The organism is Kastovskya adunca (assembly GCF_059505785.1).
Genome location: NZ_JCACLG010000052.1, coordinates 57,672 through 115,342, shown reverse-complemented (window position 1 = coordinate 115,342; position 57,671 = coordinate 57,672). Strand labels below are relative to the sequence as shown.

Genomic DNA, 57,671 nt, shown 5'->3' with positions numbered 1-57,671 from the left:
CTTAAGAGAGCCGAACAACAAAGACAAAACTTACTAGACGAATTTCTGATCGATATCTGGGATGAGACACCAGCTCCACTGCCAGGAATCGAGCCTTTACTGGCATCTCCAGAAGGACAAGAAGCTAGAAAGGTGTTACGAGGTGAATTACCCAGGCTTGCCTTACCTCCTGCTCTCATTCCTTTAGATCTGACAGAAACAGAGCATAGGGAGCTAGAAAAGCGAATTGCCGACAATGTTTACAAACTTGCTTTACAACAATCTCAATCGGAAGAAAGGGCTTACGCTCGGCTAGCAGAAGGACGCATCCGCCAGCGAATTGCTGAAATTAATCAGCAGGCTCTTCCGCCTCAACCCAAGCTGCAAGCGCTTCGCAAAGCAGTCTATGAAGAGATTCAGCCTATTGCCAACGCCTCTAAGAACATCAAGCCCCCTGGTGCCTCTGATGAAGAGGAAATGCATTCATTCCGCTTTGCTGGCGTCAACTGGCACGGCAGCGGTGATTTAAAAGAATCATCACGGGATTTGGATCTGCTGCGGCAGTTTGCCGGATTGGATCTACCTCCAGAGCTGACTAGGAATCTCAAAAATATTTATCTAACGCGGCAGCAGAATGCTTACGAACGCTTTTGGCGCAAAAAGCTCAAGCTGCCTACCGCAAAGGTTCCCGCAACAGTCAATTTAGAGGATGGCTCTGTCAGTTTCTACTCAGGGCAAGCCAAAAAAGATGAACTACTCCGACAGATGGCTTACCTCAAGGCTTATCAAGAGTGGGGAAGTCTGGCACCGCCAAAAAACTCCGAGTACTGGCAAGCCATGCAGAAGGAGCGTGCCACGACTGGCTATGGACTAACAGGGGCAGCACAGGACTTTGCCGATTCAGTCAAAGAATTTTTTGTTTCTCCAGACCACCTCAAACGCTTTTCTCCTGCACGGTATGAAGCGATCGCTCGGATGCTCAAGTATCGGCATCCAGAAAAGCCCAAGCCAGTAGCCCCACCACCGGAAAGTAGACCAGATACTCGCAGCCCTCAGATTGTTAGCGATGTGCGGATTCAGACGGAACAAGTCAGCAAATCTATCCAAAAAGCCAGCCAACAGGCGGAAGTCTTGGCTGCTAAACAGCGCACAACAGCTAAGGCGAGAAAGGCTATTGCAGATGGACAGCAAGCCATTGCCAAGTTTCAGGGTAAGCAAGAATCTGCCCTCGAACAAGCCCGAATTCAATCGCAGCGCATTGAGGAAGCTAATCGAGAGGTAGAGGCTCTAGAGACCAACTACCGCCGTATCGCCGACCCATTAGGCGTTCCTTACTTTGACAATGCTCCCCAGCAAATCAAAGCGCTGCAAAAGCAGGCAAAATCTATTGACCGGGAAATCCGAGCCTTAGAGAAATCAGGAGCTGATGCAGCGGCTGTCCGCAGTAAGGCTCAAAAGTTACAAGCGCTATTAAGTGATCTCACTACTCGCCGAGATACTCTCAAATCTGACGGAAAGAGCAAGCAAGTTCAGCAAGAAATTGACGGATTAACGCGATCATTCGACGAGGCTCAACAGTCACTCATTGAGGCAGACCGTTCCCCAGAGCGCTCTCAGGCTTTGAGAGGATTGCAGCGAATCCGAGAACAGATCGGCGATTTATCAGTGGTATCTCCCCAGGAACTCCACCGGAGGGATTTAGCACCCCGTATTCAGGAGCTGGAGCAACTGGCAAGCAGTTTGGAAGAGGTACAGCGCCGCGCCAGCAACTCTCGCAGTCAGCTTGCTGATTTGCAGCGCCGTGTTCAAAAGCTGCCCACAAGGGTAGACCAACTCGACTCCAGCAAACGCCAGCAGTATGAGCAATCCCTGGCGCTGAGACAAACGCAAGGCAAACTACCTAAGAAAGTTAACAACTATCGACTTCTGAGGCAAAACTATAGCGATCGCCTCAACACCAAGCGCCAGGAGCAGCAAAAGTTAGCAGACGACTATGTGCTGCAACGGCAATCAGCATCGAACAACATGGCTAGCAAGGTAGAGCGAAATTTACAAATTATCGAGAGAAATTTGATTGCCCTGCGTACCTATCCGCCGCGAGTAGTGGCACTGCTGATTGATTCCAAGCAATGGGAAGCAGGGGAGATTCCCTCCGATTTGGCGATCGTGTATGAGGGTCAATCCGATTCTCCTAAAAACCGCCTGCGTAAAGAAGCCGAAAGGGTCAGCAAACTTATCGGTCAGATCAACGGCACAATCACCGCTCTAGAAAAGGATTTGGATTATCCAAACGAAGTCTCGCGCCAAACACTGCAAAGAGCAGAGCAATTTGCTACTGAGTGGCAGCAGATTCGCGATGCAGCAGCGACTGAAGGCAGCACATCAGATGCTCGACTTAAACGACTTCTGGAGAAGCCAGAAACCACCTCTGTAGCCGATCTGCTGCAATACAGCCAGAAGATACTCAACGATTTGGAGACCTGGAATCAGGAGTACGTGAGGATCTTACTGGATGACGAAGAAGCTGACCCCGCCACCATAATTAGCCAATCTGAAACCTACAGCCGCGCTCGCAATGCCTTCCAGGAAGAATTGACCGCCGCAAGGGCAGAAATTGCCCAGTGGATTGAAGAGGGCTTGGCAGATAGTGCCGCCATCAAGCAGCGAGCAGAAAGCGATTTGTCACAACCGTTAATTTATGAAATTGATGGCAAAGCTCGAACGGCAGAAGAACTGCAAGCCCAACTTACTGAACTGAGAGCGAGAGTCAAGCAAGACTTCCTTACTTTCGCTCAACCCTCGCAAGAGCCAGAGTTTGCCCTCACAGAAGAAGGACAAGCAGAAGCAGCAGAGAGACAGACAGTTTCGGAGCGTGAACAACGCCGTCGTCAGCAAATTGAAAGCGATTCTCGCTTGCAAACTCTCCGCCGAGAGCTTGCAGAAAATACGCGGGAACTGCAACGCCGACGCGAGGCAGCAGAGCGGGGAGCCACCGCTAAAGAGCGGCGATTTGGGCAAAGAACTGCCAGGCTTGAAGCGAAGCGTCGGCAGTTACAGTCTGATATCCAAATTCGCCTAGAGGAGTTATCTGATGAAAATTGAACGAGTAGAAGGGTCAACGCCTAACAATGGGGCTTATGCGCTGGTGTACTACCAAGCTGCTGATGGGAGTCCGGTAGAGAAGAAGCAAGCCGTCAGAGGGGAGATAGTCGAGTTCTCAGCTAAAGATAAGCCAATCGCCGTATCCTTCATAGTTCTATCCCCTGAAAAATCTGAGACTGAATCTTAAAAAGTTAGCGCCCCACAATGAGCCTAGAACTATAACCATCAGGCTTTTGTGGACTACAAAGACGCGATCGCTGCATTAGCAGACTTCGACGATGCCGACGACATTATCAAAGCTATACAGGGCAAAGTTTCTGGGTTGCTTGCTGACCAACGCAAGCTAGAGCAACAAAACCAGAAACTTGAAACACTCACTTCTCACATCCTAGAAGCTTCTGGCGCTGAAGGGGAAGATTTTGAGGCAAAGCTGCAATCCTCTGCCAATAAAGTGAAAGTTCTGGCAGACGATTTGAAGCAAGTCAGAACTCAGGTAGAGCAAGCAGAAGCCGCCAAGAAAGAAGCAGAAACAAAATTAACTCAAGCAGAAAAACGTTCTCTCATTCAGAGCGCGGCCAGTAAGTCTGGAGCTGTTGCAGAAGTTCTCGAACAACTCCTGACGGGCTGCTCTGATGAACTGGCGATCGCCGATAACAACAGCGTCACTGTTGGTGGCAAAGCACTGCGCGAGTATGCCGAAGCTTCCGCAACCTGGAAGCCTTTTCTTCCCGCACTTTTTCATACCACCAAAACGCAGCTACCCAGCGGAAGTGCTAGCGGCAAGGCTTCTACCGATCCAATTGGTGATTACCTGACTAATAACTACACAGTTCCTGACTATTTGAAGGCTTAAACATGGCAAGAGTTAATTTTTCCTCCCCTCAACTTACTCCGCCAGCTTGGGCAGGGGACTTTCTAGATCGTCACTCCCTAATTCCAGGCGGGGCACGCATCAATCCGGCTGATTTTGCTGCTGATGTAGAAGGGCGCAAGCCTATTAAATCCGGCACATTACTAGGTCGGACTTTCGCAGAACGCACAGCGGGAACTGGCTTCGGAGTAGCCGCTGCCACCGATGAGGAAATCTATTTATTGGCGTTCGACGTAACGGATGCCGTTTTCTGTGCAGATTGCGAGCTTTACCGCCACAACAGCTTAGTCAAAGAAAATTTCTTGCCTGACTGGGCAACGATGGCTACTGCCCTCAAAGACAAAATTCGCGCTTTATACCAAACCACCACTGGAGTTGTCTAATTAGATGGATTTATTAACTCTCGTTAGTCAGATGCAAGAGGAGGGTAAATTTGCTCAAATTGCCCGAAATCCTCTTGCTCAATTTCAAGCTCCTCGCCGTCGTTATATCGGTGCCGAGATTTTGCCTGAGCGTCCAGTTGAAGAGAATATGTTTCGCGAGGATGAGGTGAAATTCCGTACCGTTGTAGCGAATGACGGCACCCGCTACAGCCCGACCCAGAAAAAAGACGGAGACTTAATTGGATTCGTTGATGTTGACTTGGGCAACTCCGACATCGCCCGTGACCTGAATGGGCGACAATACGATGCTCTCATCAAGCTTCTAGGGCGCGGCAGCTCAATGGAAGCAATGGCACAAGTCGCCAATTGGGCAGATGTAGTCCTCAACAGAGCATTAGGCGAGAAGTCGGAAAAAGAGCGCTGGGAAGCAATTGTCAACGCCCAAGTTGTCCGTCAGGGCGACAACAGCTATCAGGAAATTGTTAACTTCAGCAATCCAGCAGGGCACCGCGTTACAGCCGTCACACCTTGGTCAGACGATACCTACGACCCCTTTGTCGATATCTTCAGCATGGTTGATCTGCTTTATGCCAAAGGCTATATGGTTAGCCGGATTGTATCGGGGCGTAAAGTCACCAGCATCATGGGAAATAATGACAAGGTTCGGACTCGTACTAGCCGAGTTCAGGTTTCACCTACAGGTCAGATTCAGGGAGTTCCAGGTCGCGCGGAGAAAGCCTCTATTGATGCCATTTTTGGAGCAGACGGACTTCCCCCCATTGAACTGTACGATTTACAATACCGCACACAAAACGGTTCAATACGATTCTTGCCCGATGACTGTATGGTTTTCATCTGCTCAACAGGCAGAGATGAAAATCTTGATTTAGGTGACGGACAAATTTTGCCAATCCAAGACACTTTGGGATACTACGCGATTGGTCGGGCGGTGGGTCAAACTGGGCCAGGTCGAGTCATCAATGTCGTCTCAAAAACTGATAAGCCGCCTCGTTTAGAAGGAGAAGCATACCAAACGAGTTTCCCAGTTGTCCTTGAGCCAGAGGCGATCGCTGTCATCAAAGGGATTAGCTAATGAAAGTTAATCTCGATCAATCCTACATTCATGGCGGCAAGATTTATCCAGCGGGTGAGGAGGTCGAAATTCCTGAAGATATGGCAAAGCGGTTAGGTTTAGTCACGACCACACCAAAGCCCAAGGAGAGCCGTGCCTCTAGTTCTGAGCGATGAATATCGCGTTATCAAGCATCTAAAACTTGCGCCTTCCAAAATTGGGGAGGTACATGAGAAAGCCGAAATAGTGAATCGCTCCGAGCTATTGTGCCAAATGGTGCTAACTGTCCTCGAAAAACTGGATGAGCTAGAAGAGGCGATCGCTACAGAGCAATCCTCAACCAGCTTCGCTCTTACAAAAGCTGATGTTGTCGAGTGGGCACCAGGGCAACGGACAAGCGGGATGGAACAGCTAAAGCTGGCGAAAGCCTATGAACTTGCTCAATACATGGACATCCCTATCGGACGACATCGAGCAATACACACTAGTTCAATGGAATTTCAAGCCTATTGATTGGTCGGAAATAGTTATCTATAGAGTTCAGCTCTATAGATAAGCAAACAAGCTCTATAGATAAGGAAGAAGATGCCAGGAAGTTTTACAAATTGGGCAGAAGCTCAAATCCTCAATGCTGAATTAGGGGGAGTCAACTGGGCGGTCAACAGCACGCTCTACTTCGGATTTACCCTAACTGCATCTGGTGAAGCGGGGGCGGGAGCAGAACCCGTTTCGGGAAATATGACGCGGGTAGCAGTTGCTAACAATCTGGCTAACTTTCCCGCCGCTGTTAACGGACTCAAAACCGTTACGGCAGATATCCAAACCAACCTAGCTACTGCGAACATTGGGTCAGTGGTCGATCTAGTCATCTGGGACAGCGCGGTTGCAGGGAACGCCGTTGCCTATGCCCAGCTCCCGGCTGCCAAATTAGTCCAGATGAATGATGGCTTGTTAATCCCAAGTGGCAGCATTACTATTCAAGCTCAGCCCGGAGGCTTCTTCTCACTACTGGTGAAGAATGCATGGCTGGATCACATATTCGGCGGCGTTCCCCGCCAGATCCCGCCGACTTGGTATGTCGGCTACGTCACAGGTACGCCGAACGATACCGCACCTGGAGCCGAACCGATTGAGCCTAGCTATGGGCGAGTAGCCTTCGCTAATAATACCGTCTACTTTCCAGCCGTTTTACCTGGTCAGGGAAAAACTAATGCCCAGCCAATCGTATGGTCTGAAAGCACGGGCAGCCAAGGATTGATTAGCCATCTGATCTTTTTTGACGATGCGACCGGGGGTAACTACTGCGGACGCAATCAAGTCCCTGCCACATCTATCGACCAGTACGACATCCCTTTTGTAGCGGCTAATTCCCTCTCTATCTCGGTGGACTAAATGCCCCTCGTCGCAATCACTCCATCTCCTATCTCTTCAAGTTTTGCCGTTGCGGTCACACTGGTTAAGCGACGGCGTAAGTTCGCACCTCGACTAATTGCAACGAGCTTCCTGACCAGTGTTTCAACCGTCAACCGCATCCGAAAGATTGAGTCAACCTCGCTGAGCTTCAAGAGCGATGGCAAAGTTGTTCCCTTGAAGCGAAACCATCGGTTGGCTCCTCAGCCAGTCCAAACAGTTTTTGCCCTATCTGTGCCAGCGGTGCTGTACTTAAACCCCATGCAGAAGCCAGAAGGCACAATTTCTGCTGGAGGGACTTTCTTAGCTGGACAAAGGCTCAGAGCGGGAGATTTGTACACCTTACAAGTCCGCGTTATTGGGGAGAGATTAGCAAATTTCCAAATCTACTTCCGGGCTGCTAGCACGGTGGAAATCGGAGGAAAAACGCTGCTCATCTCCAAATCCCAAGGGAAAGGGATTACTGTTCCAGTTCAGGGAGTAGATCCGGAAACAGGAAAGGAGCTAGTAACCGCTAATGTCTTCATTTACGGAACAGATACAGCGGCAGTCTTTAAAGAAACAGAATTCCGGTTTGAGCTAGAGGTTGATGATGGGCTGGGAGTTCGGTACACCCTCAAAGATCAAGGCAGCTTTAGCATCTACCCTGATTCCCCTCCCTAACTACTTCGGTTCGTCCGAAGTTAGGGAGATTCCGGTTTAGAAACAAAACTTCCCTTACCAACGGGTAATACAAGCCCGTCAACAGTTGCTCGAATCCGATAACTCAAAGTAATTGGATTCGACGACGGCAATGAATCAAACAACGTTTTTTCTAGGGTTGTCGAAGCGGACATTTCCCCAGGCGTTTGAGAAACAATTTTGATTGAATCGTCTGAGGTTGTTTTAGTGGTAAGAAGTGAAGCCATTCCACTCGTGTAGTGTTTGACTTCAAAAACTAAAGTCGCTCCTACTAAATTCACATCGTTTGATTTGAGCGAGAAATTAATTGGAATGTCGTAGCTGCGCTCAAATTCGCCATTATCTAGGGTGCTTCCCAAAACATGAACCTCACTGTCGATTTCAAGAACTTTAGCAACTGAACTGATACCAGGAACCGTTAGAGCAATGCTCAAAGAACTCAAGACTAGCCGCTCCCCATTTAAAGACCGGGTCAACGCCACTTTAACCTTTCAAGTACCCACTGCACAGATGGGGAGCGATAGCAGAGGAAATCCTGTTCCAGTAACAGAGTCCCTAACAGTTCACTGCTACTTTAAGCCTGATAATCGCCCTCGCGAGCTGTTCTTCCCTGGCATTGGTGAGAAAGAGGAGCCGATGATTGGCTATGCTGTCCTGCCAATGCAGCTTCCAGCCTCAATTAAAGATGGAGCCATAGCACAAGCAGAAGTCGGAGAGCTAAAAGGGAAGTTCACCTTGAAGCGCCAAACCTTACCTATACCTGAGTTTGAAAGGGAAGCAGGGACTAAGTTTCACGGCATTTTTACAAGGCAGGTCTGAGGATGGATGCGATCACGCTACGAGACAAAATTCAGGCAATCCTTTCAGACCTCCTAGGAACCTACACCTTTCCAAATGGGCAAACTGTTCCGGCAATTAGTATCTGGCATCCCAGCTATCCGCCGAAAGGAACTGAAGCGTCGGGACTAGAAGTGACCCTGATTTTTGCCTATGAATCTCCGTTACAACCCTTAGTAGAAGCCAACCTTGTAATCTATCAATCGCGCTTAGAACTGCGCCAATGGAATCCTGATGATGACACTGTAGAAGCCACAAATCGCTTAATTGACCAGCTACCAGAGATAAGTCTTGTCCGCCCTCGAATCCTTCCAATTAGCCAGCTAGACAACATCGAAAGCCGAACTATCGAGCTTGAACACCCCTTGATCAGGAGACGCAAATAAATGGCACATCCGCCTATCAGAGGCAAAGATGTAAAAATCACAATCGCGCTGCTCGGCAAAAAACCGGGCGATCGCATCAAGCCCACTCCAGAAACCCTCGCCATCGGAGCCGCTGGCCCCGCCAAAGGAGCAACAACAATTACTCTAGCTGGCGCTCCGACTAATGTTATTCAGTCAGGACAACGGCTTTTGTTTGTGGACGAGGACGGTAACGAGTTTATTGCCGTCGTCTCCGCAAAACCAACATCGACAGCTTTAAGCGTTCGGGCACTGGACGAAGCTATTCCCCCTGGGGCAACTGCCCAGTTCCCCGTCAAAATGTGGGATCGCACCGATTCCGGTGTTGATCGCTCCTACAACATGGCTTCTGTCAATCATTATGATGATGGAGGCACCAGAGACGGTGTATCGACAGGTTCTGAGAAGAACATTTCCCTTCCTGGTATTTACTACGAAAAGAATGCTGGATTGATTACTTGCCTGCACGCAGCAGATCAAGGAATCCCGATTTGGATTCGGCGCGAACTTCCACCTCCTAGCGATGCCTTCAGCACGGGGCGCGTAATTGAAGGAGCAGGTCTTATTACGGGTGCGCCCGATTCCGCACCAACAGATAACTTCGTGACGATGGATTTGAATGCATCCTTCGTTGGCGATGTCCTGGAGGTTTCGCCTCTAGCTGTTGCTTAATGTTCGTTTCACTCCTCAAAAGCAAAGCTGTTTTTGCTTGTCACTGCGAAATTGGAAGTGACAGTATTTTGATCGGCATCCTCGTGGTTAACGAGGCACTTGAGGAGTGCGAACTGACAGATCCTGACACCAAAGAAAAGTATCAGGTCTTTTTCCCAAATATTGAAACACCCGCATACGACGTGGAGATAAAGCGTGTCAGAAACAGAACCCTATGAGACTCTATTTGGCGAAGAGCATGAAGAAATATCTGCCCCTGGCTGTGGCAAGCTTGTGCTTCCCAGGTATGGTTGCTCGACTGTTTGCGAAGAACGTGAATTTCGCCGCATTTACAGCGCCATAGATCGAGAGAAAATCAAAAACCAGGATATTGAGGCTGATCTAGACCTCAAAATCGACGTTTGTACCGTAGTTATCAAGTCACGGTTAGACCCTAACTGGAACCGGGAAAAGACTCTTGCCAGAGTCTGGGATTTACCCCAAGGAAAAGTAATTGGGGGAATGCTCTTGCTAGAAAAACTGTTTGACTTTTGGGCAACCCACGAAATGAACCGGGGTAAGGTCAGCGTAGAACAGAAGGATTCAGCCCCAAAAAAACCTTCGAGTGGAACGAAATCTACTGGCGGCTAAAACTGGCATTTCCAAACGAAGAACGCTTCAACGCCAAGAACTTTGGCAGATGCCCCATCCTGCTCATAGAGCAGGCTCTAGCGGCATTTAACCAGCACCAGTTAGAAGTTGCCAATATGCAGGCAACTCCCGTTGCTCAAGCCGCATTGGCAATCTGCGCTCTCAAGGGAGCCAAGAAAGTCAAATCGAGCATGTTCAACCCGTACGGGCAGGCACTGTATGAGCAGATGTGCAAAGAGCTTATCTCTCCTGCTGCTGCCAGAACATTTTTAAAACTTGCTAAGGAAGCAAAAATCCCAACCTGGGTAACAGGCTACTTAGACATCGAACAAATCCAATCCGCCGCAAAGTAATGACAAACTACAAGCTCACTATAAACGTCGGGGCGATCAACGCTGCCACTGAAAAAGCTTTTGCAGAAACAGCTTTGTTGTTAGGGCGCAAGTTTTCTGAAGTCATTACCGAGCCGAGAACGTGGGCTGGCTGGAGCGGCCCCCTCGACATTGTGGATACTGGCAGGCTGCGATCTTCCCAGCAGATGGTATTTGCCAGCCCAACAGAAGCCGTTTTTGCTTGGAGCCTCGAATACGCCGCTCCAGTTCACGAGGGGTATGTCACAAAAAACGGCACTCAGATACCAGGTAGACCCTGGACGCAAATTGCTCAGCAAGAGATGAATGTCCAAGAAACCTTTGCTGTTTTGTATCGCCAGCAGTTGAGGTGACATGGAACTAGGGCAGCTACAGCTAACTCTATCCGCTGATGGGGCACCAATTCAAAATGCTCTCAGACAAGTTCGTTCTGAGGCAGCAGATACAGCGTCCGCCATCAGCGGCATGTTTTTGGGAGCTTTTCCTGCAACTGCGGCTGTCACTTTTTCGCAAGCATTTTTCGTTGGTATTGCCAACGATATTGAGCGCCTTAACACAGGATTAAGCACCACAGAACTTCTACTAGGCAACCTAGAAAAAGGATTCCAAGCGGTTGGACAAATCGGAATTCTAGAGTTAGGCAATATTGCTGCCTTTCTTAAAGAGGATTTGTTCGAGGGGCCGCTTGCTGGAATTCAGCAGGGAATGCTGGAGCAAGTGGGGTTAGGACAGCTCAATAGCCTATATGGGCTAGCTTCGGGGGCTGACAATGCTGTTAAATTGGCTCTGCCTGCACTACAGGGAATTACGCTTGGCATCCAAGGGATCGATGATGCTTTGGCAAATATTCAAGGGAAAGCCAATGCTGCCAGTACTTTCTTCATTGGCATTGCAAATAATGCAGATCTCGTCAAGGATGTTCTAACTTCCTTAGCAAAGCTGATCGACGATGGAATTGAAAAGGCGATCGCCCGTATTAAATCTCTACATCCTGCTTTAGCGACCGCTGGCGATCTTCTTCAGTCCCTAGGTGCCGATTTTCGATTAGGCACCTCAGTTCTTGGAGAATATGTCGAATCAGCAGAAAAAGTTGAAAAAGCGGCTACCGGAATGTCCCAAGCATTTGGGCATGTCCAGTCTGCGGCAGGAACTGCCCGTAGTGGCTTGGGGCTAGGGCAGTCCGCCCTCAATGAATTTGGCAAGACCGCTGATAAAAGCAAGTCTGCTCTAGAAAAATTCCGAGCCGGACTTAAAGATATAGCAGATGCAGGTACACTTTTTAGTTCCTGGCAGACAGCAAGCGATATCTTTGATCAGTTTTTTGGCGATCTAGAGCAAAATTTCAATGCTGCAAAAGCAGCCGAAAATCTAGCCAATCGCTTAGATGTAACTTCTAGTTCAGCTAGGGGCGTGTCAGAAGATTTAGAGTTTCTTCGCAAGGTCTCTAACGATTTAGGAACTGACTTCAATGCTTCGGCTGAGGGCTTTGCTCAACTTTCTGCTGCCGCTCAGTTAACCAATCTCAAAGGGGAAAAAACCAAGCAAATATTTCAGGATGTTGCTCAAGCATCAGCAGTCATGAGACTTTCAGCCGCCGAGACTGAAGGCGTATTTCTTGCTCTGCGTCAAAGTTTGAGCGGTGGAACGATTCAGCTTGAAGAACTTAATCAATTATCAGAACGGCTTCCCGGTGCATTCCAAGCAGCATCGCAGGCTTTGGGCGTTACTACGGGCGAGCTGCGTGGACTGATTTCCACTGGGGCAGTCGCCTCAGAGGATTTCATTCCAAAGTTCACGGCTCAGCTAGCAGCTAATACGCAGACAGGGGTTGTAGGAGCTAGCCAGAGTGCTGAAGCATCAGTAAACCGCTTCAATAATTCCCTTCAATCTCTGCAAGTCGAAATGGGGAAAGCTTGGGTGGAAGTGGGAACTCCAGCACTCAATATGTTCTCCGGTGCTTTAGACGTTGCTACAGCCAATGAAGAGCTTTTCTCTACAACTCTTGATGCTCTTCTCATTGCCTCAATTTTCAAAGCTATTCCAGCCTTAATCAACTTTGCAGGAGGCTTCGATGTCATCAAGGACAAAGTGTTCGCAAATACTGGAGTACTGAAGTCCTATGCCATCCAAGTAGCAGTTGCATATGCCGCCATTGAAACCTTCTACCGCATTATGGATCGCGTAAAAAATGGCGCTGAAGGTTTTGATACCTCTATCAAGTCCATTGAACTTTCATTAGAAAGTCTCACAAGCACAGCAAGCAAAACAGGACAAACGATTAAAGATGTTCTTCCACAAGAGCCAGCTCCCACCGATTGGTTAGATGCCCTGGTTCGCAAGTGGAATGATTTGCCATTTTTGTCAAAAAATTTAGATGAAAAATTCGGACTCAATAAACTTCTAGATATCCCCACCAATGCCCAAAAACGACTGGATGATATTCGGATTGCGATCGCCGACTTGGGAGAAGTCAGCGGGAAAACAGCCGATGCAGCTCGCCAGTTACGCGAGCAATTTAAATTTGGGCAGGGGCCACTGGCTGAATTGAAGGCAATCGATTCTCAGCTCAAAAGCTTGGAAGCTCAAAAACTGTCCATAAATCCAGAAAATGAAGGAGCAATTAAAAAACTCGCAGAGGATGAAAAGCAGCTTCTCCAGCAGCGAGTGGAAGCTCAGAAACAAGTACAGGCAACACAGGCAGCGCTAAACAATGCAATCACACAAACTGAACAGCGCCTGAAAGCGATTGACCCCGCCAACGTAGGGGTGAAAGCAGCGCAGGAATTGAGCGGTCAACTGCAAATTCAACTCAATGTCCTTACCAAGGAAAAGACTGCTTTTGATGAACTGGCAAATACCGCCACCAATACTGCACAGGTAATCAGCAATGATTTTGCCAAAGCGACTTCTGACCTGGAGCAAAACTTTGTTAGTGCGCGGGCGGCGATCATTCAAGCCCAGGCAGAGGGGCGGCTATCTGAAGAACAAGCCAATCAGCAGTCATTGGAGGCAGAGAAAAACTATCTATCCGAAAAGCTCAGGCTCAATCAAGAAAATCTTGAAAAGATCCGCGCCGAACTCAATCGTGATGTTGTCACCAAAAAAATCGATTCCACTGCTGGCTTATCTACAGACCAGCAAAAGAAACTAGCGGAAGAAGTAAAGCAACTGGAACAGGAGACTGCTCAGACTCGCATTGAGCTAGCCCAGCAAGTTGTCCGGGAGAAGAAGGCGGCTGAGGAAGAGATGCTGGAAGCTTTGCGACGGGCAAATTCTGAAGCTGAGGCAGTTATCCAGCGTACCGAGACAGACCGAATTGCAGCTATCAAACGCCAGCAACTAGCAGGTCAAATTGGTGAAGAACAGGCAACCCAAAAAATTGAGCAGATCAAAACAGATAGCCTTAATGCCGAACTAGCTCAAATCAAAAAGCAAATCTCAGAAGTTGCGAAGCTTCGCGCCAGTGGCTCATTGTCGGTTGAGGAAGCCAAAGCCAAAGAACTCGAACTTAACCAAAAACTCTCAGACGCCAACTTGCAGTTCCTCGACCGCGAGCTAAAGCAGCGCGAGGAAGTTAAACGGAAAGCCGAACAACTTGCCGAAGAAGAGAAGCGCAAGGCAGAGGAGTATGCTCGCAAGCAGGAGCAACTTGCTGAAGAGGCACGCCGTAGAGCGGAAGAAGCCAAGCGCCAACAACTTGAGCAGATTGAGGAAGTCAATAAGCGTGCTGAATCTGCCATTCGTCAGTCTACAGACCAGCAGATCATTGCAGTCAAACGGCTCCAGCTAGCGCGGCAGATTTCAGAGGAAGAGGGGCAAAAACATATTGAGCAGATTCAAGCCAATGCCACCCAAAAAGAAATTGCTGCCACTCAGCAAAAGCTTGCTCAAGTCAATCAGCTCAAAATGTCGGGGCTTCTGACTCAAAAGGAAGCCACTGAACAGCAGCTTCAACTAGAAGAGCAACTGGGGCAGTTAAACCTGCAACAGATCGATCGACAGCTCCAAGCCCAAAAACTACTTGAGGAAGAACAGAAACGCTCTCAAGAAGAACGGCTTCGGAATATTGAACAAGAAACCGAGGCGCGTCGAAATCAGATTGAGCTTGACCAACAGGCAAACGACATTATTGCTAATGCCCGAAAAAGTCAGCTTGACCTTCTTAATGCCCAGTTGAATCTAGCAGGCGCTCTTGGCTCCCTAGAGGAACAGCGTCTAGAAATCAAGTTAGCGGAGGCGTCTTCTGACGCTGAAAAGTTCCAAATTGAGCAACAGTTGTCCGCAATCAAGCTCAACAATCTCAACGAGTCTCAAGCCATTCAACGACAAATTTTCGAGCTGTCCCAATCACAAAATGCTATTGAGGCAAATCGAGCGGTATTGATGGCTCAGATTGCCGAACTGGAGGCACAAGCAGCATTGGAAAAAGCTAAGGCTGCCAAAGCCTCTCAAGCAGAGCTAGATTCACTTGAAAAGGCACTGTCTCTCAGGCAGCAGATTAGTTCCCAAATGCAGCAAGCCTACGAACAGCAAGGCAAGTTGAGGGATATGGAGCGGCAAGCTCTACAAGCCAATCAGCAGCGAGAGAAAGAGCGTCTAGAGGCGGACATCCGCGCCAAGGAGAAAAAAACAAAAGAAGTTACATCCAGTACGGCAGGAGGAGCTGGCGGAAGTTCGACAAGCAAACCAACAAGCAGCTACAGCCTGGTTGTTGGCAGTGCCCAATGGGAGCAAGAGCGACGCGCTCGCAGCCAATTTGAGCAGACCTTGCAGAAGCCGGGAGACCAACAACTCAACTTACTGCATTCAGCCACGTCGATGCGTGAAAACCCATTCTTCTCGTTGATGCTACAGCAAAACGGTATGGGAAACATAAATGAATTGGCTAATCAATTCCGAGACATGAACCCAATCAAAGCCGCATCCGTTGAGATGCGTTCGGCCATCAGTGGCAAGGACGCCATTGAAGAGTTAAAGAAGCTCAACGAGGGCATTCAGTCTCTAGCGGCGAGACCCTCAACGCTTCAGGTCAATGCAGTTAACCCGGTTAAAGATGCAGGTCGTATTTATTCCAATTTATCCCGCAACGCAGCACGGGGGGCAGGTTTATGAGTCTAAAGTTGAGCATTAACGGATTATCTCTGACTATCAATCGCTGTTCTGACCCTAAGTTCCCAAGGGCGAGAATCCAACCCTATGGAGGATTAGAGTACAGCATTCATGGCACACCCATCGGCGATGGATCATCGTTTGAGCCTAAATTCATCTGGACAATCACTGCCGTTTTACTGCCTGAAGAAGCACTGGTATTAGAGGCTATATACGCCGAATTTGACCGTCAGCGCAGGATGCCACCCTATGCGTCCGCCGATATTTTACTGGTTGATACCTATCAGCAATACATTGAAAGACTGCCCAGAACAAGGGCGATCGCCCCTGGTGCAACTGAATCTCTGATTGGCTCCTCTCATGTAGGCTACTTCCCACAATTTAAGGCCTGGATGGTAGAGCCTCCGGTTTTTTCAGCATTGGGATATTACCGGAGTTGTACCCTCACTTTGCAGGAGTCAGTTTTAGTTTCCGCTTAAACCTATCTTCGGATAATCCGAAGCTGAACAAATGACAGCCGCCGCCGTAATCAATGTATCCGCCCGTTCCTATTCCCTCAGTATTGGGGGCGCTGATTGCACTATCGCTCTCAAAACTGCGGCGGGGGGATACTCGCATTACGACCAATCCGGGCTGATTCTCCTCAACGCCAACTTTACCCTTGGGCCTGCCTTGGGCTTTGGCGAGAGCCTCAATGACCGCATTAACAATCGCTGGGCGCGGGGCAACAGGATTGACGTATTCATAAACAACTCCAGCACTCTAACGCGCGCTCCTGTATTAGGTTGGCTCTATATTCTCAGCTCCGAGTATGACGGAATTTCAGAACTTCGGATTGAAGCAGGATGCGCCCTCTCGCTGCTCAACTTTCGCACGCCTGCTGGGGAAGGAGCCTGCATCAAGTTAGGGCAAGCCACACAATTAGATTTAATCGCCTCCAAGCTTCTGAACAAGGCGGGGATGCCCTTGCCCTACAGTGGCGGCTTGGCGGGAGAATCGCTCAACATGCCCCTGCCTAAGCTCACCAATGAGAGCTATGTGAGCATGTTTGGAAAACTGTGCTGGGCGAATGGTCACGTCGGATACCAGTCCAAAGATGGGTTGATTAACGTCAAAAAGGCGAGTCTCTTTCCTCCGGCGCTACTACAGAAAAATGTCATCAGCCACGCCATTACCTACGACCGCCTCAGTGGTGCCGAAAGCCCCTGTGAGCGCATTGTGGTACATGGCATCCGCAAAAAAATTAAAGCATCCAAAGACAATGAATTTAACGACAGCAAGCGCTACGGCCCCGCCGCACTAGTCGATCCTCAAGCCTCCGATGGCGGCAAACTCATTTTGGTGGAAACCCACCAGCGCCAAGAAGAAATTAATCGGAAGGGTCGGATAAAAACCGTCACCGCCACCAAAAAGCAGCCACTAGGAATAGTCCTTCCTGAAAAGTTTCCCGGAAAGTACAGCTTCATTAACTCTGAGCAAATAGTTGAAAAGAGCTTCTACGAACTGCCGCCCCCTGGCGCTGATGAGTGCAACGAAATTGATGAAGGGAAGCTGATCAAAGTTGAGACAGAAATCTACCGCCCCAAAGGGGTGGTTTTGCGTGAGTGGCTTGCGGTTCAAGAAGCTCGTACGGATCAAAAGGTCATCGTTTCCGGGCTAGAGCGATTGGTTCTGGCGGAGAAACGGGTAACGAAGTACGAATACAACTTTAAAAAAGCTGTCGAGAAAAAACCTAACCTCTCGGTGGCTGTTTCCGGTGCGGGGGGTTGGAGTGTCATCGGCACGGGCAGCAACCAGGGGTTTATGCAGACAGAAGGGGGTGAATCAGTTCCGGCCCTGGTCATTGACACGCTCATTCAACGCCCAAGGGGATTCAACTTTCCCGATCTTGCCGATCCAGATGCTAACGGCGGCTTGGTGGTAATGAATCCCCTCGCCATGCAAAATAGCGAACGTCAGCGCCAGGAATGGCGACTGCTCAGGAGAAATCCTTCGGAGTGGGAATTTACAGAGTCTACTTCCCAGCTCTATGGAATTGCCCAGCCCGATACGATTGAGCTGCTCAAAGAGAAAGGAGTGGCGCAGATCCAGAGCCTGCGGGACTCCTTAATTACCATCCACAAACAGCCAGTAGTATCGAATTCCGGGCAGACTACGCCTCCCGCCCCGGAGCGCTTTTCGCCCGAGGTGGCAATTACAGAAGAACCGATTATAGAGGTCGTGCAATTTCCTCCGGTAGCTGGCAGTGGTTTCCGAGACAGAGAGCGGGAATATAGCGTTGATTCTGCCCTCGTCACGAGCGCGGCTCAACTGCAAAATATCGCCAAAATTGAAGGGGCGATCCTCTGGGGCCGACACAAGGGGCAAAGCTGCACGATTGATTTGGACGACGCGATCTTTAATGCCTCCCCCTTGGCTCGCTGTGATTGGACGGAACCCGATGGCAGCGCCCAAGCCTTCCTGATGGATGGACTCAGCATCGCCCTGACACCCACCAGATTCGCGGCTAGCTTCGACGGCATTTGGATTGGGCGGGTTAGTGCCAGTCCCTTCTACGGCAGCTCTGGCAATGTCGTTCTGCCCCCGTCCACTGAAGTCCTCATCCCGCCCTATACCTTGCCTACGGTCGTCAATCTGGGCAGCGGCTCTGGCTTCGATCTCCGATTCCTGCCCTACAATACCGCCGAAATCATTCAGGCATCCACACAACTGGGGAGTGGTTCCTTCTTCCGCTTGTTGAAGGATTGGCGCTACCTCGCAGCAAGGGATTGGGGTAACGTAACCGCAAACGAGTGGGGCGTAATGTATCCCACGCCAGAATTCCTTCTACCAAAACCCCTAGACTTAATCGGCAAAATTCAGGAAACGACGGGCACCATCACCTGTGGCACCTGCGCTCTAGGAACAGGTAAGGTGCTGATTTTCGAGCAATGGGAGCCATTGCAGGCTTACACCATCACGGTAGAACTCGATCCTGGATTGGGTGCAACAGTCGGCTCAGGAGTAGAAGTGCAGCGCTGGAGCGTTGAGCCTTATTGCCCACCGCCGCCATCCAACAATACCAACCCACCTTGGACGGGTCGCCATTGGGTAACGACGCTACCTGCGGGAGGTGGCAGCTTCCAGTTCGCCGTCCCCGCCGACTGTTACGGACTCTCAATTTTCATCCGTAACCCCAACAATAGCGATCGCTTCGACGCCGCTTGCTTGACCTGGAATCAAGCAACCAAAACCCTAACCGCCATGAGCTTTTAATCAATGAACCGCGATAACTTTATCTACCAATTGGCTCGCTGCGAAGTGGGCTGCTCTCTGTTTTTCCGCCGTGCGGCGATCCGTGCGTCTGAAGCCGGAGATGAATCGCTAGCAGCAATCCTTCATGAAACTGCCGATTCCGAGTACGACCACGCCAGGGCGTGGTACGAGCAACTTCGACACCTCCGCAAGTTCCCACCCCCTAAAGAAGAATTTCTTAGGGAGGCTTATGACGGCATTGGCGCTCATCGTCCGGAGGTAATCAAGAATTTGGAGATGCGATCGCCCAAGCGCCCAGATGCCCCTGAACTTTCCAGACGCTACCGTGCTTGCCAATTCTTCTTCAACGGGCGATCGGCGTGCGAATTAGACAACGCTGATCTGCTGGCGGTCATCGTCGTGGCTGAAGTGCTTGTCAGTGTGTTCTATTTTGTTATTGCTCCAATTGCGCCGCGAACCGCCTTGAATTTGGCGATTGAAGAGGCATTGCATTCTGGGGAATACAGAGTATTGATTGTCCAGCGATATGGCTGGCGCTCCATTGGGTTGATTGCGGGTTGGGCAATACGGGCGATCGCGGCAATCCTGATTCTAGGGTTTGAGTTAAGTGCTTTAAAGCAAAGCGGTTACGAGCGACCCTCACAGCCTGAAAACCTTACAAGGTAAGAAGAAAAGTCCTTAAAAGCAAATTCCAGGCCGTCACTAAAACTGAAAAATATAGACCTGACTATTCACCCAACGACTAAAGCAGGATGAGGTGACACTAAGCGCGATCTCACCCCCTCCTGACCCATGCCCGAAACTGGCTATGCCAACATCGCCGCAGATTTAACGCAGCTTAAAGCTATCCCCGCTTCAGAGCGGGTAGATAAATATTGCTTGCTGGTTCCTAGCGAGCGATCGTGGTTTCAATTCGTTGCCGATTCTGTCAGCAATGCGGATGGCATTTTGATCATCGCCCCAGATCAAGGTTCGGGTCGCTGGCATCGACTCAGCGTGACCGATCATGGAATGCTAGCGGGATTGGGGGACGACGATCATTCCCAGTACTACAATACCCAACGCCTCGATCAGTGGTTGTCCGCCAAAAGTACCAGCCACTTAGGAGAAGGTAGCAGGCTCTACTACACCGATACGAGAGTTAGCGCCAACAGTACGGTAACGGCAAACGCCAACCATCGAAATGCCGTAGGTGCGAACCCGCATGGTACTACCGCCGCTCAAGTCGGCGCAATTCCCTCTGCTGAAAAAGGAATTGCCAACGGGGTTGCCTCATTAGACTCTCAAGGGAAAGTGCCCAGCGCCCAACTACCTACCCTCTCAGATACTGAGACTCAACAGCGCACCATCGATCCAACCCTTGCCACGCCTGGAAATACCGGGAATTTAATGCAACTGCTGAGTTGGTTAGCAGGGCGAATCAGGTCAATTACCGGGAAACCCAACTGGTTTGATACCCCCGACACCACGCTTGCTGAGGCGGCAACTCACCACACGAGTACAGCTAATCCGCACGCTGTAACGGCAGCTCAAACTGGAGCCGACACCGTAGGAACGGCAGCGGCATACATGAATGCCCACACCAATGCGAGCCATCCGCATGGGCAGTACGCTTTTGGCACCGACTTGAGTACTCACAGCTCATCTAGCGGGAACGGCACGCACATCCCAACCGAGGGAATTGTAAATGCGAATATCTCCTCAACTGCCGCGATCGCAGAAAGCAAACTAACTCTAGCAAGTGATGCAGCGGCGAACGTGGCGAGTCGGCGGACACTGGGGACAGGGGCATCACAGGCGTGTGCGGGAAATGATATGAGACTGAACAATTCTCGTCCACCTGATGCCCATAAATCCAGCCATAAAACAGGAGGGACGGACGCGCTAACACCGACTGACATTGGGGCGATCGCTTCCTCTGAAAAAGGCGCGGCAAGTGGCATTGCGGTACTTGGTGCCGACCAAAAACTAGCCGACGCGCAAGTCCCCGGAGCCAATAAAATTGCTTTTACCCCTGCTGGAAATCTTGAAGCAACCACCGTGCAGGCGGCGGTTGCAGAATTGGACACCAAAAAGCAATTGAAGAGTCAGACTTTAACAGACCTTTCTGCTTTAACAACGACAAGTTTCGGAAGAAACTTACTGGCAAGAACTAGCGGAGCTAATGTCTACAGCTATTTAGGAGGTATTTCTTCTATAGCTAATGGATCTGGATATCACAAGTTACCTGATGGATGGCTTGTTCAAATCGGAAGCTATGTCGTCAGCCTTGACGCCAACGGGAATGGAACCTTGCTTTATCCGGTGAGCTTTACTGGATTCGTTGTCCCTGTAGTCTCCAACGGAGATACGGGGGTACTAGGGAGCAGCGTCTTTGCAATCGGGCCAGGCAGTACTCTAAATGATTGTAAAGTGACAGTGCGCCCTAATCCAGGCGCAGGTAACGTTCGTTTTAATTTAATTGCTGTAGGAATTTAAGTGGATAGCGAAATAAAGAAATACGCAGATATTGCTCCAAATACCAGAAAAATAAGAGGATTCTATTCCTCAGAAATCAATTTTTCAATTCCTAGTACGGCGATTGAGATTTCGGAGGAACAATGGCAGGATTGCGTAAGTAATCAAGGTAAATGGATGGGTAGCGAAGATTTAAAAGACTTGGTACTGGCACCTACTATCCCGCCACCGGAGCCAATCGCAATAGCTGATTACGCAGCTTTTAGATTTATGATCGTTACCCACTCTGCTTATGAGCGAGTAATGGATTCACTCGCATCTGTTTCCCCAACGCGGAACAACACAGTTTCTCAGGCGTGGGGAAAGGCAGAGGATGGAGAGTCTTTAGCTATAGCTGTTGCTCTTTGGAACAAATTCATTCCGTCAATCGCCCAATTGACAAGTGCGGAAATAGAGAAGTGGCAGGCGATCGCCGATGAAAATAATATTCCAATTAAAATTAACCCAGATACCTCAATCACTGTGGTAAAGGAGTAGATTGATGCCAGATACAGGAGGATATTTCCAAGCAGGAATCCAGGAAAAAGAGTTAGTTTTCTGGGGGTCTGGAACCTTCCGCCTTTTATTGTGCGAATCCGCGTTGTGGACGCCGGAAACCGCTACACTCCAACAAGTCCTAGATTCTGAATTTATCGAGCAATTTGGTTACTCTAGAAAACTTCTTAACCCTGGCACAGGCACCTGGAGTAGCACCAATCGCCGCGAGGAAAGATTAGATTCTCAGTCTCAATCTGCCATCGGAGGCGGACTCTTAGTGGATGGACTCGCCATCCTGAAAAACGCCAGTGCCAAAGCAAACCTGCCTCTCATCGTCGATTCTGGCAGCAACACCTTCACCACCCCTGTTGCTCACGGTCTGGCCGCCAATGAGCTAATACTAATCACCTCAAATATTGCACTCCCCGGAGGCGTGATAGAAAACCAAATCTATTACGCCTCCAACCCATCTGGACCGACTTTCCAAATTGCTGCCACGCCAGGGGGTGCAGCAATCGATTTAACCGACAACGGATCGGGCAACATTTATCTGCGCTACGCTAGCGGGAAGCTAATTGCTTGGGCAAAGTTCGATCCGCCTAAGCAAATCGCCGATGGTGCCTCTGGGCAATTTCTCCTCAATTTCGCAGGTTTGAATTCTGGATATGTCGCAGGAATCTGATGAGGCAGCAAGGCTGGCAGAAGAGCAAAAAGCAAAATCGCGCCAGATATATATTCAGAAAGCCGTGCAGCGTCAGCGACAGAATGACAACGCTACGCAGCCAACAACCTACAAAGGATACAACTCCCGCACAGGAGAATCTCTAATCCAGGGAGCAAACGGCGGTCAAGTAACGGCAAGTAATATCAGCAACGGGTTGGTACAACCCGGCGACACGATTCAAAAGCGCGGACGCTTTGCTGACTGGATGCCGCGAGTCCCCGCATCTGAAGTGACCGAGGAGGAAAAACGCACCAAAAATGAACCAGCCTTCTCAATTGCATTTCTCCTCAAGAAGCAGTACGAAAGACCCACAGCAGTTGAGTGCAGTTGTGCTGCATGGGAAAGGGCAGCAGACAAAGAAGATGGTACCGGAGTCTGCCAGCAAGTCTGCACTTCGACCCCGCTCAGCGACCCCGGCAGTGGAAGCTATGATTCTCTCAATACCTGCATTGAAGAAGAAACAATCAAGCGCCAGGAAAAGTACCAACAAGCCCTCGACTCCTACACCGAAGCAGAGGCAACAAAGCAACAGCAGTACCAAGATGAGCTTGCCGCCTACAACTACGCCAGAGGGCCAGGGTATCAACTGGCACTTCAAGAGTGGGAAAAGGGCAAAGCTGATTTTGATAAGTTCTTCGCTGATGCGATCGCCGGATTGAGGAATAGGAAAATTACCGAGTCTCCCAAGCCACCGGCGTTTGGCGTAGCAGCCTCAGCCTGCTTCATCGGCGACTTCTATCGCGGCCCTTATATCAACCCCACCCCTGAACCGACCAAACCACCCGAAACAAAGACTGTATCCACGAGAACTTCAATTCGGTATCCCCCAACAAACAGCACAGCCTTTGTAGATGGAACAGAGTCGCGCAAGAAGTCTTTCTGGACAATTTTTGGGATAGAAATTCTTGCTCCTCAACTCGACCCCCAACCAGCAGACTGGGACGTTTACTTTCCCAGCCGTCACCCAGAGGCTTGCACCTCTGCTTGCCAACTAGGCTGCCTGGTTGGAGTTAATTACTTCACGATAGGCCCCTACGCCGCCTATCGTGCTGGACGGACTGAAGCCGGGGAGTATAAGCGAATTGGCGATCCTAACGTGCCTTGGCCTGACCTCAGTGTCGAAGAAGTTACCGATCTCACCATCACCAACATCACAGTCCCTCCTTACCCAATCAAAAAACCGGAACCCCCATCAGGCCCACCCCCAGAGCCTCCAGTACCGGGAGTCCCACCCCTAGCACCCAAATCGGTGGTGGAAGAAAAGCCCACTAAACTGACAAATGCCTTCTATTTGGCGAAGCCGGGTTTCTCTCCCGAACTCCTTTTAGAACTAACTGACGATGATCCTTATGAAGCCTTTGTTACCTTATCTAAATCCAGTGGCATTATCGTTTTTAAGCGAGGCCAGGAAAAAGAAGAGCAAGAAGAACAGGGACACTGGTGCAAAATAACAAGCTTTGTTATTTCAAAGGAACCTTTATTTGCAACAACTTACGAATATCCCTCTAGCCTCACCACTGAACTAGAAAAAAACTGGCAACTGCCTTGGCTCAACTACAAAATTGAACCCGATTTAGAAACTCTCAGCCCTTGCCTCAAGCACTTTGCTGTTGGAGAAGAAGGCAGGTTGAATAGCTTTCTCAATTTGAGCGATTCCCAAGCAATTACGATCGCTCCAAGACAAACAGTTAAAGTCAAACCAAAGGGCAAAGATTCTCAGACACTACCCTTGCTTGAAGCTCTATTTCGGCCAGACGCCACACTGGAAATCATGGTAACAGCCACTCCTTACCAAGAAGGAGTGGCTTGCAACGTAAAAAAGCCAGAAGAATTTAGCTTTAAGATCAAATCCCTTTTAAAGAGCGATTTGGTTGCCGACGACACCCTAAAGCTAATTGCCGCCAGTCCTATAATCTCAACGAAACTAAAAAACTAAAATGACCTGTCCTTTCCAAAACCCCTGCGATGATAGCTGCTCAAGTCTAGCGATTTGTCTAGCTGAGAGCCAAAAGAACAATAGCCGCGATCGGCGATCACGAGGGGTCGTGGCGGCTCAGACTGCCACTGATAACCAACAGGAATTTACAGGGCGGTACGTCGGTTTCAACTGCACGACAGGAAACCATGTTTGCGCGCTGCCCAGTGGTGGGAAGGTCGAAAGTGCCTCAATCACAAACGGATTAATCCAAGGCGATCGCCCCGTTACCGTGAACATTCCTCAAGGGAGCGATCGAGGCATGATGGATGCAATGCCGCGTTGATTGATTAATCATTCTATTTGTCATCAGTTAATCAATCTATGTGTCACCGTACAGCTACAGCTGGTGTTCCTCAACTTCCTCAGGGAGATTTGCTGCATCATAAGTTTGGAGTAGTGGATGCAAGTACGGTCGTTACTGGCTCCCACAACTGGTCGCAAGCCGCCAATAATCTCAATGATGAAACGTTACTGATCATTCAAAGCGCGACTGTTGCTGCCCATTTTGAGCGGGAATTTGGGCGGCTTTATGCGAGGGCTGTGCTGGGGGTACCCGTGAAAGTACAGCAGAAAATTCAGGCACAGCAGCAAGAATGCCCCGCTGTGGAATCCCGTCCTTCTAGTCCCAGTAATGCGCCAGCAGTGGGGCAACTGGTGAACCTTAACACCGCTAGCCAAGAGGAATTAGAGACGTTACCAGGGGTAGGGCCAAAGTTAGCGCAGGAAATTATTCGCGCTCGTCAGCAGCAACCTTTTGGCTCGGTAGAAGACTTTGATCGGGTGCCAGGAGTAGGGCCAACTCTGTTAGAAAAGTTAGAGGGTCGAATTAGTTGGTAAACCTCTATTTTTTTATACTAATTCTCTAAATGCTTGCTACAGATCCTTTTCTTGCTTCCCTTTTTAACCCTGTTGGGGGGATCTATGTGTAGCTTCTTAAAAGGGAAATGGTATTACAGTATCAGAGCCTAAGGCGAGACAAACATAAAATTGAAGCAGCGGATCAAACTCCCGTTCCTGTTGCCTTTTGCTCTCTGTGTGGTTTTAACAATAGACTTCTTGCATGAATTGGAATTACCCACCTTAATATCTCCTTGGTAAGGGGGGGGAAACTATCTCCCTCCCCTTGCCAAGGGGAGGGTTGGGGAGGAGTCTAGAGGATTTGTGCAAGAGGTCTAATAAGCGAAGGGAAGCTCTTAATTTAACTCTCACCTGAAAGGCGATGTTGACACGTTTCAAAAAGCGGAATTTATTGGCGGGGCTTTGTTTTGCTGCTCTGCTCTTACTGTTCGTGCTGCCAGTCTTTTCTCCTGGAGCCGCCTCCTCAATTTTGGAGTCTCGCGTATCGCGTTTAGAAGCCGATAATGCTCAACTGCGATCGCAACTCAGTCGCTTGGAGTCTCAAGTATCCCGACTTAGTGGGTTAGAGTCCTCAAATGTCAGAGATAATCAACCGAGATTATCCGCTCCTGCACCCGTTCCTCCTTCCCCTAGACAACTGCCGAGTAACGATCCCATGTTCGATCGCTTGGCAACGTTGGTTATTGAACTAAAAGAGCGAGTAGTTCGCTTAGAAAAGCGGCTCGATGAGCTATTCTAGCGGCATTAAACCCTACGACAGTCATTCATTCGCGGCGGCTAGTCGCTAGGAGGCAAACACTCTTGAATATCGGCAAATGGATTGGCTTGTTTACCTTTTTTGTTTCTTTGTATATCCTGTGGCAAATTCGAGAGGTACTGCTACTGGTATTTGCCGCTGTCGTCATCGCCAATGCGTTAAGTATTCTGGTGCAGAGATTTCACCAGTCGGGGATGAAGCGGGTTTTTGCGGTTGTGCTGGCGCTGCTGCTACTATTTGGCGTTTTGGTGGGTTTTTTCTGGCTGATTGTGCCGCCTTTTGCTGACCAGTTTCAACAGCTCATGGAGTTAGTTCCTCAAGGGATACGACGGTTAAGCATTTGGTTTGAGGTGCTACAAGCGCGTATATCCCCGCAATTAATGGAGTATATTCCCAGCATTGACCAACTCATTCAACAACTACAACCTTTAGTCAATCAGCTATTAGGTGGTGGGCTGACTATTTTCTCTACCTCATTGGGTTTTTTGGTGCGGTTACTGCTGGTGCTCGTTTTGACGCTAATGCTACTCGCCCAGCCAGCCGCTTACCGCCAGAGCTTCATACGGCTTTTTCCTTCGTTTTATCGCCGCCGAGTTGATCAAATTTTGCTTCAATGCCAGGTAGGGTTGCGCGGGTGGATGGTGGGCATTCTCTTCAATATGCTCGTCATTGGGTTAATGAGTTTTGTCGGTTTGGTGATTTTGAGAGTGCCGCTAGCATTGGCGCAGGCATCTCTAGCAGGAATCTTGACGTTTATTCCTAATATTGGGCCCGTGTTAAGTGTAATCCCGCCGATGGCGATCGCTTTACTTGAAACTCCTTGGAAAGCGCTTGCTGTACTGATTCTCTATATCGTGATTCAGCAGATTGAATCTAATTTTCTTACTCCCTATGTAATGGCACATCAGGTATCGTTATTACCTGCTGTGACTTTAATCGCTCAGGTCTTTTTTGCCACGTTCTTCGGCTTTTTGGGATTACTACTGGCTTTGCCCCTAGCGGTTGTCGGTCAAGTTTGGCTTCGGGAAGTGATCATCAAAGATATTCTCGATCAATGGCATTCCCACGACAAACAGCTCAAGGAAGAAGTAGTATTGGTTTCTGAAAATTTAGTAGTGCCTAAGCCTTCTAGCCCAACTAAGGATGCAACGGAAGAATGTTCTATCGTTTACGACAAACCAAGTTTGGATGAGGCGGATGAGAAGTCGTAATGCGAACTATTGCTGAAATCAACGACAAAATTAGCCGCCAGTCGGCGGTAGTGCGGACAGTAACCGAATTAAAAGTACGAGTTGCCGAAGTCGGAGTTACTCAAGCGGCAAAGGAAACTGATGTCATTACCACTGGCACCTTTGAGCCGATGGAATCTTCGGGGGCGATGATCAACTTAGGGCATACCGACCCACCGATCAAAATTCGCAAGTGCTGGTTAGATGGCGTTCCTGCCTATGCTGGCTTTGGAGCCGTGGATTTGTATCTGGGGGCAACTCAGATGGTGGATTATACGGGCATGGGTGACATTCCTGATGTGGAAGAGTCAAAGGAACGGGGCGGGGGTCATGTGATTGAAGACCTGATTGCGGGGAAGGCGATACAGCTACGCGCGACTGGACAGGTAACCGATTGCTACCCTAGAGCCTCGTTTGAAACGACAATTACCCGCGAGACGATTAATCAGTTTTACCTGTTTAATCCCCGTAATTTATATCAAAATTTTATTGTGGGAGTAAATGGAGGCGATCGCCCTCTCTTCACCTACTTGGGCCCCTTACAACCCCGACTCTCCAACGCCGTCTACTCTAACCCCGGTGCGATTTCCCCCCTTCTCAACGATCCCGACCTCCAGCTTGTGGGCATCGGCACCCAAATTTTTCTCGGTGGTGCTATTGGCTATATCGCCTGGGAAGGCACCCAACACTTCCCGCTACAAAAACGCCTTCCTAACCGCACTCCTGTAGGCCCAGCCGCCACTCTTGCCTTGATTGGAGATGCCAAGCAGATGCATCCCCAGTGGGTCAGGGGATGTTACTTCAAAAACTACGGCCCGTCCCTAATGCTAGGGGTGGGCGTGCCGTTGCCCGTATTGAATGCAGAAGTGGTCAAACGTTGTGCTGTCCAAGACAAAGACATTGTCGCTCCGGTGGTGGATTTTTCCATCCCTCGCCGCGTTCGTCCGACCTTTGGTTTAGTAAGTTACGCCCAGCTCAAAACAGGTCGCATCACTATTGAGGGCAAGTCGGTGAGAGCTGCTCCCCTCGCCTCACTGTTTCGCTCGCAACAAGTTGCACTCTCGTTGAAGCAGTGGATAGAACGGGGCGAATTTATGCTGACTGAGCCTGTCGCCACCATTCCCACAGACCGCTCATTTTTACCGCAAGACCGCTGGGGTTCGCAAATTAGCTTGGAGTGAGGGGAAAGGATGAAGGCTTCGACGTGAGCTCAGCCGAACGTATGAAGTATGAAGTATGAAATTACTAATTAACGTAGTAGCTTTGACGCGCTACTACCTGTCGTTCAACCCAACCTACGGGCGATTGCGATCGCACTGGGATGTAACCCTGAAGAGGGATACCTTGCCCACAAAAAAAGGAGCCATATTTGACTCCTTTTCTCTTCGATCTTTGGCAAATCTACTTCACGGTGACTTTTGCACCAGCTTCTTCCAACTGCTTCTTGGCATCCTCTGCCGCATCTTTGGTGATCGCTTCTTTAACTGGCTTGGGTGCAGATTCCACCATATCCTTGGCTTCTTTCAAACCCAGACCAGTCATGGTGCGGACGACTTTGAGAATAGCAATCTTCTTGTCAGCTGGAACTTCTTCCAGGATGACATCGAATTCTGTTTGCACTTCCTCTGGTTCAGCAGCAGCAGCGCCACCAGGAGCCATCATCATCATGCCACCAGCGGGAGCAGCGGCACTGACACCAAAGGCTTCTTCAATTTGCTTGACGAGATCGGCTGCTTCCAACAGAGACAGTGATTTTAGCTTTTCCAGAATTTCGTCGGTTGCTGTAGACATGGAATTTAGTCCTATTGTTGTAGTTAATGTTCTAGTTGTTGTTGGAGGTGTTTTGCCTCACTCAGTCTGAAGCGGCGTCATCAGAAGTGCCTTCTTCTTTCTCAGAAATTGCCTTGATGCTTCTACCCAAGGAAGCAGGAACTTCGTTGATGCCCACGGCAATCTTGGTCGCCAAGGCATTGATTGCACCAGCGATTTGAGCAATGAGCTGCTCTTTCGAGGGCAAGTCACCAATCGCCTTAACTTCAGCTTCGGTGAGGGCGCGACCTTCCATAACGCCGCCTCGAAGCTCGGTCTTCTTAGACGCTTTCTGGAAGTCTTGGTAAGCCTTAACGGCACCACCGATATCTTCTTTAACCAGCATGAAGGCAGAAGACCCAGCCAGAAAGTTCGACATCGGTTGCCAGGCTTCGTCACCCTCGATTGCCAGACCCATCAGGGTGTTCTTCGTCACCTTACAAACGGTGCCTGTTGGACGCAGGCGATCGCGTAAATCTTTGATTTCGGCAACGGTTAGACCTTGATAGTCAACGACAAAAGCGAGTTGAGCCTCACCCAATGCTTCTTTGAGTTCCGCTACGATCGCTTTTTTATTTTCTAGGGTTCTTCCCATCTCTGTTTCACCTCCTTATATAAACGTGCAAAATTGACAAGTTTGGATATTGCAGCCGTTTGACCTGCCTAAAAACAAAACCTCGGACGCCATGCCGAGGTTACGCTTTTCATCATGAATGCCATGCCACTGAAGTTAATGCTGGTGGCACAGCCGATGGAAGGGCGTTGACCTCGGCAGGCTATTTAAGCAATTACTTGCTCCTGCTGTCTTTGGCACAAGCCAATTTAATTTTTAGCGGTCAATGAGAGAAGGGCTAAAGATTATAATCTAACACTACTCGTTTAGGCAGCATCACCAAGTTTCAAGTCGCGCAGGGTGCTGATGTCAACTTCAATTGACGGCCCCATAGTGGCAGATATGAATATACTCCGCCAGTAACGACCTTTAGCACCTGAAGGACGGTTACGGTCGATGGTTTCCTGCAGTGCCTTGAGATTAACCAGCAAGTCTTCTGCCGGAAAAGATGCCTTGCCAAACATAACATGAACGATGCCAGTTCGGTCAGCCCGGAACTCTAGTTTACCAGCTTTGAATTCTTCAATCGCCTGTGCCAGGTTGAAAGTAACTGTTCCCCCTTTGGGCGAGGGCATCAATCCCCGTGGGCCCAAAAGACGACCTAGCTTTGCCACCTGCGGCATCATATCCGGTGTGGCAATCAGGAGGTCAAAGTCCATCATCCCTTTTTGGATGTCTTCGATCAACTCTTCAGAGCCAACAACATCAGCACCAGAGCTGCTGGCTTCATTAACTTTTTCACCTTTGGCGATGACAGCTACCCGCACCGTCTGACCTGTACCTTTGGGAAGAGCAACGGTTGTTCGTAGCTGTTGGTCGGTGTATTTGGGGTCAATTCCTAGGCGGATATGGGCTTCGGCAGATTCTGGAAACCTTGCCGTAGCCGTCTCTTTGAGCAGGTTAAGTCCTTCTAAAGGTTCGTAAGGACGTTCTTCAACCTTTTGAGTGAGTTCCTGTAGTCGGCGTGATAGTTTTTTTGTCATGTATCTCCTGGGGTGCCTAGCGAAGCGTTGCTTCTCCCCCTGTAAGGTTTGCTTACTTGAAATTCTAATCGTGCCTAAAACGGGCGTTTAGTCAGCGACCTTTACACCCATATTCCGGGCAGTGCCTTCAACAATTTTCATTGCTGCTTCAATATCATTAGCATTGAGGTCAGGCATTTTGGTTTGGGCAATTTCTTGCAACTGAGTGCGAGTAATTGAGCCAACGTTCTTTTTATTAGGTTCGCTGGAACCTCTTTCGATTCCTGCGGCTTTCCGAATCAGTACGGAGGCGGGAGGCGTTTTGAGGATAAAGGAAAAACTTCGATCCTCATACACCGAGATTTCCGCTGGCACAATCATGCCAGCTTGATCAGAGGTTTTGGCGTTGTACTCTTTGCAGAACGCCATGATGTTAACCCCATGCTGACCGAGTGCCGGACCAACTGGGGGTGCAGGGTTGGCTTTCCCGGCTGGGAGAGCCAACTTAATTATTGCAACGACTTTTTTTGCCATTTCTAGCCTGTTTTTTCGATCTGGTTAAATTCCAATTCTACTGGCGTGTCGCGCCCGAAGATTGAGAGTAAGGCTTTCAGCTTGCTCCTTTCAGGGCTTACTTCAATCACTTCTCCCTCAAAATCTTTAAATGGCCCAGAAAGCACGATGATTTTGTCTCCAATTGACATATCAAACTTGACAACTGGCTCTTGCTCTTGGGCTTGTTTAAAGATGCGTTCGACTTCGCCAAGACTCAGTGGCACGGGTTTGACGTGACCACGCCCTCGCCCGTAGCGGCGTTTTTGTTCTGCCCCAACAAAGTTGATCACGTTAGGAGTGTTTTTGACGACCTGCCAAGCATCATCGTCCATCACCATTTTGATCAACACGTAGCCAGGAAAAACTTTTTCTTCGGTATGCTGCCGAGATCCATCTTTACGGATTTTGACAGTCGGCGTCTGAGGAATCTGTACTTTCAAGATCCGGTCAGCAACATCCAGCGTTTGAATTCGCTGTTCTAGGTTCGTCTTGACCCGCTTTTCACAACCAGAAGCTACCTGAACCGCATACCAGTGAGGCCTAGTAGAGGTCTCTGGTTGTTGATTGGTATCATTGGGTTCGTCTGCGGCAAAACTCATTAAAACACCTTTCCTGACAGCCAAACGAAGAAATTATCTACTAAATAAATCAAGGTCGCAGAGGCAACCACCATCAAGATAACAGCTGCTGATTCGCTCAGTAATTGCTGGCGACTTGGCCAAACTACTTTGCTCAGTTCTTCTTTAGTTTCCTGAAAAAACTTTACAGAGTTAAATCCTGATGAGGCTTCTTTGGTTTCTGGTTCAGTTTTAGTTTTCTTCGCCACAATTTTTGCTTTCCCCCGTTAATACAGTTGTGAGGTTGCTTCTGGTGGGATGAAACCAGACTCACAAAACAATTCTACCCGAAAGAGATCGACATCAAGCCAATCAGGCAGGCGATCGTGCCTTCGGGCAGAATTGTAGTTGATTAATCAGAGCGCGCCCTGGAGGACTTGAACCCCCGACATCAGGTTTTGGAGACCTGCGTTCTACCAACTGAACTAAGAGCGCACAGCTTGACGGGAGTTTTGGATTTATACTCCTGTGTATTTTATTTTAACGTAATTGTGGCACCAACTCAAAACTGATTAAATTGAGATTAGATTCCCCGGTCGAAACGCTGCTTGACGCGAGTGGCTTTACCGATGCGATCGCGTAGGTAATACAACTTCGCTCGACGCACTTTACCGCGACGGATAATCTTGATGCTCTCAACCCGAGGGGAGTGTAGCAGGAAGACCCGCTCAACACCTATCCCTTGAAAGATTTTCCGGACGGTGACCGTTTCGTTGATGCCACCATTTCGCATGGCAATCACTGTGCCTTCATAAGGCTGTATCCGTTCCTTGCCGCCTTCTCGAATGCGGACTCCTACCCGAACAGTATCGCCCACATGGATAGTAGGCAAATCGGATTTTAGCTGTTCCGATTCAATTGAGTTGATGATATTTTGCGCTGGCACTTTCATCTGATTCTAAGAAAAGTCACAGCCTCCTATCTTACCGCTAAAACTCAGTCTGTGTCTAGACTTTACTCCCACTCCTGGCAACTTTTATTTTTATCCGGGCAAAAATCATCCCTTAATCTCTCAATCTTCCATCTCGTCGGAGGAAAAAAGAAAATGCCCTTAAATCAATAAAGGCATTTCTGAACATTTATTTCAGCGAGTTGAAAGACTAGAAGCTGAAGGTTGTGCGGATTGTGCCGATGATGATGTCATCGTTGTTATTGTTGTGACCTGGCGCTGTGAGCCAAATTACACCAGGAGTGATAGCGATGTTGTCGGTCAGGGAGAATCTGTAGAAACCTTCAATGTGCAGCCCAGTATCAGGGTCTTTTCTTTGGTTAGGGCCAGTAGCACCATCAATGAGACCCGCTAAACTGGCGTCACTACCTGTTAGCTTTGGTTCCATACCTACTACAAGACCGAGGGTATTCCCTTCCCCACCTAAATCATTGAGAGCAAGTGTTACACCATAAGTCCAGACATCAGCATTGCCTAAACCCAGAACAATGGCGTTGGTGTAGGCACCCCAGCCACTCAAAATCAACTGGGGACTAAAAGCAAAGGAAGCTTCAATCCCGTAGGAGTTCCCGACAACTCTCCGTTCCAGTACGTTGACTTGAGAAGCAAGGCTACCAGTAGCATGGCGAAGGTTACCAGTAGAACCAACGAAAACACCATCACTATCGCTCGTGAACGGATCTTCGGAGTTGTCGTACATATGTACATAGGTGGCAGCGATCGCAAAGGCATCGCTCGGCTGGAATGTTACTTGACCAAGGGCACTGTAGTTACCAGAGAAAAGACCCTTTTCACTTTCAGTAGGACTGCCGCCACTAGGATTTTCAGCATTACCAGCTAAGTAAGCTGCGCTTACAGAAATGGGAGAATTTCTACCAACTGTGACTCCAGCTCCGGCACCGCCGCCTCCCATCCGGTAGATAGGACTGAATCGCCCGAAACGGGAGATGGAACCACTACCGCTAGATTCAAAAGGACTGAGGACAGGAGCTACTTCATCTAGATCGCCTCCATTGGCAATTAGACTGACTCTGGCTCCACCCACATCAAAGCGATAGGCTAAGTCGTCAATTCTAACATCGTTACCGTCATTGCCTTCAAAACCTAGTCGCCCCTCATTTGTAAGAGTGCCCACGTAAGTAAATCTTTGAACATTTCTTGCTTGAAGGCGAATACGCAAGCGATCGCTACCGGTGAAACTAGTATCAAAATTCAGTCGCACCCGGTCTTGGAAGACGGTATTATTGTCGTCCCCATAATCAACGTTATCGACGTTCTCTTCGCCTCCAAACATATCGCTGAGAGCGAAAATGACTTCCCCGTTGAGCTTTGTGGTGGTGGAGAACTGATTGTCTTCCAGGAAGCCGACGCGACCTTCTAAGTTATCAACGCGAGTTCCTAGGGTTGCCAGTTCCGCTTCAAATTCCTGAACTAGGCGCTGTAGCGTTTCCAAATCATCGCGGGTGACAAAGTCAGCCGTGGAAGCGGCAATCAAGCGCTCAATTTGGTTCAAGCAAGAATTCAAACCAGCGGCAAATTCAAAACGGGTGGTTGCCCGATTTCCTCGGAAGGTGCCATCGGGATAACCCGCGATACAGCCGTAGCGTTCTACCAGTTCCCGTAGTGCTTCGTACGCCCAGTCTCCGGGAGAGACATCTCGCAGTTGGGTAACGTTGGTAACTTGGTCTAGAGAATTGCCTTCGTTGTTGTAGTTGTTGATTTGCTCAAGGGTGCTAGTTGAGTCAGTTGCAGGCATTTGGGCAACTAACTTGCTTTCTGGCCCAGGAGTGGCTTGAGAAACCGCAGTATCCTCAACTATCGCTTCGGACAATTGAATACTCGGCTCTACTTGAGAAGTAGAAATGTTCTCAACTGTCGCTTTGGACAATTGAATATCACTTTCAACAATCGGCTCTACAGAAGCCAGCGTTTCATTGTTGGTAGCGATAATTTTTTGAGCGATCGCGTTTTGAGTCGCACCAGCGCTGCCAGATACAAACAAAAATGCACCTAGCACAACCGGACTTACCTTCAGAGCATTCCAGAGCAGTTTAAACATTATTCATCCTCACACCTAATTGATTTCACACAAAGCTTTCTGAGGTGAGCACAAGTCTTGAAAACCAGGGTTGAAAATCGCTCCAATTATGCCACGATTACAGAGAAAAAAGGGCATTAATGGAAAAATTGCTATTGCCTAATCAATGTTATTAGCAATGCTTAACAAGCAACGTATTTTAAAACACTATATAAGGAATTGAAATTGGCAATTTGAGGGCTAAAAAGACCCTAATTCCTGCTTCTAGCTGGCTATTGGCATCCATAGATAAGATATGGAAACCTTCAGTAGGATGGAACCTCAGACGGCTTGCTTTCATCCCATTGGCAGCAGGTATCTTAGCCGGGGCTGAATCTTCAAAGGCAAGGGAAAGTTTTTTTCTCTAGGCAAAAAGCCAAGAAAAACTCTACGCCTCATTAGCTCCAGAAACAGAGTTTGTTTGCCATCTTACTTCTGGGAGTTTAGAGACTGGTAAGGCTTAGGTAATCGTCTGGTTAAATACCGTCAATTGCTACGATCGCTGACCTGTGACGATATAGGTAACGCGCTGACCGATGTTGGTGGCGTGGTCAGCCATGCGCTCTAAGTGACGAATGATCAGGGTTAATAACAGAATCGGTTCGATAACGCCTTTGATGTCCTGCTGGTAAGCCAAGGTGTTGTAAACCCTGTCGTAGGCATCATCGACCTTGTCATCCAAGACCTTTACGGCTTGTCCTGCTGTTACATCCAAATCCACCAATGCCGCTAAACTCGCGGCTAGCATGGCTTGGGCATGATGGGACATGATCTCGACTTCAGGTAAGCAAGAATGAGGCGGGTAAGGAAAGAGCTTCACGGCAATTTCTGCCAAATCTTCGGCATAGTCACCAATACGCTCTAAGTCTCGCACCAACTGCATCAAGGCACTAACGAGGCGTAGATCCTGGGCAACTGGCGATTGTAGCGTTAACAGAATGCTGCATTCTAGTTCGATTTGGCGATAAAACTGATCGATGCGTTTATCGAGCGCGGCAACTTCTTTGGCAGATTCTAAGTTACGGGCAAATAAAGCTTGGTGACTTAAGCGAAAAGATTGTTCCACTAAGGCACCCATGCGTAGAACATCTCGCTCCAAACGCCGGAGGCAACGTTGAAAGTGAAAGCGTTCAGAATGGTTAGTTTGAGAAGACAGGTTCACCTCAGCTCACTCTGTTGTGGGAGAAACGGCTAGTAAATACAGTGATAGCAATCCTGTTTAATATTTGCCAGTAACCGGAAGACTGATTTGGAGCCATGCACCCCCGGTTTTTGGATGATTTTGCGCCTGAATCTCTCCTCCATGAGCGAGGATAATTTTTTGCACGATTGAAAGTCCTAAGCCACTTCCACTGCTGTTAGGCAACCTTTCTGGAGAACCGAGGGCTGTCTGTTGCCGATGGCGTGAGGTTTCGCCACGATAAAGGCGCTCAAAAACATGAGGTAAGTCAGCCTCAGCAAATCCGGAACCTGAGTCAATGATGTTGATTTGAACACAGTTAAGCTCGTCTGTGGCTGGGAGGAGACTCACCTCTACTCGAATCTCAGCTTTAGTAGGGCTGTGTTTAATACTGTTGTCGAATAAATTGATGAAGACTTGGGTGAGGCGGGTGGGATCAGCTTCTAGCCAGACGCTATCGACTCCCTGATAGGCAAGACTAAGCTGCTTTTGTTGAGCTAAGGGTTCTAAGTTTTCCCACGCTAACTGAAGAAGACTGTGCAGATCCAAGGGTTCAAGAGTGAGGCTTGTTGTGGGGTCTTTATCCATCTGACTAAGTTCTAGCCATTCTTGCACCAGGCAAATCAGTCGATCTGTTTCTCGAAGCATTTGCTCAACCCACCGACTAGCAGGAGGTTCTACACGCCCTTGCAAAGCTTCAGCGACTAAGCGCATGGCGGTGAGTGGGGTTCGCAGTTCGTGAGCTAAGTCGGAATTAGCGCGATCGCGCGATTGCGTCAGATCAACTAGCGGCTGCTGATTTTCCAGGAAAACCCCGACTTGCCGTTGGGGGAGGGGCCAACTAGAGGCGCGTAATGTTAGCGGTCGCACACTTGCCATTGCCGACCCCTCTAAACAAACAGGATGAAATACTAGCTCAATAATTTCTGGTTGCTGCTGCAAGCGCGTTTGCTCAATGAGGTGGTCGAGTTCGTAGGAACGGACTAACTCCAACAGCAACCGTATCTGTCCGGGTTCCCAGCGGTTAATTTGCAAGAGTTGCTGTGCTTGCTCATTGCACCAGAGAAGCTGATTTTCTTCATCAACCTGCAAATACCCAATCGGCATAATCTGGAGCAGATGTTTTCTGATTTCCAGTTTTTTTTCTAGCAATTCTCGTTGTTGATTGGCAAAGGTAATCTCTTGCCGCAAGCGAGAAACTATGGGCATTGAGCTACTACTAGCATCAGAATGTAATGACCCCAACATTTGTTTTAAACGCCGATTGAGCCGACGCTGTTGCCAAAGCCAAACCCCAATCCCGATTGCTAGACCCACCAAGAAGGCAATTAGGGTCATGAGTCAGTTTTTAGCGGTTAGTTACTGGTTATTAGCTAGCCTAACAACGCTGTCTGTCTAAAAACTCAAAACCAAAAACTTTTCCCAGTTTCCCCGTCACCAATTCCTAATTAGCCAAAGCGGTAGCCAAAGCCGCGAACAGTCACTAAATATTCAGGCTGACTGGGATCGAGTTCAAGTTTTTCTCGCAACCAACGAATGTGAACATCTACGGTTTTAGTATCCCCCATGAAATCAGGGCCCCACACCTGATCGATCAATTGATCGCGCGACCAAACTCGGCGGGGATAACTGATAAATAATTCCAACAACCGGAACTCCTTTGGGGAAAGATTCACTTCTTCTCCTCGAACGGTGACACGGCACTCTTGAGGATAAAGAACAATATCCCGCAGTTGCAAAACAGGAGCTGGGGGTAAGCAGCTAAAGCGTTGGCGACGGAGCAAAGCGCGGCAACGAGCTACCAACTCTCGCATACTGAAGGGTTTGGTGAGGTAGTCGTCAGCCCCCACTTCTAAACCCAAAACGCGGTCAGTTTCACTTGCTTTGGCGCTGAGAATTAAAATTGGCACCGGGTTACTCTGATAGCGTAGTAAGCGGCACAGATCCAGACCATTGATCTGGGGTAGCATCAAATCTAGGACTAACAGGTTAAACGGGAATTGGGCTTCATTCGTGTCAGCATCCTGAAACAGCGTTAACGCTACACGCCCGTCTGAAGCCGTGACGACCTCATAACCTTCCTCTTCTAGAGCCAAAACCAGCATTTCTCGGATTAAATCTTCGTCTTCCACCACTAGAACGCGTGTTGCTTGCGCTAGGTCTGGACTAGAGGGGCTGTGGGGCAGGTCGAGAGAAAGCATAAAAAAAGAAATTCTGTATTAACAGTTCTAAGCTCACATATACACCATAATTATTGTTTGTGATTAGTTAAAACTCTTAAGAAGTAGAATCGACCTATTCTTACAGGTATAAATACAAGGCTTCTAACGGCAATGCAGCTACATTTGAGCACCTGGACAGAGGTGGAAACCTACCTAGAGCGATCGCCAGGAATTATTATCCCGATTGGATCGACTGAGCAACATGGGCCAACTGGATTAATTGGCACTGATGCGATTTGTGCAGAAGCGATCGCGCGCGGAGTGGGTGACGCCACAAACGCCCTCGTTACTCCCACCATCAACGTTGGGATGGCGCTGCATCACACGGCCTTTCCCGGTTCGATGAGCCTGAAACCGAGTACGCTAATTCAGCTCGTTAAAGAGTACCTCACCTCCTTAGCTAGAGCCGGGTTCACGCGATTTTTCTTCATCAATGGTCACGGCGGCAATATGGCTACCTTAAAGGCAGCCTTTGCGGAAACTTATGCTCATTTAGATGAGTTAAATATTCCCAATGCTGACCGGGTGCAGTGTCGTCTGGCGAATTGGTTTATGTGCGGCTCGGTTTATAAGTTAGCCAAAGAGTTGTACGGTAACGAAGAAGGCTCCCACGCGACGCCGAGTGAGGTAGCCCTGACGCAGTACGTTTACCCGGAATCGATTAAGCAAGCGCCGCTATCTGAGGAAGTGGCTTCCGGACATCCCATTTATGGGGCGGCGGATTTTCGCCGTCGCTACCCGGATGGACGCATGGGTTCTAATCCTGCACTAGCAACCCCCGAACATGGAAAGCAGTTTTATGAGTTGGCGGTGAAGGAATTGAGTAATAACTATTTGGAGTTTTTAGGGTCAGAGTAACCCTGTTGTACGGCAAACGAGGTAATTTTCCAGGGGAGAATTTCCTGAGATTGAGTCGGTTGTTCGAGTAAGTTGACGGGATGAGCGATCGCTAAATCTAGACTGCTCTTGAAAGACAACTCGGCTGATTGACCTTGGCATTCATAACAGCGCAGAACCCAGAGATGGGGGTCATCTTCTGATTGTTTGAAGGCGATTAAGACGAGGTTTTCAGCCGATAAATCTAGGAAACTGGCACCCTGAAGGGTGGGGTTATAAAGCCTTCCTGCGTCGGCTAAAGAATTTAAGCCCGCAGTCGCCCCAGGTTGATCGCCTGTGGGCGATGCATTCCTATTGGCTGGGACATCAAGCACCACATGCAGCGGCAAATTCAACTCATATCCCCGCCGTACAGTGTTAGCAGACTGCCAGCTACCCCTGTGAGGATAGAGAGCGTAGGTGAAGTGATGAATTCCTCTATCTGCCGTCGGATCTGGCCAGCAGGGGCTTCTGAGGAGGGTGAGGCGTAGCTGTGAAGACTGGGCATCGTAGCCGTATTTACAATCATTGAGCAAACTTACGCCAGAGGTTTGATCGCCAAGGTCTGCCCAACGGAGAGCAGGAACTTCCCATTTGGCTTTCTCAGCAGGGGTTTGGGGTCGAGTCGGGCGTTGGATGGCACCGCAGGCAATTTCGTAGGTAGCATAATCCACCTCTAGATTTAATGGGAAAGCGGCTTTTACTAAAACATGACTTTCCTGCCAATCTACAGTCGTGGCGATTTTGAGAACGGCTGAGTCGGCTTGCAGAACATAATCCTGGCAAAATTCCGATTGGTTAAGTTGCCGTACAACCCGCAGACGCCATTGAATTGGCCCCCGCTCCAACCACTGAATTGAAACTAACTCAGTTGGGGGTAAGGGATGTTCGCCATAGTTGGGGTCAATATTCCAAGCGTCCCAGTATTGACCCTTGTCTTGGAAGGCTTGCAATTGATTACCCGCCCCTTGAAGAATTTCTTGCTGGTGAATTTTGTCGAAGACGCTGCTTAAGTCTCCACTCTCAGGACTAACAACAACACGCAGCAGAGCATTTTCCAGAACAAAGTCTTCCGGCAAAACTTGATTTCTTTCCTCACCCTCCGTATTCTTCTGCGTCCCTCTGGGTTTCCCAACAAGGCGGGATTTGCCGCTGATGGGGCTGGGTGCAGGATTTGAGTCAAATCCCGAACCGATCGGCAATTTCAAATCAGTTCGACATAGCCAGAAGATACGGTAGCCAACCGAGGGAACATCCTGGGCTAGAAACAGCAGAGCAGGAGACTCGGAGCTGAACTGACAAGGGAGTTTTTCTCCAGAGAGGTCGTAAAGGCTCCAAGTGGCGGCTGAGGCGGCGGGGAGAGGAACCGCGACAACTTCCGAACGCTGCCAGTTGAGGGAGTTGAAGACGATCAGGGGTTGGGCGTTAGGTTGGGGTGGTGAGAGGAGAGAAATTTGGGAGGCGATCGCCTTTAATGAATCTGCCAAAATCTCTGAAGCCACCTGCTCAACTTCTTGCCACCCTTGATTTGCAGCTACAAACACTTCAGGAATCGAGGTTCCCGGTAAAATATCGTGAAATTGATTAAATAAGACTGTTTTCCAAGCGGTTTCGAGTTGCAGCTTGGGATAGTTGGTTCCAGCAATCAGAGTGGCTAGAGAAGCAAACAATTCTCCCTGATACAGTAACTGCTCGCAGCGACGATTCCAGCGTTTTTGGTCGGCGTGGGTGGTATAACAGCCGCGATGAAATTCTAGATAAAGTTCGTCATTCCACAGGGGGAAATCAGTGGTGAGTCCTGAGTCCTGAGTGCTGAGTCCAAAGACAGGCGATCGCTCCTCCCTCTCCTCTTCTTCCTCAGCGTTCTCTGTGCTGTGGTTAGTTTCCTTTCCGCCTGCCGTAAGCTGCTGCAAGTACCCCAAAGCGGTTGTAAATTCCAGACGGGGGAAGAAGGGAGACTGCTGCCAACGCTGGGCAACTTGTAGCATATCGCGCGTCGGCCCACCACCATGATCGCCCACACCCGGCAGCCAAAATATATCTTTTAGCTTTGTCTGAGTTTCCCACTCCACGGCGTAGGATGCCATTGTCAGGGGGCTGGTGTCCATGACGCCAGTGGTGTTGGGGGGAGAGATGAGGCTAAAGATTTGAGAACCATCCGGCGATCGCCACCAAAATGCGCCGTAGGGAAATTTGGTACTGTCGTTCCAGTGCAATTTTTGGGTGACAAAATATTCAATGCCGCCTTGTCTCAAAATTTGCGGTAACTGCCAACAGAAGCCAAAGCTATCAGGAACCCAGGCGATTTTTGTTAATTTTCCAAATTTTTCCTGTACATATTGCTGGGCATAAAGTACCTGCCGGACAATGGATTCACCGTCGATTAAGTTCAGTTCCGGCTCCACCCACATTCCCCCCACGACTTCCCAGCGACCCGCCGCAATTTGTTGTTTGATAGCGGCAAATAAATCGGGGCGATGCTCTTCAATCCAAGCGTAAAGAGCGGGGGTGGAATGGCAGAAAGTCAGCTCAGGAAAGTCTTTTTGGAGGTTTAATACTGATTCAAAGGTTCTTTGGGCAACCTCCCAGGTTTCGCTAACCGTCCACAACCAAGCGAGATCGAGATGAGCATGACCCAACATTTGGATGCAGCGGTTCTGTTGTCCCCCGACAGAGGAAAATAGGTGCTGACGCCATGTAGAGAGGGTAGTGTGAAATTTTTCGCGATCGCCTATGACTTCCCAATTTATCTTTGCCACGGCGGCGGCTAAAGCCTCTAAGGATTCTGGCTCAAAGGCTTCTTGGTAGCGCCACAACACCGCTAATTCATCGGCGACAAAACCAGGGTCAATTCCTCCATCCGCTGCTTCGTATAGGCAATGCGATCGCATCAATGCCCCAATATCATGCCCCGGACTCACTAGGCGCAAGGTAACGGTAATTTCTTCTCCCGCTGTCACCGCCTGAGAGATTACTACCCTGGTCGAAGAGTCAAATAAATCTCCGGCTTGTACAAACTGACCATTGACAAAAATTTGAGCATCTTCTGCCCACCATGTCAGCACCAGTCGTAACGTTAATCCCGCTAAGGGATAGCCTTGCAAATTTTGGGGAACGACAAACCGTTGAGCCAGCCACATCACCTGCCGTTTCGACGCCCAGACAATGTAGCCTTTATCGTTGATTGGGGCTGTTGACCAATCCTCCCAGGATTCAGCTTGGGTAGCAACTGATGCGGGGAGATCATCTGGGTAGCATCGCCAACCCGACTGCACAGGAATCTGGGTGCAAGAGCGCAGTTGAGTAATTACGCAATTAATCTGGGTGGTTGCCGTTGTCGGGGTCGCAGGGGTGGTCATCTTTTCGGTATGATCGAGGCACTGACTCTTAGCGATTAGCAGTCAGTTGTTAGTTGTTAGAGATTAACCCACAACGAATAATAGCTAGTCGCGAGCGGTGCTAATTGCTCAGTCGCTCAATTAACTGCTATGTCTTCCCCAGGTCGCTATCAAAGTCGATTGTTTAATTTCGTAAATCGGCAAGTTCGCTCTGTCGTTGATCAAGGCGATCGCGCTGTGCGACAGGTAAAGGTTGCTGCCATCTGGGGAGTACAAATTTTGCTGTATCCGGTCTACCTGATGGTGCAAACCACCCGATTAGCTGGACGGCAAATCTTCACGGCTGCACAGACGGGATGGAAACCACTACAGGCAGAAAAGCCTGCGGAGGAACCGACGCCGCCCACGGTAGATACGCCGATTAAACGCTTATTAGAGGCGGTTGATAGCTGGGTTTCTTTGCCCGAAGCCAAAGAACTACTACGGCTAGCTGGAGAAGCCCCTCTGGTGGCGGTGACGGCAGAAGTGAGTAGCGGGTTAGTGGCGGCAACGGAGGGATTGGTTGAGCAGTCTTCGACTCAATCGAGCCAAGTAGCAAAGGCATCAAATCTTACCAATTCCATTGTGCAAGGCGTCGCTAGCTTATTAACAACACGTACATTAGTACTGGTTAGCACCCAAAACCAAATCCTCGATATTCTCACGCCTCAACAGCAGCAAACGCTGACCTCTCGCATCAGTTGGGAACTTGCTGACTTTTGGCGTTATCGGCGTCTAGAACAGGCATCTAAGCCGACAATCATGGCGCGATCGCTGGCGGCGGAAGACCGTCCCCAACTTTTCCCGATTGTTTCCCTCTTCTGGCAAGTAATGGCGTGGGTGCAAACTGGCTCTATAGCGATCGCGGCAAATCTTTTCCAAGAGTCAAAGCTGCTAGCTGCGCCTCAACCTCATCCCAGCCAGCCACTACAAGCCAGTAATTCTTTACAAACATTGCCTTCATCTCAGGTATTGACACCCCAATTGCCTCCAACAAGAGCATTAGCTTTTTTAGATCAGCGGGTAGCTGAGTTAGAAAGCCATCAGTTAGTACAAGTTTCTGAGTTCACTGGGGTCGTTAGCGGTCGTACAGTGACACTGCTGCATCAAGTCCAAGAACGGTTTCTTACCCTAAAGGGAGGGTTAGCATCCTCCGAGCAGACTCAAACAGATACCTGGCGTATTCAAGGCATAATTCGTGCCGCCGTTGACTACTTTTTCGGTCGGCGTTCCGTGGCAGTTTCTGGAACAGATTATCAAGATACTGCCATCCCTGGGAACGCAACGAGTGCAGGCGATCGCTTACTAGGGCGTTCGTTTGGCTCTGCACCGGAACTAGCCGCAGCAAGTGAAGCTGATGATCCTTGGCTTACCTGGGGCGATTTGTTTGAAGCCACCGATGCACCCGCAAATGCTCACGGTTTCACTCCCTCTCTAGAAATTGCCCAGCTACCTGACACTCCGACTTCTGAAGCACCTATGTTGTCAGGAAACTCTATTGGGGGCTTTTTTAAGCGTTACTTCCAACGTAAAAAGCAACCACTATCTCCCAAATTCACCACCGCCAAACTGGTAAAGACTCCCAAAGATACTACTGAGATTACCTCTACTCAGACAACGGCAACTCCAAGCGCTAAGGTTGCTCCGCGTCAGCACAAGGGTAATGAGAGAAACAGCGATCGCCAAAAACCTCTAAGGGCATTAGGGAAAAATTCTGATCAAGCGATCGCGGCGGCGAGTTCCCCTAGTCAGAATGATGACTCTACCCTGACTCCTACTGCCTCAACTGCTGATTTTGAACATACTCCTGATTGGATTGAAACTCAGGCGACTTCGACTGGCTATGTTAAGCACCCCTTGGAGTTACTTCTAGGGTGGCTAGACCGGGCGATGCTGTGGTTAGAGGAGTTGTTTGTGAAGACATGGCGATGGGTGAAGAGGCGTTAGAGGTGCTTAGTGCAGCTACTGAGCCACCCCTTGGACAACTGGACGAACCCCAGAACCATCAAAGCGTCCTGGATTGCCTGCCCAATTAAAATCATTAATCCGAAAACTCAGAGAACCAATTTCTTGAATTGGATTGTAACGCAGGAGAATATTGTAGGTGCGGCGACTGTATTCTACGAAGTAGTCAGTGCTGATTTGTCTGTTGTTATCTAAACTAATTGCTGTCTGAAAACCCGCGCGAAAGGGGCCATAAATTTGCTGAGTGATGCCACCAAAGAGGACGCTGGTGTCTACAATTCGGTCAAACAAAAAGGGAGATTGATTTCCGACCAAAATATGGGAGTAACCGAGGTTAAAACCCGTGTAGTCCAAATACCTCTTGGAAAAGTGACCGACTTGCCCTTGTAGTGCAATTGAACCACTGAGGGAGGCTTGAGAGTCACCGTTGCTGTACAGACTCCCTACGCCAGTGGTACTAGCATTCAGCCGCAGGTATGGCTGCACAGGTACTGGGGTGTAGCGCAGTCCTTCTGTGGGTGTGGCGGGTAAGGCTTCACCTTGCCACAGGAGAAAGCCGCGACTGAGAGTGGCAGTCCCTTGATACCGTCCGAGGCTGACACGATTGTTTTTCCGGTCAGATTCGAGTAAGTCAATGCGGTCTGTATCCGCGTTGATATACTGAGCGCCCGCTTGGTAGTTCAGGTAGAAGCCGCTATTCCCTAGGGGAATGATCGGGGAAGTCAAGACCGCACCGAGACTACTCTGAACCGTTTGGAATCCTAAAGAACCGTTGAAGAGGCGATCGCGATAGCTGTATTCCAAATTCAGCCTATGGGGTAAGGCTGTACCGATAATCTGCTGCAGGCGCAAACTTGCCCGCGCCTGATTTTCAAAATCAGTGGGGTCTAAACTGGTGAGCACCGCTGAACCCACCACCGCTGTTCTCGGAGAGAGGGTAGCCTCCAACTCCGATCGCAATCCAAACGCGGATGGCTCAATAAAATTAGCATCGCCAAAAATTGCCTTTTGCACCAAATACTGAGGCGTGACGCTAAAGCGGACGTTGGGTCTATTAATAATTTCAAAGGTACGTTCAGCAAATAACCCACCGCGATCGCCACCGTCATAGCCAAAGCTGATGGGAGCAGGTTGCCGTTCTCGGCGATCGATACCAATCCGATTTCGTAGTAGGGGAACTTCTAAGCCTTGATCGAAAACTAATCGCGGTCGGGTGGCAACGATTTCGTCTTGTAAGGGGGAAATACGCCGAAATGTGGCGGTATCTGCCCGTAGTTCCAACTCTGGCGGGGAAAAAGGATCGTTGGTAATCCGGACATTTTGAGCGACCGCAACGTCCTCCTCAAACTCAACTCGATCGGCTTCAAAGCGCAGCCGACTGACGTTTCCTCCAGTTTGAGCCTGAGGCAAACCAGGGATATTGTCTGTTCCTCCAACCACAAAGGAGTAACCGCCAGTATTGGTAACTCGCTGTAGGGGTTGATTGGCAGTTAGGCGATCGCTTAACGGTCGCTCCGCCCCAGGAGTTGCCACATTTGTGGGCGAGGGAAACGCAAAATCTTCGCCAGCAGTAGGTGTATAAACCTCCCCGCTAGCATTAAGAATCACACCACTATCTTGAACAAAGAAATATTCAAAGCGCTCTCCTCGCAATACCTGCTCCCCACGAGTTAGGGCAACATTTCCCTCAGCCACGATAATGCGATTGGGCAAATTGACTTCCAACCTGTCTGCATCCAGCACAGCATTCTGAAAGCGCAGCACAACATTACCTTCTGCTGTAATCACTTGTCGCTGGTCATCGTACTCTTCTCGGTCTGCGGTCAGCTCAAGCACCCGTTCGGAGATAGAGGTATTACTGGGAGCTGTTTGACTATTACCTGGGGGCGGTTCTGATGGTACTTGGGGTGCCGTCTCCTCACTAGGAGAGGGGACGACTGGCTCCGGTGCATTTTCTGGAATAGTAAATTCAAATTCTCTAACTTCTCCCCCACGCTCTTGAGTGAGGAGGGTTTCAATCTGTGAGGGATTGCTATTTAAGCCCAATAGCGGTGAAAGTACCTTTGCACCCGCTAGCTGTGTTTGTGCGTTACTTTCCTTCGACCTTGAAGAAGATGGCTCAACAGGCGTTTGTGCTACTACGTCGGCGGCTTCTTCGCTGGATTTTTCTTGATGAGGAGAATTGGGAAAGACTGTGGGACTAATCGCAGGAGTCGGAGTTGGTGCCACTTCACCCAACGCCCCAGTGTCTGTTGCGGTGTAGTTAACTGAGTCAATCAGTGGAGCGACATTCTGCTCCGGCTCTGGTTCTGGCTTATAGGGGTCTACAGAGTCAATAGTGGGAGAAACTTCTGGCTGCTGCCGAGCGGGTTCAGTCGGCTCAATGGGTGGCGCTAAATTTTGTTCAGGTTCTACTTGGCTGAGATTTAATTGGGCTGTCGGGAAAATTGTACTGTTACGACGACGACCAACAGCAATGGGAGGGCCCAATAAAGCAGCCCTTGGAATCGTGCTGGTGGGGACAAACTCAGGGGCAAAGGCTTCTGGTGGAGTCGGTGCAGCAAGTAACCCGGTTGGCAGCGCCTGGGTGGATGGCAAGGTTGCCATCGGCTTAAGGGAATCAGCTTGACTCTGGGCTGTCTCCGGTACTACAGGTTCAAAAATTGCAGGCGGTTCAGGTGGCGGAACAGGTTGAGGCATCTTTTCGTTGACAAGAGTTCGGATGGACAACTCCGAAACGTGACGACTCACCCCACTCACTCAAACAACAGGGGCGAGGCACGCCTCGCCCCTATTTAATGTTCAGGGATGATGAAGCGATTGCTATTTACTCCAAATCCCGACGCTTTGGGTTACGAGCCGGATCGTTTGACAAAAAGCCAAACACAAACAGGGCAACAAAGAAGCTAACGACGACGTAAACAACTATCTTAAGGGTCAGCATAGCGATATCTCCGCTGAGTACTAAGTGCTAATGGTCTTGAGGATTATTAAAGACCCGACAGCTTTCTTATCATACCCAAAGGCGGCTGCCTTTTTGGTTTAGGAGCCTATACCCACTGCCAAACTTCAGAGACTTATTTTTGCCTGTCGTAGCAGAACTTGGATAGCCAGCAATGACGCGATCGCATCGGGCGACGTTCCCAGTAGATTACACCAGGCTTTTTACAGGTTTTATCCCACTAAATATTTTTAGCAGGAAATTAAGCATTTGTACTTAAAACGAATGACACCGATTTAAGAAATTCATCACAACCGCTCAAACCTTGTGCAGGGGGTTTGGGGGAGGCACTCATCCCAAGAGTGGGGTTTGGAGGGAAGCCCCCCAAGCTGGGTTTTTCTCAAGAACAACTATTTGCCGCTTAAGTCAGTGCCATCCTACTTAAAACAACCATTGCTGACGGACTGCTGTTACAGTTAGAAACACTCATCGGATTAAGACTTATCACGATTTCTCACAGTCCCGCACCAACAAGTTAGGAAAATGCGGGGTAAATGCCTTGAATTACTCTTAGGCATCAAATGCCGTGAAATGGCGGAAAAAAGCTACGCCGGAGTGCTAGCTATGCACAGTGAATTGCTTGTGAGAAGATGCATCCAGCCGCCCATCATAAAAAAGAGTATTAAAAAAAGCAAAGATCCCGCGTCGATGAGTACACAATAGCGATGTGAAAACTGAACAATTATTAGTGCTCTATGCAGCCAATTCGTACATTTAACGTTTCTCCTCAGTTGCCTCCGCAGCTCGAACCTCTACGGAAGCTGGCTTACAACCTTCACTGGGATTGGAATTTTGAAACCAAAGAATTATTTCGACGCCTCGATCGCGATCTATGGGATTCGACACGCCACAACCCGGCGTTAATGCTGGGAACCATTAGCCAAGACAGACTACAGGAAGTTGCCGAAGATGATGGGTTTTTGGCACACCTAGAACGTGCGTCTAACCAACTAGACAACTACCTCAACGAGCGCACCTGGTATCGCAAGCATCGTGGCGCTGCGGCTGGGAACAACGACGGGGCACCAGAGAAGGAATGCTTCGCTTACTTTTGTGCTGAGTATGGTTTGGTCGATAGCCTACCTATCTACGCTGGTGGCTTAGGCGTCTTGGCTGGAGATCACCTCAAGTCAGCATCCGATCTAGGTTTGCCCCTCGTTGCTGTCGGGTTGCTTTATCAGGAGGGCTACTTTGCCCAGTATCTCAATGTTGATGGTTGGCAGCAGGAACGCTACCCCAGCAACGACTTCTACAACATGCCGCTGCACCTAGAGCGCAATCCTGATGGTTCAGAACTACGCATTGCTGTAGATTATCCCCAACGCACCGTCTACGCTCGGATCTGGCGCGTGCAGGTGGGAACTGTACCTTTATATTTGCTCGACACCAACATTGAGCCAAACAATCCCTACGACCATGACATCACCGATGAGTTATACGGTGGGGATTTGGATATGCGGATTCACCAGGAAATGATGCTGGGAATTGGCGGTGTCCGCGCCTTACAAGCTTTGGGATATAAACCCACGGTTTATCACCTCAACGAGGGACACTCTGCCTTTTTGATTCTGGAGCGCATCCGCAAGCTGATTCAGGAAGAAGGTCTGAGCTTTAACGAAGCCAAACAAGTCGCGCAATCTACACAAGTTTTCACCACTCACACGCCTGTATCAGCTGGGTTTGACTTGTTCCCTCCCGACAAAGCGATGTACTACGTTGGGCATTACGCTCACATCTTCGGTTTATCGAAAGAAGAATTTCTTGCCCTAGGACGGGAAGACACAGGCAATTTGGAATCCCCCTTTAGCATGGCAGCGCTGGCAATTAAAACCGCCAGCTTTATCAATGGCGTCAGCCAGTTGCACGGGGAAGTATCGCGAGTCATGTTCCAGGGGCTGTGGAAGGATTTGCCAATCGAGGAGGTGCCAATCACTGCGATCACCAATGGTGTTCATGCCCGCAGTGTGGTTCACAAATCCCTGCAAGAGCTGTACGACCGCTACTTGGGCCCGAAGTGGTCAGATAAGGGCAGCACTGACCCCTTGTGGCAACGGATCAGTACGATTCCTGATGAGGAATTGTGGCGCAACCACGAGCGTTGTCGCTCAGAGTTAGTGATGTTTGTTCGGGAACGGTTGGCGAAGAGTCGGCGCTTGCGAGGAGCCTCCCCCGCAGAAGTTGCTGAATCGGCAGAATTGCTCGATCCTAGTGTCTTAACTATTGGTTTTGCACGTCGCTTTGCTACTTATAAGCGGGCGAACTTGTTCTTGTATGACATCGCGCGGATTAAGCAGATCATCCGCGCTAATAAAGATCGGCAGGTGCAGTTTGTGATTTCGGGGAAAGCCCACCCCAAAGACACTCCCGGCAAAGAATTAATCCGCCAGATTATTCACACAATTCGAGAAGAAGGACTAAGCGATCGCGTGGTCTTTATTCCTGACTACGATATTCATGTGGCGCGGTTGATGGTTGCAGGCTGTGATGTTTGGCTGAACACGCCCCGCCGTCCACGAGAAGCCTCAGGCACTTCTGGGATGAAGGGAGCGATGAATGGGCTGCCAAATTTGAGCGTCCTCGATGGCTGGTGGGATGAGGCGGATTATGTTCGCACTGGCTGGGCCGTTGGAAATGGTGAAATTTATGAAGATAAAGATTACCAAGACCAGGTAGAAGCAAATGCTCTGTACGATTTGTTGGAGCAGGAACTTGTCCCCTTGTTCTACAGCCGTGATGGGGAAGGAATTCCTCGTGGCTGGGTGGCAAAGATGAAGGCGGCAATTCAACTTAACTGTCCATATTTCAATACCTCACGGATGCTGCGGGACTATGCCGTGCGGGGGTATTTCCCAACTAGCGATCGCTACGCCATCATGACTAGCGATAACTACGCACCGGCTAAGGCACTAGCCCATTGGAAGCGGCAGTTGTTCGAGCATTGGTTCGACATCAAAATCGAAGCGGTGGATATCGCGGCTTCTGACGAGTTGAAAGTTAACCAATCTGTTTCTGTCAAAACTCGCATTAACCTCGCTGGACTCAGCCCCGATGACATCCAGGTAGAACTCTACCAAGGAGCCGTCAACGCTGATGGACAAATTGTTAACGGTATCCCCGTCGTGATGGAATACCAAGGGGAGGACAGCTCTCACTGTATTTACACGGCGGATATTATCTACAACACCAGTGGCTTACAGGGACTCTCTTTGCGTGTGTTACCCAAACACAAAAATCTCTCCAGTCTCTACGAACCCGGTTTGGTTCTCTGGGCATAACTGGAGATCAGGAGATGGGGTGATAGGAGTCTATTTTCCCCGGCTCCCTAACACTCCATCAAACAAACAAAATTCGCTTCGCTAAGTTCTAAATCCGCAGCAGCTCTTCTAACACCGCTGTTGCGGATTGATATCTATCAGCGAAGTGATAGTGCACCATCTTTTCGAGAATATCGAGAAATTTGTCTTGAGCGCTCGTGAGATGACGCCAGTTCAGCTCGCCTGTATTCGCTATGCGTGGCAGATGCTGGGGATGAATACCTGTGAGGGCTTGAATCCCAATCATGCCTAGAGCGTACAGATCGCTACTAAAGTTGGGATGTCCGGCATATTGCTCTGGGGGAGCATAGCCACGGGTACCAACGGCGACTGTATATTCTTCTTCGGGATTCGATGATTCTTGCGGTTGCATTTGTTTAACCGCTCCAAAGTCAATCAAAACAACGCGATGATCGCTAGCACGACGAATCATATTAGTGGGCTTGATATCGCGATGAATAACGTTGTGGCTATGAATAAACAGCAGAATTTCCAAGACATCCTGAACTAATTGCATGACTTGCTCTTGCGGTAAGCGCTTATCGACGGGCAACTCGTCGCTGATGGAATGACCGTCAACAAATTCTTCTACTAGATAAAATTCTTTTTTTTCTTCAAAATAAGCGAGCAAATGGGGAATTTGTGAATGATTGCCCAGTTTTTCGAGAATTTCGGCTTCTACACGAAATAGACGTCTAGCAATCTGCAAAAATCTTTCGTCGCGACGTGCCGGTTTTAGGTGCTTAATCACACAAGTCGGGGAACCCGGTCGCTGGGTATCTTCTGCCATATAAGTTAGACCAAACCCACCCGAACCCAAAACACTTAGGCTTTTGTAGCGTCCAGCCAGCAGATGATAGCTGGGTTTGGTGAGGGTCAACTGCTGACTTTCCGTCAAAATGGCAGTGGCGTCATCAGAGGACATACCCGTCTGTTCAATGGTTGACAGCCCTGTTGCTTCCGGTGCTACCTCCGTTGTCTCCTTCAAGAGAGCTTGCAATAAAGCTAGATTTCTTTCCTGTTCTTTGACTTTTTCGACAATGTCAGCGTGGTCTTGTTGCTCTTTGTATTTGAAGTAAGCAACGACCCCCGCACTGGAGGCGAGCAATCCTATAAGTGGTGTAGCGACAGGTACCCATGCCGCGTTTAAAAATAGTATCCAGGAGCTTCCCAATAAGAGTGATAGGGCAGTGACTTCTCCGAGCAGCAGACGAATGGGATGCCGCAGTCGGAAAGCTAGGATGCCACCAGTCAGCGACCAACCCCAAATCCCTAGAGCTTCTAGCCACTCTGGCCAAAACCCAAAGGGTGTCTTGCCATCCAAGGCGGTACTGAGAAGGTGACTAACTACCTGAGCGTGGACGATGACCCCAGGCATTTTGTCGTAGCGTTGCGATCGCCCACTATAGGGAGTGTAGAAATTATCTCTTAAACTCTGTGCCGTCGAGCCAATAATGACGATGCGGTCTTTCACCCAACTAGGATCAAGGCGATCGGAAAATACATCCGATAAGGTGACCGTGCGGGCGATCACGCTAGGAGAGCGATAGTCGAGGAGGATTTGGTAGCCTCTACTATCCGCTTTCTGGTAGCCTCCTGTATTTGCTTCTAGAGGCTTGAAGACAGCTTGCCCCAGCTGAACATACTCTTGTTCCGTTAATTGGGGAGAAATTCCCTGATCTTCCAGGTATTTTTGTGCTATCTGAAAGCTGAAGGAGGTGCTGGTAGGACAAACAGCATTAGGGGCAGGATCGGCAAAGAGTAACGCTTTACGGACTACTGCATCTCGATCAACTGGGATATTACTAAAGCCAACTTGCGGTAAGGGGGCAGTTTTCGGGGGAGGGACGCCCGCATCGTTGTTAGTTGTGAAGTTACAAACAGTAACAATATTAGACTGCTGCTGCAAGCGCTTAGATAAATCCGCATGACCCGGCTCCAAGACCAAATCCCGATAAATATCTAAACCAATAACTTTCGCTTCATACTGCTCTAGCTTCGATAAAAGTTGCTCGTATACTGCATCAGATAGGGGCCATTTGCCTTGAGACTGAAGGTCTTCTTCAGTAATGGTGACTACCAAAATGCGCGGATCGGGAGGTTGGATCGGTTCCAGTCGCACCAACTGGTCAAAGGCAGCTAGCTCCAACGGCTCTAGAATCCCTACCTGTCGGGCACCCAGCAGTAAACCCGTGACGGCGAGACTCGTCAAGAGGGCAGGGTTCCTGAAAATAGCCGCCCCTGAACCTTTGAGGCGTGACCATAACTTCTTAGAGAAAGCTGGTCTTTGGCTTTGCTCAAAGGTAGTGTTTTGCGGTTCGTTAGGGCTGCGGGACTTAGTCCGTTCTGAGTGTTGAGTCAACTCCTCACTCCTCGGTTGATCGCATCTGATTTGTAACGTTGTTGCTCGTTGTCACCCTTGGATAGTAGATACGGGTAGAGGTCAGGGAAAATTGAGAACAATTGAGGCTGATTTGATATTAGCGCTTGCAGTTACAGATTAACGTTACCCGGAGAAAACGTTGAATTTTCTGCCTAACGTTGAGTCCCCCGATCATGCCTTCTCTAGTAGTCACCGATGATTTTTGTCTATTTCTGGGTTAACGTCCAAACCCCATCCCAGTCCTCAGTTGGGGGATTGTTCACAAAATGTTGACTCCGCTCCATCTGCAATCTTGCTGCTTTGTCAGTAAAATCAATTTCCTCAACGATGAAGGCAAACTCATTCCAGGCTTGACGAAACTTGCGTTGCAGGTAATATTGGCGACCTTTATGGTAACGCTCGATGGCGTCTTCTTTCTCGCTAGGAATGGGGTCAGACTGGAGTCCCACGACTTCATAAATTGACACGGGTTGAGTCTTGCCCTTGACGATAATCTTGTCGAGTTCGCGCACCCTCAGCCCACCTTTAAGTGCATTGAGCGTTTGACTACAAAGCTCAAGGGTCTTTTCACTAATAACGATGTCGCAGCCGTATTGCTTACTGGCTCCTTCTAGGCGAGAACTCAAGTTGACATCATCGCCGATCGCTGTAAACTCCATGCGCTTACTAGAGCCAATGTTGCCACTAATCACCGTACCGGAGTTGATCCCAATCCCGATACGGATGGCGGGTTTATGATCCTGGCGACGAGATAGATTAAATTCTTCTAGGCGTTGGCGCATGTCTAATGCCGTTTGCACGGATCTCCAGGCATGGTCTTTCAAGGGCAGGGGTGAGCCAAACACCGCCATAATCGCATCGCCAATGTATTTATCGAGGGTGCCTTTGTGAGCAAACACCGCTTCAACCATTGACTCAAAATATTCATTGAGCATACGCACCACTTCTTCGGCTTCTAGTTGCTCTGTCAAGGTGGTGTAGCCCCGAATATCGGAAAATAGAATTGAAACTTCTTTGCGATCGCCTCCGAGTTTGGTATCCCCCAGTCTCAGTAACTCTTCTGCTAACTCCTGGGTCATGTAGCGATACATCGTACTCTTGAGACGTTTCTCATCGCTGATATCGTCCATGACGACCAATACGCCATAGACATTGCTCGCATCCGATGCATCGGCAATGGAGTTGACCGACAAATTTACACTATGCTGCTCAACGCCCACCGCCGAGAGTAAGGTTTGGTCGGGATAGTACTGCTGACGAGCTTTATCATCAACCGCTTCTAAAGCATCGTTTAACCACCGGGAGAAGTCACCTTCTTTAATCTTGACTAGCTCGCTAATCATTTCTCCCTCTAAGGAAGCCCCCGCTTTTAACCCCACCAACTGTTTCGCCTTTTCATTAGCGGCAATCACTTTCCCGGTGTTGTCAATCGAGATGACGCCATTACTCAAGCTCCGCAGCATATCGCGTTGCATTTGCTCTTGTTGTTTCACTGTGGCAAACAGTTGAGCATTTTGCAGCGCAACACCCGCTTGGATATTAAACGCCTGCATAAACTCTTGGTCGTTGCGATTAAAACTCGCATTCCAGCACTCCGGTGCCTTCGGCCAATCTTTGGGATTGTATTCGGGAAAATCTCCTTGTTTTTTCTTATTAATTAATTGGGTTACTCCAATTAACTCCCCATCTCCATTGAAGACGGGCATACACAACATGCTACAGGTACGATAGTGGGTCTTTTGATCGGTTTCTTTGGAGGTTTCCGAATTGGGATGGTTGTACAAATCAAAGGGGATAATCAGCGGTTCCCCGGTTGTCGCCACCTGACCTGCGAAGCCTGCATCCATAGGAATCCGAAATTCCTTCATCTCTCCCGCGATCGGAATCTTAGTCCACAACTGACCTGAGGCACTGTCTAGCAGCCATAGCGTACTGCGGTCTGCATTCATCAGTTGCTGTGCTTCATCCATCACCTTTTTCAAGGTGTCTTCCAAATCCAATCCCGCTTGACTCAAGGAGCGAGTCGCAGACATCAGAGCACTCGCCGCTCGCTGTCTTTGAGTGGCTTTATAAAAAGAGCGCGACGACTCTAGAATCAGGCGAATAGAAGGGGCAAACTCTTCAAATAGCTGGCGGTCTACTTCGGTAAAGCCGTTTTGATCAATCTTTTCCCCTAAGGGAAATTCGGGGTCGTGAGGAGATTTGAGTTTGTTAATTAATTGGACAACTGCTACTAATTCCTGGCTGTCATTTAACAGAGGTAGCGCCAGCATTGTGTAGGTGCGATACCCATTTTTTTTATCAAATTCTTTGGCGGCAAATGAGCGCGGATCATCATAGAAATCGTAGTCAATATGTATCGCGTCTTTGCTTGCTGCGACTTCTCCGGCAATTCCTTTACCAACAGGAATCCGAATCTCTAAGGGAGCGCCGTCGTTGCCTTTGGCAACAATTGACCATAGCTCGTTTTTTTCTTCATCTAGTAAATAGATGGTTGTGCGGTCAGCTCCTAGCAATTCCCCAGTTTTGAGGGTGATGGAACGCAGCATCTCATCTAAGATCGCATCAAACCCCTGACTTTCAAGGACATTGTCTAGGATTGATAGGGTTTGATTGACAACTTTGAGCTTGCCTTCTACATCTGAGACTACTCGTCTGAAGGTGTCTTTTGTCAGGGGTGCTAAAAAGGCAGAAAAAGTGCCCTTCGTCGTTGTTAAGGCACCGCCAGTTGAGGAATTTGGTTGAGGCACGCTTGTAGTTTCAGTTTCAACGACGACATCAATTGTCGTTTCACGATGATCGAAGGCAGAACGTTTTGGAGATGCAGCTGTCATATCTCATTCTCTGAGGATGGGGATGGGATTACGTTCTTTGCTCTCCTAAACATCTTACAAATTTAACGATGATTTGTTGTGCCTAGTGAGCAAATGCCACTGTTGTTCTCAGTTTACTCGTTGGACTTAGCCCGACACTACCTTAACAAAGTCTTGAAGGGCTGCAAACGCGTTAAATGCTGGGAGTGGGGAGGCAGGGGAAAGGGTTTTCCCGAACATCCCCTAGATTCTAGTTTTGACGCTGATTTGCGGCTTGGGTGAGGAGCGATTCCGCAAAGGCGATCGCTTCTGTGGCAGAGTGTCCCCCCGCTAGTTGGGCGATTTCTTCTCGACGAGTCAGATGCGTGTCTAAGAGTCTTACTCGGACGACTGTCCGGGTTTCAAGCAGTGGTGAATCGATTGCTAAGGTTTCTGTTTCTTGCTGGGTGGGGCTTTGTCCGTCCCATCGGGTGAGGCGGTCGGGATTTATTGGCTCCTGTGGGTCAGTTTTGTCGTTGCCTTTGGTAGGGCTTTTTGTGGTTGTGGGTACGGGAATTTGGTCGATCACTTGTTTATCAACGCGGAAGTGTCGGTCTGCCATGGCGGCAATCAACGGCTGGTGAGTGACGCACAAGACTTGGTGTTGGAAACTCAGGTGATGGAGTTTTAGGGCGATCGCCTGGGCAACTCGTCCAGAAACTCCTACATCAATTTCATCAAAGATCAGGGTTCCCAATGTATCGGTGGCATTGGAAAAAGAGGCTTTGAGGGCAAGTAGAAATCGGCTCATTTCCCCGCCCGATGCGGTGGCAGCAAGGGGTTGCAAGGGTTCGCCAGGGTTGGGACTAAAGTAAAAGGTGACTTGATCGGCTCCTGTCGCTGTGGGCTGAATCGGGGTAATTTGCACCTGAAACTGCACCTTTTCCATGGCTAGGGGTTTGAGTTCCCCAACGAGATGCGATTCTAGTTTTGCTGCCGCCTGTTGCCGCAATGTCGTCAGTTCCTGACAGGTTTTTGTCAAGGTTTCTAGACAAACTTGGTATTGTTTTTCCAAATCCTCCAAGGATTCACCCGCACCTTGCAGTTGGGCTAGTTCTGCTTGCACTTGTTGGTAATAGGCGATCGCTTCGGCTAAGGTTGGCCCATATTTGCGACAAATTTGCTTAAGGGCAACAATGCGCTCCTCCACTTCTTGCAACCGTTCGGGATCGGTTTCCAAGCCATCGCCGTAGGTATTAATTTGATGACTGGCTTCTACCACCTGGGCAAGGGCGGCATTTACCAAGTCTAGTAAGGGCTGCAACTGATCGTCATAGCGCACCATATCGCTTAAGGTGGCTTCCGCATCTCCTAACAAGTCAGCACAGGCGGTACCACCCTGATCATTTTGGTAAAGTCCCTGATAGACCTTGTAGGAAAGTTGCTGTAAATCTACAACGTGGCTGAGGCGCTGGCGTTCGTGTTCTAGTTGTTCTAACTCGTCGGCATCGGTGAGCTGGATGGTTCCGAGTTCCTTGGCTTGATACTCTAGTAAATCCAGCCGTTGCCAGCGTTGTTTCTCGGACTGACGTCGCTTCTCTAGGGTGTTGAGGGCTTCTTGGCTGGTGAGATAAGCGGCGGCGACCTGTTCTCGCTGCTGGAG

48 protein-coding genes, 1 tRNA gene, 1 pseudogene and 1 other annotated feature (2 of these 51 cut by a window edge) are annotated in these 57,671 nt (G+C 49.2%); of the genes and pseudogenes, 31 read left to right on the top strand and 19 right to left on the bottom strand.

All coding sequences use genetic code 11. The features are described from left to right. The 9 genes from AC5JR3_RS20380 to AC5JR3_RS20340 all read left to right on the top strand — a co-directional run. Nucleotides 1–3,081, top strand: the 3' portion of a protein-coding gene (locus tag AC5JR3_RS20380) for a minor capsid protein (protein WP_495848394.1). It extends 1,857 nt beyond the left edge of the window; 3,081 of the gene's 4,938 nt are visible here — the last part of the coding sequence; its start codon lies beyond the left edge, outside the window; it ends in the stop codon at nucleotides 3,079–3,081. Next, entirely contained in the window at nucleotides 3,071–3,268 is a 198-nt protein-coding gene (locus AC5JR3_RS20375) for a hypothetical protein (protein ID WP_495848393.1), read from the top strand. Before AC5JR3_RS20380 ends, AC5JR3_RS20375 begins: the two co-directional genes overlap by 11 nt. A gap of 48 nt (nucleotides 3,269–3,316) precedes the next feature. Then, a complete protein-coding gene (locus tag AC5JR3_RS20370) occupies nucleotides 3,317–3,934 on the top strand; it encodes a hypothetical protein (protein ID WP_495848392.1) in 618 nt (205 codons plus the stop codon). Nucleotides 3,935–3,936: 2 nt separating this feature from the next. Next, nucleotides 3,937–4,335, top strand: coding sequence for a hypothetical protein (locus tag AC5JR3_RS20365; protein ID WP_495848391.1), 399 nt, complete (start codon nucleotides 3,937–3,939; stop codon nucleotides 4,333–4,335). A gap of 4 nt (nucleotides 4,336–4,339) precedes the next feature. Beyond that, the gene (locus tag AC5JR3_RS20360) at nucleotides 4,340–5,428 is read left to right on the top strand and encodes a major capsid protein (protein ID WP_495848390.1); all 1,089 of its coding nucleotides are present in this window, start codon (nucleotides 4,340–4,342) and stop codon (nucleotides 5,426–5,428) included. Beyond that, entirely contained in the window at nucleotides 5,428–5,583 is a 156-nt protein-coding gene (locus AC5JR3_RS20355; protein WP_495848389.1) for a hypothetical protein, read from the top strand. The genes AC5JR3_RS20360 and AC5JR3_RS20355 overlap by 1 nt, the downstream gene beginning before the upstream one ends. Next, entirely contained in the window at nucleotides 5,561–5,920 is a 360-nt protein-coding gene (locus AC5JR3_RS20350; protein WP_495848388.1) for a hypothetical protein, read from the top strand. The genes AC5JR3_RS20355 and AC5JR3_RS20350 overlap by 23 nt, the downstream gene beginning before the upstream one ends. Before the next feature lie 72 nt (nucleotides 5,921–5,992). Then, complete coding sequence (locus AC5JR3_RS20345) at nucleotides 5,993–6,799, top strand: phage tail fiber protein (protein ID WP_495848387.1); 807 nt, start codon at nucleotides 5,993–5,995, stop codon at nucleotides 6,797–6,799. After that, nucleotides 6,800–7,480 carry a hypothetical protein gene (locus AC5JR3_RS20340; protein ID WP_495848386.1) on the top strand — a complete coding sequence of 227 codons (681 nt, stop codon included), beginning with the start codon at nucleotides 6,800–6,802 and terminating at the stop codon, nucleotides 7,478–7,480. 20 nt (nucleotides 7,481–7,500) lie between these two features. On the opposite strand, the gene AC5JR3_RS20335 is transcribed toward AC5JR3_RS20340, so the two are convergent. Continuing rightward, nucleotides 7,501–7,941, bottom strand: coding sequence for a hypothetical protein (locus AC5JR3_RS20335; RefSeq protein ID WP_495848385.1), 441 nt, complete (start codon nucleotides 7,939–7,941; stop codon nucleotides 7,501–7,503). Here AC5JR3_RS20335 and AC5JR3_RS20330 point away from each other — a divergent pair. From AC5JR3_RS20330 to AC5JR3_RS20240, 19 genes and pseudogenes are all read left to right on the top strand, one after another. Beyond that, the gene (locus tag AC5JR3_RS20330; RefSeq protein ID WP_495848384.1) at nucleotides 7,925–8,317 is read left to right on the top strand and encodes a hypothetical protein; all 393 of its coding nucleotides are present in this window, start codon (nucleotides 7,925–7,927) and stop codon (nucleotides 8,315–8,317) included. The two genes, AC5JR3_RS20335 and AC5JR3_RS20330, sit on opposite strands and share 17 nt — an antisense overlap. Nucleotides 8,318–8,319: 2 nt before the next feature. Further along, a complete protein-coding gene (locus tag AC5JR3_RS20325) occupies nucleotides 8,320–8,721 on the top strand; it encodes a hypothetical protein (protein ID WP_495848383.1) in 402 nt (133 codons plus the stop codon). After that, nucleotides 8,722–9,411 carry a hypothetical protein gene (locus tag AC5JR3_RS20320; RefSeq protein ID WP_495848382.1) on the top strand — a complete coding sequence of 230 codons (690 nt, stop codon included), beginning with the start codon at nucleotides 8,722–8,724 and terminating at the stop codon, nucleotides 9,409–9,411. It begins immediately after the preceding gene. Between the two features lie 195 nt (nucleotides 9,412–9,606). Further along, nucleotides 9,607–10,041: a hypothetical protein gene (locus AC5JR3_RS20315; RefSeq protein WP_495848381.1), complete on the top strand. Its 435-nt coding sequence runs from the start codon at nucleotides 9,607–9,609 to the stop codon at nucleotides 10,039–10,041. A 116-nt stretch (nucleotides 10,042–10,157) separates the two neighbouring features. Next, a complete protein-coding gene (locus tag AC5JR3_RS20310; RefSeq protein ID WP_495848380.1) occupies nucleotides 10,158–10,394 on the top strand; it encodes a hypothetical protein in 237 nt (78 codons plus the stop codon). After that, nucleotides 10,394–10,765, top strand: coding sequence for a hypothetical protein (locus AC5JR3_RS20305; RefSeq protein ID WP_495848379.1), 372 nt, complete (start codon nucleotides 10,394–10,396; stop codon nucleotides 10,763–10,765). The genes AC5JR3_RS20310 and AC5JR3_RS20305 overlap by 1 nt, the downstream gene beginning before the upstream one ends. Before the next feature lies 1 nt (nucleotide 10,766). Continuing rightward, the gene (locus AC5JR3_RS20300; protein ID WP_495848378.1) at nucleotides 10,767–15,524 is read left to right on the top strand and encodes a tape measure protein; all 4,758 of its coding nucleotides are present in this window, start codon (nucleotides 10,767–10,769) and stop codon (nucleotides 15,522–15,524) included. Then, the gene (locus tag AC5JR3_RS20295; protein ID WP_495848377.1) at nucleotides 15,521–16,000 is read left to right on the top strand and encodes a hypothetical protein; all 480 of its coding nucleotides are present in this window, start codon (nucleotides 15,521–15,523) and stop codon (nucleotides 15,998–16,000) included. The genes AC5JR3_RS20300 and AC5JR3_RS20295 overlap by 4 nt, the downstream gene beginning before the upstream one ends. Before the next feature lie 31 nt (nucleotides 16,001–16,031). Then, on the top strand, nucleotides 16,032–18,776 hold the full coding sequence (locus tag AC5JR3_RS20290) for a hypothetical protein (RefSeq protein ID WP_495848376.1): 2,745 nt from the start codon (nucleotides 16,032–16,034) through the stop codon (nucleotides 18,774–18,776). 3 nt (nucleotides 18,777–18,779) lie between these two features. Beyond that, nucleotides 18,780–19,442 carry a hypothetical protein gene (locus tag AC5JR3_RS20285; protein WP_495848375.1) on the top strand — a complete coding sequence of 221 codons (663 nt, stop codon included), beginning with the start codon at nucleotides 18,780–18,782 and terminating at the stop codon, nucleotides 19,440–19,442. Nucleotides 19,443–19,568: 126 nt separating this feature from the next. After that, nucleotides 19,569–21,254 (top strand): hypothetical protein, encoded by a 1,686-nt coding sequence (locus AC5JR3_RS20280; RefSeq protein WP_495848374.1) that lies wholly within the window; start codon nucleotides 19,569–19,571, stop codon nucleotides 21,252–21,254. Then, the gene (locus tag AC5JR3_RS20275) at nucleotides 21,255–21,770 is read left to right on the top strand and encodes a hypothetical protein (RefSeq protein WP_495848373.1); all 516 of its coding nucleotides are present in this window, start codon (nucleotides 21,255–21,257) and stop codon (nucleotides 21,768–21,770) included. Nucleotides 21,771–21,774: 4 nt separating this feature from the next. Next, nucleotides 21,775–22,452 carry a hypothetical protein gene (locus AC5JR3_RS20270; RefSeq protein WP_495848372.1) on the top strand — a complete coding sequence of 226 codons (678 nt, stop codon included), beginning with the start codon at nucleotides 21,775–21,777 and terminating at the stop codon, nucleotides 22,450–22,452. After that, nucleotides 22,436–24,430 (top strand): hypothetical protein, encoded by a 1,995-nt coding sequence (locus tag AC5JR3_RS20265; RefSeq protein ID WP_495848371.1) that lies wholly within the window; start codon nucleotides 22,436–22,438, stop codon nucleotides 24,428–24,430. The genes AC5JR3_RS20270 and AC5JR3_RS20265 overlap by 17 nt, the downstream gene beginning before the upstream one ends. Before the next feature lies 1 nt (nucleotide 24,431). Continuing rightward, on the top strand, nucleotides 24,432–24,755 hold the full coding sequence (locus tag AC5JR3_RS20260; RefSeq protein WP_495848370.1) for a hypothetical protein: 324 nt from the start codon (nucleotides 24,432–24,434) through the stop codon (nucleotides 24,753–24,755). Between the two features lie 29 nt (nucleotides 24,756–24,784). After that, nucleotides 24,785–25,309: pseudogene (locus tag AC5JR3_RS20255) on the top strand (DUF655 domain-containing protein); the annotation flags it as partial. A gap of 382 nt (nucleotides 25,310–25,691) precedes the next feature. Beyond that, on the top strand, nucleotides 25,692–26,069 hold the full coding sequence (locus AC5JR3_RS20250; RefSeq protein ID WP_495848369.1) for a hypothetical protein: 378 nt from the start codon (nucleotides 25,692–25,694) through the stop codon (nucleotides 26,067–26,069). A gap of 62 nt (nucleotides 26,070–26,131) precedes the next feature. Next, nucleotides 26,132–27,298 (top strand): AI-2E family transporter, encoded by a 1,167-nt coding sequence (locus AC5JR3_RS20245; RefSeq protein ID WP_495848368.1) that lies wholly within the window; start codon nucleotides 26,132–26,134, stop codon nucleotides 27,296–27,298. Next, a complete protein-coding gene (locus tag AC5JR3_RS20240) occupies nucleotides 27,298–28,497 on the top strand; it encodes a homocysteine biosynthesis protein (protein WP_495848367.1) in 1,200 nt (399 codons plus the stop codon). The genes AC5JR3_RS20245 and AC5JR3_RS20240 overlap by 1 nt, the downstream gene beginning before the upstream one ends. 220 nt (nucleotides 28,498–28,717) lie before the next feature. Here the strand turns inward: AC5JR3_RS20240 and rplL are convergent, their stop codons facing one another. The 12 genes from rplL to AC5JR3_RS20180 all read right to left on the bottom strand — a co-directional run bounded on the left by rplL (nucleotide 28,718) and on the right by AC5JR3_RS20180 (nucleotide 38,279). Next, on the bottom strand, nucleotides 28,718–29,107 hold the full coding sequence (gene rplL, locus AC5JR3_RS20235) for a 50S ribosomal protein L7/L12 (protein ID WP_495848366.1): 390 nt from the start codon (nucleotides 29,105–29,107) through the stop codon (nucleotides 28,718–28,720). Between the two features lie 61 nt (nucleotides 29,108–29,168). Next, entirely contained in the window at nucleotides 29,169–29,720 is a 552-nt protein-coding gene (gene rplJ, locus AC5JR3_RS20230; protein ID WP_495848365.1) for a 50S ribosomal protein L10, read from the bottom strand. A gap of 65 nt (nucleotides 29,721–29,785) precedes the next feature. After that, nucleotides 29,786–29,954 (bottom strand) — a sequence feature (ribosomal protein L10 leader region). 50 nt (nucleotides 29,955–30,004) lie between these two features. Beyond that, a complete protein-coding gene (gene rplA / locus AC5JR3_RS20225) occupies nucleotides 30,005–30,721 on the bottom strand; it encodes a 50S ribosomal protein L1 (protein WP_495848364.1) in 717 nt (238 codons plus the stop codon). 87 nt (nucleotides 30,722–30,808) lie between these two features. Further along, nucleotides 30,809–31,234, bottom strand: coding sequence for a 50S ribosomal protein L11 (gene rplK / locus AC5JR3_RS20220; RefSeq protein ID WP_495848363.1), 426 nt, complete (start codon nucleotides 31,232–31,234; stop codon nucleotides 30,809–30,811). A gap of 2 nt (nucleotides 31,235–31,236) precedes the next feature. Then, nucleotides 31,237–31,854 (bottom strand): transcription termination/antitermination protein NusG, encoded by a 618-nt coding sequence (gene nusG, locus AC5JR3_RS20215; RefSeq protein ID WP_495848362.1) that lies wholly within the window; start codon nucleotides 31,852–31,854, stop codon nucleotides 31,237–31,239. Beyond that, nucleotides 31,854–32,081, bottom strand: a complete 228-nt coding sequence (secE, locus tag AC5JR3_RS20210) for a preprotein translocase subunit SecE (protein ID WP_495848361.1) — start codon at nucleotides 32,079–32,081, stop codon at nucleotides 31,854–31,856. Before secE ends, nusG begins: the two co-directional genes overlap by 1 nt. Before the next feature lie 153 nt (nucleotides 32,082–32,234). Beyond that, nucleotides 32,235–32,307: transfer RNA gene (locus AC5JR3_RS20205), tRNA-Trp, on the bottom strand. 88 nt (nucleotides 32,308–32,395) lie between these two features. Then, a complete protein-coding gene (gene rplS / locus AC5JR3_RS20200; protein ID WP_495848443.1) occupies nucleotides 32,396–32,758 on the bottom strand; it encodes a 50S ribosomal protein L19 in 363 nt (120 codons plus the stop codon). Nucleotides 32,759–32,972: 214 nt separating this feature from the next. Continuing rightward, nucleotides 32,973–34,880 carry an iron uptake porin gene (locus AC5JR3_RS20195; RefSeq protein ID WP_495848360.1) on the bottom strand — a complete coding sequence of 636 codons (1,908 nt, stop codon included), beginning with the start codon at nucleotides 34,878–34,880 and terminating at the stop codon, nucleotides 32,973–32,975. Nucleotides 34,881–35,391: 511 nt separating this feature from the next. After that, nucleotides 35,392–36,060, bottom strand: coding sequence for a phosphate signaling complex protein PhoU (gene phoU / locus AC5JR3_RS20190; protein ID WP_495848359.1), 669 nt, complete (start codon nucleotides 36,058–36,060; stop codon nucleotides 35,392–35,394). Nucleotides 36,061–36,117: 57 nt separating this feature from the next. Then, on the bottom strand, nucleotides 36,118–37,416 hold the full coding sequence (locus AC5JR3_RS20185) for a sensor histidine kinase (RefSeq protein ID WP_495848358.1): 1,299 nt from the start codon (nucleotides 37,414–37,416) through the stop codon (nucleotides 36,118–36,120). Between the two features lie 110 nt (nucleotides 37,417–37,526). Next, nucleotides 37,527–38,279, bottom strand: a complete 753-nt coding sequence (locus AC5JR3_RS20180; protein WP_495848357.1) for a response regulator transcription factor — start codon at nucleotides 38,277–38,279, stop codon at nucleotides 37,527–37,529. 132 nt (nucleotides 38,280–38,411) lie between these two features. Here AC5JR3_RS20180 and AC5JR3_RS20175 point away from each other — a divergent pair, with 132 nt between their 5' ends. After that, complete coding sequence (locus AC5JR3_RS20175) at nucleotides 38,412–39,158, top strand: creatininase family protein (RefSeq protein WP_495848356.1); 747 nt, start codon at nucleotides 38,412–38,414, stop codon at nucleotides 39,156–39,158. Here AC5JR3_RS20175 and AC5JR3_RS20170 read toward each other — a convergent pair. Further along, nucleotides 39,131–42,535, bottom strand: a complete 3,405-nt coding sequence (locus tag AC5JR3_RS20170; protein WP_495848355.1) for an alpha-mannosidase — start codon at nucleotides 42,533–42,535, stop codon at nucleotides 39,131–39,133. The genes AC5JR3_RS20175 and AC5JR3_RS20170 overlap by 28 nt on opposite strands. 129 nt (nucleotides 42,536–42,664) lie before the next feature. Here AC5JR3_RS20170 and AC5JR3_RS20165 point away from each other — a divergent pair, with 129 nt between their 5' ends. After that, nucleotides 42,665–44,500 (top strand): hypothetical protein, encoded by a 1,836-nt coding sequence (locus tag AC5JR3_RS20165; protein ID WP_495848354.1) that lies wholly within the window; start codon nucleotides 42,665–42,667, stop codon nucleotides 44,498–44,500. A 15-nt stretch (nucleotides 44,501–44,515) separates the two neighbouring features. Here the strand turns inward: AC5JR3_RS20165 and AC5JR3_RS20160 are convergent, their stop codons facing one another. Beyond that, on the bottom strand, nucleotides 44,516–47,218 hold the full coding sequence (locus tag AC5JR3_RS20160) for a DUF3769 domain-containing protein (RefSeq protein ID WP_495848353.1): 2,703 nt from the start codon (nucleotides 47,216–47,218) through the stop codon (nucleotides 44,516–44,518). Between the two features lie 127 nt (nucleotides 47,219–47,345). After that, a complete protein-coding gene (locus tag AC5JR3_RS20155) occupies nucleotides 47,346–47,462 on the bottom strand; it encodes a photosystem II reaction center protein I (protein WP_495848352.1) in 117 nt (38 codons plus the stop codon). 752 nt (nucleotides 47,463–48,214) lie between these two features. Here AC5JR3_RS20155 and glgP point away from each other — a divergent pair. Beyond that, nucleotides 48,215–50,794, top strand: coding sequence for an alpha-glucan family phosphorylase (gene glgP / locus AC5JR3_RS20150; RefSeq protein ID WP_495848351.1), 2,580 nt, complete (start codon nucleotides 48,215–48,217; stop codon nucleotides 50,792–50,794). Nucleotides 50,795–50,882: 88 nt separating this feature from the next. On the opposite strand, the gene AC5JR3_RS20145 is transcribed toward glgP, so the two are convergent. The 3 genes from AC5JR3_RS20145 to recN all read right to left on the bottom strand — a co-directional run. After that, the gene (locus tag AC5JR3_RS20145) at nucleotides 50,883–53,195 is read right to left on the bottom strand and encodes a CHASE2 domain-containing protein (RefSeq protein WP_495848350.1); all 2,313 of its coding nucleotides are present in this window, start codon (nucleotides 53,193–53,195) and stop codon (nucleotides 50,883–50,885) included. Nucleotides 53,196–53,422: 227 nt separating this feature from the next. Then, nucleotides 53,423–56,050: a GAF domain-containing protein gene (locus AC5JR3_RS20140; RefSeq protein WP_495848349.1), complete on the bottom strand. Its 2,628-nt coding sequence runs from the start codon at nucleotides 56,048–56,050 to the stop codon at nucleotides 53,423–53,425. 229 nt (nucleotides 56,051–56,279) lie between these two features. After that, nucleotides 56,280–57,671, bottom strand: partial view of a DNA repair protein RecN gene (gene recN / locus AC5JR3_RS20135; RefSeq protein WP_495848348.1) — the 3' portion only. It continues 471 nt past the right edge of the window; the window shows 1,392 of its 1,863 coding nt (coding positions 472–1,863); the start codon falls outside the window, past its right edge — the gene reads right to left on this strand; the stop codon is at nucleotides 56,280–56,282.

Excerpts from the sequence above, each read along its gene's own strand:
- nusG (WP_495848362.1), bottom strand. The coding sequence starts at position 31,854 with ATGAGTTTTGCCGCAGACGAACCCAATGATACCAATCAACAACCAGAG.
- AC5JR3_RS20140 (WP_495848349.1), bottom strand. The coding sequence starts at position 56,050 with ATGACAGCTGCATCTCCAAAACGTTCTGCCTTCGATCATCGTGAAACG.
- AC5JR3_RS20295 (WP_495848377.1), top strand. The coding sequence starts at position 15,521 with ATGAGTCTAAAGTTGAGCATTAACGGATTATCTCTGACTATCAATCGC.
- AC5JR3_RS20305 (WP_495848379.1), top strand. The coding sequence starts at position 10,394 with ATGACAAACTACAAGCTCACTATAAACGTCGGGGCGATCAACGCTGCC.
- rplL (WP_495848366.1), bottom strand. The coding sequence starts at position 29,107 with ATGTCTACAGCAACCGACGAAATTCTGGAAAAGCTAAAATCACTGTCT.
- AC5JR3_RS20175 (WP_495848356.1), top strand. The coding sequence starts at position 38,412 with ATGCAGCTACATTTGAGCACCTGGACAGAGGTGGAAACCTACCTAGAG.
- glgP (WP_495848351.1), top strand. The coding sequence starts at position 48,215 with ATGCAGCCAATTCGTACATTTAACGTTTCTCCTCAGTTGCCTCCGCAG.
- AC5JR3_RS20160 (WP_495848353.1), bottom strand. The coding sequence starts at position 47,218 with ATGCCTCAACCTGTTCCGCCACCTGAACCGCCTGCAATTTTTGAACCT.
- AC5JR3_RS20325 (WP_495848383.1), top strand. The coding sequence starts at position 8,320 with ATGGATGCGATCACGCTACGAGACAAAATTCAGGCAATCCTTTCAGAC.
- AC5JR3_RS20180 (WP_495848357.1), bottom strand. The coding sequence starts at position 38,279 with ATGCTTTCTCTCGACCTGCCCCACAGCCCCTCTAGTCCAGACCTAGCG.
- rplA (WP_495848364.1), bottom strand. The coding sequence starts at position 30,721 with ATGACAAAAAAACTATCACGCCGACTACAGGAACTCACTCAAAAGGTT.
- AC5JR3_RS20155 (WP_495848352.1), bottom strand. The coding sequence starts at position 47,462 with ATGCTGACCCTTAAGATAGTTGTTTACGTCGTCGTTAGCTTCTTTGTT.
- AC5JR3_RS20360 (WP_495848390.1), top strand. The coding sequence starts at position 4,340 with ATGGATTTATTAACTCTCGTTAGTCAGATGCAAGAGGAGGGTAAATTT.
- AC5JR3_RS20310 (WP_495848380.1), top strand. The coding sequence starts at position 10,158 with ATGCAGGCAACTCCCGTTGCTCAAGCCGCATTGGCAATCTGCGCTCTC.
- AC5JR3_RS20290 (WP_495848376.1), top strand. The coding sequence starts at position 16,032 with ATGACAGCCGCCGCCGTAATCAATGTATCCGCCCGTTCCTATTCCCTC.
- AC5JR3_RS20330 (WP_495848384.1), top strand. The coding sequence starts at position 7,925 with ATGCTCAAAGAACTCAAGACTAGCCGCTCCCCATTTAAAGACCGGGTC.
- AC5JR3_RS20375 (WP_495848393.1), top strand. The coding sequence starts at position 3,071 with ATGAAAATTGAACGAGTAGAAGGGTCAACGCCTAACAATGGGGCTTAT.
- AC5JR3_RS20165 (WP_495848354.1), top strand. The coding sequence starts at position 42,665 with ATGTCTTCCCCAGGTCGCTATCAAAGTCGATTGTTTAATTTCGTAAAT.
- AC5JR3_RS20250 (WP_495848369.1), top strand. The coding sequence starts at position 25,692 with ATGTTGACACGTTTCAAAAAGCGGAATTTATTGGCGGGGCTTTGTTTT.
- AC5JR3_RS20300 (WP_495848378.1), top strand. The coding sequence starts at position 10,767 with ATGGAACTAGGGCAGCTACAGCTAACTCTATCCGCTGATGGGGCACCA.
- AC5JR3_RS20285 (WP_495848375.1), top strand. The coding sequence starts at position 18,780 with ATGAACCGCGATAACTTTATCTACCAATTGGCTCGCTGCGAAGTGGGC.
- AC5JR3_RS20240 (WP_495848367.1), top strand. The coding sequence starts at position 27,298 with ATGCGAACTATTGCTGAAATCAACGACAAAATTAGCCGCCAGTCGGCG.
- rplJ (WP_495848365.1), bottom strand. The coding sequence starts at position 29,720 with ATGGGAAGAACCCTAGAAAATAAAAAAGCGATCGTAGCGGAACTCAAA.
- AC5JR3_RS20345 (WP_495848387.1), top strand. The coding sequence starts at position 5,993 with ATGCCAGGAAGTTTTACAAATTGGGCAGAAGCTCAAATCCTCAATGCT.
- AC5JR3_RS20270 (WP_495848372.1), top strand. The coding sequence starts at position 21,775 with ATGCCAGATACAGGAGGATATTTCCAAGCAGGAATCCAGGAAAAAGAG.
- rplK (WP_495848363.1), bottom strand. The coding sequence starts at position 31,234 with ATGGCAAAAAAAGTCGTTGCAATAATTAAGTTGGCTCTCCCAGCCGGG.
- AC5JR3_RS20170 (WP_495848355.1), bottom strand. The coding sequence starts at position 42,535 with ATGACCACCCCTGCGACCCCGACAACGGCAACCACCCAGATTAATTGC.
- AC5JR3_RS20260 (WP_495848370.1), top strand. The coding sequence starts at position 24,432 with ATGACCTGTCCTTTCCAAAACCCCTGCGATGATAGCTGCTCAAGTCTA.
- AC5JR3_RS20280 (WP_495848374.1), top strand. The coding sequence starts at position 19,569 with ATGCCCGAAACTGGCTATGCCAACATCGCCGCAGATTTAACGCAGCTT.
- AC5JR3_RS20185 (WP_495848358.1), bottom strand. The coding sequence starts at position 37,416 with ATGACCCTAATTGCCTTCTTGGTGGGTCTAGCAATCGGGATTGGGGTT.
- AC5JR3_RS20355 (WP_495848389.1), top strand. The coding sequence starts at position 5,428 with ATGAAAGTTAATCTCGATCAATCCTACATTCATGGCGGCAAGATTTAT.
- AC5JR3_RS20265 (WP_495848371.1), top strand. The coding sequence starts at position 22,436 with ATGTCGCAGGAATCTGATGAGGCAGCAAGGCTGGCAGAAGAGCAAAAA.
- AC5JR3_RS20195 (WP_495848360.1), bottom strand. The coding sequence starts at position 34,880 with ATGTTTAAACTGCTCTGGAATGCTCTGAAGGTAAGTCCGGTTGTGCTA.
- AC5JR3_RS20365 (WP_495848391.1), top strand. The coding sequence starts at position 3,937 with ATGGCAAGAGTTAATTTTTCCTCCCCTCAACTTACTCCGCCAGCTTGG.
- AC5JR3_RS20320 (WP_495848382.1), top strand. The coding sequence starts at position 8,722 with ATGGCACATCCGCCTATCAGAGGCAAAGATGTAAAAATCACAATCGCG.
- AC5JR3_RS20340 (WP_495848386.1), top strand. The coding sequence starts at position 6,800 with ATGCCCCTCGTCGCAATCACTCCATCTCCTATCTCTTCAAGTTTTGCC.